Annotated in this window: 46 protein-coding genes, 1 tRNA gene, 1 pseudogene and 1 riboswitch (2 of these 49 cut by a window edge); of the genes and pseudogenes, 19 read left to right on the plus strand and 29 right to left on the minus strand. The window is 43.1% G+C overall.

Translation table 11 applies throughout. The features are described 5' to 3' along the window. A protein-coding gene (locus FFL34_RS05565; RefSeq protein WP_138602234.1) for a glucosyltransferase domain-containing protein crosses the window boundary here: on the plus strand, positions 1 to 584 show its end. It extends 952 nt beyond the left edge of the window; 584 of the gene's 1,536 nt are visible here — the last part of the coding sequence; its start codon lies beyond the left edge, outside the window; its stop codon occupies positions 582 to 584. A 155-nt stretch (positions 585 to 739) separates the two neighbouring features. Beyond that, on the plus strand, positions 740 to 2,005 hold the full coding sequence (locus FFL34_RS05570; protein WP_138602236.1) for a SulP family inorganic anion transporter: 1,266 nt from the start codon (positions 740 to 742) through the stop codon (positions 2,003 to 2,005). A 277-nt stretch (positions 2,006 to 2,282) separates the two neighbouring features. On the opposite strand, the gene cydC is transcribed toward FFL34_RS05570, so the two are convergent. Genes cydC through FFL34_RS05590 form a run of 4 tightly spaced genes read right to left on the minus strand, consistent with a single transcriptional unit; the run spans position 2,283 to position 8,122 of the window. Then, a complete protein-coding gene (gene cydC, locus FFL34_RS05575; RefSeq protein WP_138602238.1) occupies positions 2,283 to 3,995 on the minus strand; it encodes a thiol reductant ABC exporter subunit CydC in 1,713 nt (570 codons plus the stop codon). After that, the gene (gene cydD, locus FFL34_RS05580; protein WP_138602241.1) at positions 3,992 to 5,722 is read right to left on the minus strand and encodes a thiol reductant ABC exporter subunit CydD; all 1,731 of its coding nucleotides are present in this window, start codon (positions 5,720 to 5,722) and stop codon (positions 3,992 to 3,994) included. The genes cydC and cydD overlap by 4 nt, the downstream gene beginning before the upstream one ends. Next, on the minus strand, positions 5,722 to 6,729 hold the full coding sequence (gene cydB, locus FFL34_RS05585; RefSeq protein ID WP_138602243.1) for a cytochrome d ubiquinol oxidase subunit II: 1,008 nt from the start codon (positions 6,727 to 6,729) through the stop codon (positions 5,722 to 5,724). Before cydB ends, cydD begins: the two co-directional genes overlap by 1 nt. Beyond that, positions 6,716 to 8,122, minus strand: a complete 1,407-nt coding sequence (locus FFL34_RS05590) for a cytochrome ubiquinol oxidase subunit I (protein ID WP_138602245.1) — start codon at positions 8,120 to 8,122, stop codon at positions 6,716 to 6,718. The genes cydB and FFL34_RS05590 overlap by 14 nt, the downstream gene beginning before the upstream one ends. A 546-nt stretch (positions 8,123 to 8,668) precedes the next feature. On the opposite strand from FFL34_RS05590, the gene FFL34_RS05595 reads away from it, so the two are divergent. Both FFL34_RS05595 and FFL34_RS05600 read left to right on the plus strand, forming a co-directional pair. Then, a complete protein-coding gene (locus FFL34_RS05595; RefSeq protein WP_138602247.1) occupies positions 8,669 to 8,965 on the plus strand; it encodes a hypothetical protein in 297 nt (98 codons plus the stop codon). After that, complete coding sequence (locus FFL34_RS05600; RefSeq protein WP_171046284.1) at positions 8,962 to 9,834, plus strand: IS3 family transposase; 873 nt, start codon at positions 8,962 to 8,964, stop codon at positions 9,832 to 9,834. The genes FFL34_RS05595 and FFL34_RS05600 overlap by 4 nt, the downstream gene beginning before the upstream one ends. A gap of 212 nt (positions 9,835 to 10,046) precedes the next feature. Here the strand turns inward: FFL34_RS05600 and FFL34_RS05605 are convergent, their stop codons facing one another. Beyond that, a complete protein-coding gene (locus FFL34_RS05605) occupies positions 10,047 to 11,000 on the minus strand; it encodes an alpha/beta hydrolase (RefSeq protein ID WP_138602251.1) in 954 nt (317 codons plus the stop codon). A 660-nt stretch (positions 11,001 to 11,660) separates the two neighbouring features. Here FFL34_RS05605 and FFL34_RS05610 point away from each other — a divergent pair. The 3 genes from FFL34_RS05610 (at position 11,661) to nhaC (FFL34_RS05620) (ending at position 16,553) form a co-directional block, all read left to right on the plus strand. After that, entirely contained in the window at positions 11,661 to 13,697 is a 2,037-nt protein-coding gene (locus FFL34_RS05610) for a sigma-54 interaction domain-containing protein (RefSeq protein WP_138602253.1), read from the plus strand. Positions 13,698 to 13,914: 217 nt separating this feature from the next. Continuing rightward, the gene (gene iadA, locus FFL34_RS05615; RefSeq protein WP_138602255.1) at positions 13,915 to 15,066 is read left to right on the plus strand and encodes a beta-aspartyl-peptidase; all 1,152 of its coding nucleotides are present in this window, start codon (positions 13,915 to 13,917) and stop codon (positions 15,064 to 15,066) included. A 41-nt stretch (positions 15,067 to 15,107) separates the two neighbouring features. Beyond that, positions 15,108 to 16,553 (plus strand): Na+/H+ antiporter NhaC, encoded by a 1,446-nt coding sequence (gene nhaC, locus FFL34_RS05620; RefSeq protein ID WP_138602257.1) that lies wholly within the window; start codon positions 15,108 to 15,110, stop codon positions 16,551 to 16,553. Between the two features lie 179 nt (positions 16,554 to 16,732). Here the strand turns inward: nhaC (FFL34_RS05620) and solA (FFL34_RS05625) are convergent, their stop codons facing one another. From solA (FFL34_RS05625) to FFL34_RS05645, 5 genes are all read right to left on the minus strand, one after another. Then, on the minus strand, positions 16,733 to 17,893 hold the full coding sequence (gene solA / locus FFL34_RS05625) for an N-methyl-L-tryptophan oxidase (protein ID WP_138602259.1): 1,161 nt from the start codon (positions 17,891 to 17,893) through the stop codon (positions 16,733 to 16,735). A 102-nt stretch (positions 17,894 to 17,995) separates the two neighbouring features. Next, entirely contained in the window at positions 17,996 to 19,141 is a 1,146-nt protein-coding gene (gene solA / locus FFL34_RS05630; RefSeq protein ID WP_138602261.1) for an N-methyl-L-tryptophan oxidase, read from the minus strand. A 28-nt stretch (positions 19,142 to 19,169) separates the two neighbouring features. Continuing rightward, the gene (nhaC, locus tag FFL34_RS05635) at positions 19,170 to 20,630 is read right to left on the minus strand and encodes a Na+/H+ antiporter NhaC (protein WP_171046285.1); all 1,461 of its coding nucleotides are present in this window, start codon (positions 20,628 to 20,630) and stop codon (positions 19,170 to 19,172) included. A 316-nt stretch (positions 20,631 to 20,946) separates the two neighbouring features. Continuing rightward, positions 20,947 to 21,804 carry an alpha/beta fold hydrolase gene (locus tag FFL34_RS05640; RefSeq protein WP_138602265.1) on the minus strand — a complete coding sequence of 286 codons (858 nt, stop codon included), beginning with the start codon at positions 21,802 to 21,804 and terminating at the stop codon, positions 20,947 to 20,949. Positions 21,805 to 21,819: 15 nt separating this feature from the next. Then, the gene (locus FFL34_RS05645) at positions 21,820 to 23,451 is read right to left on the minus strand and encodes a sodium:solute symporter family protein (protein ID WP_138602267.1); all 1,632 of its coding nucleotides are present in this window, start codon (positions 23,449 to 23,451) and stop codon (positions 21,820 to 21,822) included. A gap of 358 nt (positions 23,452 to 23,809) precedes the next feature. Continuing rightward, a riboswitch (SAM riboswitch) is annotated at positions 23,810 to 23,912 on the plus strand. A gap of 94 nt (positions 23,913 to 24,006) precedes the next feature. Between FFL34_RS05645 and FFL34_RS05650 the strand changes: the two genes are divergently transcribed. Then, positions 24,007 to 24,222: a hypothetical protein gene (locus FFL34_RS05650; protein ID WP_138602269.1), complete on the plus strand. Its 216-nt coding sequence runs from the start codon at positions 24,007 to 24,009 to the stop codon at positions 24,220 to 24,222. A 146-nt stretch (positions 24,223 to 24,368) separates the two neighbouring features. Here FFL34_RS05650 and FFL34_RS05655 read toward each other — a convergent pair whose 3' ends face one another. Continuing rightward, complete coding sequence (locus tag FFL34_RS05655) at positions 24,369 to 24,566, minus strand: hypothetical protein (protein ID WP_138602271.1); 198 nt, start codon at positions 24,564 to 24,566, stop codon at positions 24,369 to 24,371. 337 nt (positions 24,567 to 24,903) lie between these two features. Continuing rightward, a complete protein-coding gene (locus tag FFL34_RS05660) occupies positions 24,904 to 25,551 on the minus strand; it encodes a DUF1989 domain-containing protein (RefSeq protein WP_138602273.1) in 648 nt (215 codons plus the stop codon). A gap of 558 nt (positions 25,552 to 26,109) precedes the next feature. On the opposite strand from FFL34_RS05660, the gene solA (FFL34_RS05665) reads away from it, so the two are divergent. Next, the gene (gene solA, locus FFL34_RS05665; RefSeq protein ID WP_138602275.1) at positions 26,110 to 27,276 is read left to right on the plus strand and encodes an N-methyl-L-tryptophan oxidase; all 1,167 of its coding nucleotides are present in this window, start codon (positions 26,110 to 26,112) and stop codon (positions 27,274 to 27,276) included. 91 nt (positions 27,277 to 27,367) lie between these two features. After that, positions 27,368 to 28,501: a M20 family metallopeptidase gene (locus FFL34_RS05670; protein ID WP_138602277.1), complete on the plus strand. Its 1,134-nt coding sequence runs from the start codon at positions 27,368 to 27,370 to the stop codon at positions 28,499 to 28,501. A 285-nt stretch (positions 28,502 to 28,786) separates the two neighbouring features. Here FFL34_RS05670 and FFL34_RS05675 read toward each other — a convergent pair whose 3' ends face one another. From FFL34_RS05675 to FFL34_RS05685, 3 genes are all read right to left on the minus strand, one after another. After that, positions 28,787 to 29,503: an isochorismatase family protein gene (locus FFL34_RS05675; RefSeq protein ID WP_138602279.1), complete on the minus strand. Its 717-nt coding sequence runs from the start codon at positions 29,501 to 29,503 to the stop codon at positions 28,787 to 28,789. 73 nt (positions 29,504 to 29,576) lie between these two features. After that, a complete protein-coding gene (locus FFL34_RS05680; RefSeq protein ID WP_138602281.1) occupies positions 29,577 to 31,346 on the minus strand; it encodes a hydantoinase B/oxoprolinase family protein in 1,770 nt (589 codons plus the stop codon). After that, positions 31,339 to 33,486, minus strand: a complete 2,148-nt coding sequence (locus FFL34_RS05685) for a hydantoinase/oxoprolinase family protein (RefSeq protein WP_234031436.1) — start codon at positions 33,484 to 33,486, stop codon at positions 31,339 to 31,341. The genes FFL34_RS05680 and FFL34_RS05685 overlap by 8 nt, the downstream gene beginning before the upstream one ends. Positions 33,487 to 33,967: 481 nt before the next feature. Between FFL34_RS05685 and FFL34_RS05690 the strand changes: the two genes are divergently transcribed. The 4 genes and pseudogenes from FFL34_RS05690 to FFL34_RS18570 all read left to right on the plus strand — a co-directional run. Next, complete coding sequence (locus FFL34_RS05690; protein ID WP_138602283.1) at positions 33,968 to 34,837, plus strand: LysR family transcriptional regulator; 870 nt, start codon at positions 33,968 to 33,970, stop codon at positions 34,835 to 34,837. A 239-nt stretch (positions 34,838 to 35,076) separates the two neighbouring features. Then, on the plus strand, positions 35,077 to 35,856 hold the full coding sequence (locus tag FFL34_RS05695; protein WP_138602285.1) for a hypothetical protein: 780 nt from the start codon (positions 35,077 to 35,079) through the stop codon (positions 35,854 to 35,856). A 396-nt stretch (positions 35,857 to 36,252) separates the two neighbouring features. Continuing rightward, positions 36,253 to 36,708, plus strand: coding sequence for an OsmC family protein (locus FFL34_RS05700; RefSeq protein WP_138602287.1), 456 nt, complete (start codon positions 36,253 to 36,255; stop codon positions 36,706 to 36,708). A 27-nt stretch (positions 36,709 to 36,735) separates the two neighbouring features. Then, positions 36,736 to 37,037 (plus strand): annotated as a pseudogene (locus FFL34_RS18570) (hypothetical protein); the annotation flags it as partial. A 517-nt stretch (positions 37,038 to 37,554) separates the two neighbouring features. On the opposite strand, the gene FFL34_RS05710 reads toward FFL34_RS18570, so the two are convergent. The 3 genes from FFL34_RS05710 to FFL34_RS05720 all read right to left on the minus strand — a co-directional run bounded on the left by FFL34_RS05710 (position 37,555) and on the right by FFL34_RS05720 (position 40,594). Further along, a complete protein-coding gene (locus FFL34_RS05710) occupies positions 37,555 to 39,042 on the minus strand; it encodes a sodium:solute symporter family protein (protein ID WP_199799047.1) in 1,488 nt (495 codons plus the stop codon). A gap of 1 nt (position 39,043) precedes the next feature. Next, positions 39,044 to 39,295 (minus strand): hypothetical protein, encoded by a 252-nt coding sequence (locus FFL34_RS05715; protein ID WP_138602289.1) that lies wholly within the window; start codon positions 39,293 to 39,295, stop codon positions 39,044 to 39,046. Positions 39,296 to 39,739: 444 nt separating this feature from the next. Beyond that, complete coding sequence (locus tag FFL34_RS05720) at positions 39,740 to 40,594, minus strand: MurR/RpiR family transcriptional regulator (RefSeq protein ID WP_138602291.1); 855 nt, start codon at positions 40,592 to 40,594, stop codon at positions 39,740 to 39,742. A 311-nt stretch (positions 40,595 to 40,905) separates the two neighbouring features. On the opposite strand from FFL34_RS05720, the gene FFL34_RS05725 reads away from it, so the two are divergent. Both FFL34_RS05725 and FFL34_RS05730 read left to right on the plus strand, forming a co-directional pair. Next, positions 40,906 to 42,288, plus strand: coding sequence for an aspartate aminotransferase family protein (locus FFL34_RS05725; protein ID WP_138602293.1), 1,383 nt, complete (start codon positions 40,906 to 40,908; stop codon positions 42,286 to 42,288). A 231-nt stretch (positions 42,289 to 42,519) separates the two neighbouring features. Then, positions 42,520 to 43,362 carry an HAD family hydrolase gene (locus FFL34_RS05730; RefSeq protein ID WP_138602295.1) on the plus strand — a complete coding sequence of 281 codons (843 nt, stop codon included), beginning with the start codon at positions 42,520 to 42,522 and terminating at the stop codon, positions 43,360 to 43,362. Positions 43,363 to 43,475: 113 nt separating this feature from the next. Here FFL34_RS05730 and FFL34_RS05735 read toward each other — a convergent pair whose 3' ends face one another. Together FFL34_RS05735 and FFL34_RS05740 are read right to left on the minus strand one after the other, a co-directional pair. Continuing rightward, complete coding sequence (locus FFL34_RS05735; protein ID WP_138602297.1) at positions 43,476 to 45,011, minus strand: BCCT family transporter; 1,536 nt, start codon at positions 45,009 to 45,011, stop codon at positions 43,476 to 43,478. 334 nt (positions 45,012 to 45,345) lie between these two features. After that, a complete protein-coding gene (locus FFL34_RS05740) occupies positions 45,346 to 45,561 on the minus strand; it encodes a hypothetical protein (protein WP_138602299.1) in 216 nt (71 codons plus the stop codon). 248 nt (positions 45,562 to 45,809) lie between these two features. Here FFL34_RS05740 and FFL34_RS05745 point away from each other — a divergent pair, with 248 nt between their 5' ends. Next, on the plus strand, positions 45,810 to 46,346 hold the full coding sequence (locus tag FFL34_RS05745) for a ribonuclease H-like YkuK family protein (RefSeq protein WP_138602301.1): 537 nt from the start codon (positions 45,810 to 45,812) through the stop codon (positions 46,344 to 46,346). Positions 46,347 to 46,407: 61 nt separating this feature from the next. Here the strand turns inward: FFL34_RS05745 and FFL34_RS05750 are convergent, their stop codons facing one another. Both FFL34_RS05750 and FFL34_RS05755 read right to left on the minus strand, forming a co-directional pair. Continuing rightward, a complete protein-coding gene (locus FFL34_RS05750; RefSeq protein WP_234031437.1) occupies positions 46,408 to 46,857 on the minus strand; it encodes a small multi-drug export protein in 450 nt (149 codons plus the stop codon). 67 nt (positions 46,858 to 46,924) lie between these two features. After that, a complete protein-coding gene (locus FFL34_RS05755) occupies positions 46,925 to 48,334 on the minus strand; it encodes an MDR family MFS transporter (protein WP_171046286.1) in 1,410 nt (469 codons plus the stop codon). A gap of 117 nt (positions 48,335 to 48,451) precedes the next feature. On the opposite strand from FFL34_RS05755, the gene FFL34_RS05760 reads away from it, so the two are divergent. Beyond that, positions 48,452 to 49,045, plus strand: coding sequence for a ribosomal eL19 family protein (locus tag FFL34_RS05760; protein WP_138602305.1), 594 nt, complete (start codon positions 48,452 to 48,454; stop codon positions 49,043 to 49,045). 210 nt (positions 49,046 to 49,255) lie between these two features. Here the strand turns inward: FFL34_RS05760 and FFL34_RS05765 are convergent. The 7 genes from FFL34_RS05765 to FFL34_RS05795 all read right to left on the minus strand — a co-directional run bounded on the left by FFL34_RS05765 (position 49,256) and on the right by FFL34_RS05795 (position 56,932). Next, a tRNA-Pro gene (locus FFL34_RS05765) sits at positions 49,256 to 49,329 on the minus strand. Positions 49,330 to 49,934: 605 nt separating this feature from the next. Beyond that, positions 49,935 to 50,864 carry an NADP-dependent oxidoreductase gene (locus FFL34_RS05770; protein WP_138602307.1) on the minus strand — a complete coding sequence of 310 codons (930 nt, stop codon included), beginning with the start codon at positions 50,862 to 50,864 and terminating at the stop codon, positions 49,935 to 49,937. A 225-nt stretch (positions 50,865 to 51,089) separates the two neighbouring features. Beyond that, the gene (locus FFL34_RS05775; RefSeq protein WP_138602309.1) at positions 51,090 to 51,695 is read right to left on the minus strand and encodes a phosphatase PAP2 family protein; all 606 of its coding nucleotides are present in this window, start codon (positions 51,693 to 51,695) and stop codon (positions 51,090 to 51,092) included. Positions 51,696 to 52,727: 1,032 nt separating this feature from the next. Further along, complete coding sequence (locus tag FFL34_RS05780) at positions 52,728 to 53,918, minus strand: FAD-dependent monooxygenase (protein WP_138602311.1); 1,191 nt, start codon at positions 53,916 to 53,918, stop codon at positions 52,728 to 52,730. 74 nt (positions 53,919 to 53,992) lie between these two features. After that, positions 53,993 to 55,108 (minus strand): FAD-dependent oxidoreductase, encoded by a 1,116-nt coding sequence (locus tag FFL34_RS05785; protein WP_138602313.1) that lies wholly within the window; start codon positions 55,106 to 55,108, stop codon positions 53,993 to 53,995. Between the two features lie 359 nt (positions 55,109 to 55,467). Further along, on the minus strand, positions 55,468 to 56,229 hold the full coding sequence (locus FFL34_RS05790) for an SDR family NAD(P)-dependent oxidoreductase (RefSeq protein ID WP_138602315.1): 762 nt from the start codon (positions 56,227 to 56,229) through the stop codon (positions 55,468 to 55,470). 250 nt (positions 56,230 to 56,479) lie between these two features. Further along, positions 56,480 to 56,932 carry a nucleoside deaminase gene (locus FFL34_RS05795; protein ID WP_138602317.1) on the minus strand — a complete coding sequence of 151 codons (453 nt, stop codon included), beginning with the start codon at positions 56,930 to 56,932 and terminating at the stop codon, positions 56,480 to 56,482. A 245-nt stretch (positions 56,933 to 57,177) separates the two neighbouring features. Here FFL34_RS05795 and FFL34_RS05800 point away from each other — a divergent pair, with 245 nt between their 5' ends. Further along, a protein-coding gene (locus FFL34_RS05800; protein ID WP_138602319.1) for a GbsR/MarR family transcriptional regulator crosses the window boundary here: on the plus strand, positions 57,178 to 57,671 show its 5' portion. Its footprint extends 97 nt past the window's final position; only the first 494 of its 591 coding nucleotides appear in the window; it begins with the start codon at positions 57,178 to 57,180; the stop codon falls past the right edge of the window.

Here is a 57,671-nt window from a genome sequence, read left to right on the forward strand (position 1 = left end):
CGTTTGTTCTCTATTTCGTATCTCCTGGCGTTGTTTATCATATGTTGATGGTAATGGCAGTAGTATTGATTTATATACTACCTATCGTTCTGTATAATCGTTTAGATGGACTATCACCTGTCGTGAATTGGTATTCTTGGGGAACAGTAGTAGTTTCATGTTTGATTATCTTTAATTTCTCCCTCATTAGTAACATATCGTATTTTAATATGTCACTAAAGTATGAAAAATCTTATGCTATGGTGAATCGAATGCTTGATCGAATGGAACAAACAGATGGGTATACGCATGCATCAAAACTAGCTGTAATTGGCAGAACCTCGGTAGATACGGAACTAGGATCCAAAACCATCCCTGAAAACATTCCGAAAATGACTGGTGCAATGAGGGAGGTCATTTTATTCCAACCATACCATTATACTTTTATGCTGGAGAATCAAATGGGTAAGGTGTTAGAGACTGTGGATGCACCAAAGTTGAAAAAACTCAAAGAAAGTAACCTGGTCAAACAGATGAACACTTGGCCATCAAAAGATTCTGTTAAGGTAAAAGAAGATATCATCATATTAAAATTGGACGAATAGTGAGGTGCGCGTCGCTCGAGGTCGGGGGCGTGTCGCTCGAGTTGGGGTGCGTGTTTCTATCAAGAATGGTGAATCAGCCATACCTACAACATAATTCCTCCAACCCTTGAATAAAAGTACAAGTATACTAGTATTCAAGGGTTGGAGGCTTAAAAATGCTTAAATTACTGCCCGGGTTGCGGCAGCTTGTCCATTATCCACTTTCCAATTTGCCAAATGATCTAGCTTCCGGGATGATTGTTGCTTTTTTATTAATCCCGCAAAGCATGGCATATGCTGTCATTGCTGGGGTGCCAGTGGTCTATGGCTTGGTCGCTGCAATCTTTCCCCTCGCGATTTATGCACTATTCGGCGGTTCGAGATATTTAAGTGTTGGTCCAGTCTCCATCGCCTCTTTATTAGCATTTTCCGGTGTCTCTACGGTAGCACAACATGGGTCCGAGCATTTTTTGACGGCTATTACACTATTAACGCTTATTGTCGGGGGGATGCAGATACTCCTTAGCATCATCAAGTTTGGTACTTTTTTTGAATCTATTTCTCCCGCCGTTATCAGCGGATTTACTTCGGCAGCTGCTATTATTATTGGGCTTACACAGATTAAATCACTGATGGGGATAACCATGGCCCCGTATCGTAATGTTTTCGATTATGTCTTGGAAGTCATACATCATTTGTCAGATAGCCATTCATGGACTGTTATTATTGGGGCTGGGAGTTTAGTCTTTTTGATGGTAGTGAAGAGAGTATTCCGGTCATCCCTTGGGCCCCTTATGGTGATTGTTGCGTCAAGCTTGATAGTTGGTTATTTTCATCTCGACCAGGGCGGTGTCGAAGTGATCGGGGACATTCCGCAAAAATTGCCCGCTTTGTCACTAGAGATTCCGACAATTTCCACACTGTTTTCGCTGTTACCGAGTGCGTTCATGATCGCTTTTATTTCATTCGCGGAATCCTATGCTATTGGCAAGACCTTGGCCGCAAACGACGGGGAACGGCTAAATCCGGAGCAGGAATTGTTTGGGTTGGGACTAGCCAATATAACCAGTTCCATTACCGGTGCGATTCCGGTAGCTGGGGCGATTTCACGAACAGCGGTTAATCATCAAGCGGGTGGCAAAAGTAACATTTCTTCCTTTACAACGGTGGTGTTTGTATTAATCACGCTGCTATATTTAACGCCATTTTTATACTTTTTACCCAAAACAGCACTCGCAGCTATCATCATATTTGCCGTCTCCAATCTGATTGATATAAACGGTTTACGTTATTATATACAAAATGACCCCGGCTCCGCGTTTCTGATGCTTGCCACCTTTTTCGCCACATTAATGGTGGACATATTCGCTGGGCTTATGGTCGGAATTTTCCTTTCGCTACTGGTCACGTTTATTAAAACAAAAGTATGGCACGCAACATGAAGCGGACCGGGTCGTTAAATGCTGATTTTCGGCCGCCGAAAATCGTCTATTGTGATGGTAGACTACCCGAGTTGAGGTGTACCTGTCGCTCGAGTTCGGGGGCGCGTCGCTCGAGTTAACCGCGCTGTCGCCCGAGTTGCGGTGCGCGTCGCTCGAGTGCGGGCCGCTGTCGCTCGAGTTGACTCCGCTCTCGCTTCAGTCGACCCCGCTCTCGCTCGAGTTGACTCCGCTCTCGCTCGAGTCGATCCCGCTGTCGCTCGAGTTGGGCCGCACGTTATTACATACCACGGTCCATTGCGTACAATGCTCGATAATAGTTGCTCGATTCAAGCAGTGCATCGTGGCTGCCTGACAATTTTATTTGGCCTTGTTCCAGGAAGAGGATGTTATCCATCATTTCCGCACCTGCCAAGTGGTGGGTGACGAGAACGACGGTTTTATCACTTGCGGCTTCCAGCATGGTGGAGAGCAGCTTGTGTTCGGTGAGCGGGTCAAGTCCGGTTGTTGGTTCATCCAGCAACATGATGGGCGCATCTTGCATTAAAATCCGTGCGAAGGCGATGCGGTGCTTTTCCCCGCCCGAAAAGCGTTCACCCATTTCTTCCATTTGGGTATGGATGCCATGTGGCAATGTTTCAATCATATCCATCAGCTGGGCCCGATGCAGGACGTCAATAATCTCCTCATCTGTCGCGTCGGGGCGGGCGATACGAATATTGCCGGCAATCGTCGTGTTGAATAAGTGCGGCTGTTGATTCAAAACGGAAACGGCTTTGGACAGGTAGCTGGATCGCATCTCCGCCTGGTCAAGCAGCACCCGACCGGAATCGGGTCGCATTACACCAGCTAACAATTTAAGTAACGTCGATTTGCCGGATCCGCTCTTACCAAGCAAGGCGATCTTTTGGCCGGGTTCAATCGTCGCGTTAACACCTTGAAGCACGTCCGTATCATCCGAATGATAACGATAACGCACCTGGTCCAAGTGAATGACCGGGTGATCGCTCATACGTTCCTCACCGCTTGCATCCTGCTCATTTAGCTCGACATCTTGCAGCTTACTCATCCGCCTGACAGAATCCATATACGCCGGAACCTCCTCTGCCGCATCACTCGCCGGGAGGAGCGCATCCGTCACGGAAAACATCATTAGAACAAAAGCGGCAATTACCGTGGCGGACATGGTTCCATCATTCACCTGGCTATCCACCCACACCATCGTTGCGATAATGATGATACCGGAGACGAAACGCAATACTACGTCACGCACATGATGCCAGCGGTGCACCCGGTCTTGCCGGTCGATTAAATCAACGTTATCCTTATGCATATGGCTGAACAACTGCTCTGTCCGTCCGCTTAGCAGCCAGTCAAGTTGCCCGAACAAGGCATCGGTCATGTGTTGATACAGCGTTTCCCGTTTCTGTTTAATCCGTACATGGTGGCGTTTTAAAATAAAATAGGAAAACAATGGAACAAGAAAGACAATAATCCCCAGTAACGCCAGGGCTAGCAGCATAAAGGCCAAGTCGAACACGCCAAAAACGACTACGATAATGGTGTAGACGATGATGCTTGTAATGGCCGGAAACACCGTGCGGATATACAAATCCTGCAGTTTTTCAATATCATCAGCAACCACTCCCAGTATGTCACCTGTCTGGTAGCGACTGGAAAGCGCGAGTGCTTGTGGCTCAATGATATCGTACAACTTATCCCGGTATTGCGAGAGTATCCGCAAGACGACATTGTGGCCGACAAGTTTTTCTAAATAAGGAAAAACCGCCTGGGAAATACTGAAGGCGCGAACAGCAACAATCGGTACATATACGAGCATGATATTTTCCGGTTGGAGAGACGTTTTGGAAATTAAATAGCCCGAGACGAACAGCAGCATGGCACCTGAGGCTATTCCCAATACGGCAAACAGCACATTTAAGCCAATTCGTCCTTTATAATGGATGATGTATGGTGTAATCCATTCCTTCATATCATCTCTCCTCTCCTCCCCTTTACAAATGTCGCATACGCGTTGTCACCGCGAACGAGCGCCTCATGCGTCCCGCTTGCTGCGATGCTGCCGTGATCAAGCATATAAATATGATCCATGACAGCCATCCAGTGCAGCCGGTGTGTTGCAAGAATGACCTGCTTATCCCGGAACAGCTCACGCATCACCTGCTTGATCTCATACTCGGTTTCAATATCAAGATGCGCGGTCGGTTCATCCAGCAGAATCACCGGTTTTTCCGATAGAAGCGCGCGTGCAATCGCCACACGCTGTGCCTGTCCTCCGCTAAGTGCGCGGCCACCTTCACCAATGCGCTCGTGTATTCCGTTCGGCAAGCTGTTGACCAAGTCATCGAGGCTGATTTGAGCAATTACTTTTTCCACTTGTTTATCGGTAGCATCGGGTGCATAAAACCGTATATTATCGGCAAGTGACAGCGGAAAAATGTACGGTTGCTGCGGAATATAGGCAATTCGGTCAAACCAGTCCCGGTGATCCAGCGAACGGACTTCTTCCTGACCAATGCGGATGGTCCCGGATGTCGGAGCAAGCCTGCCTGCCAGCACGTGAATCAGACTCGACTTACCTGCCCCGCTCGAACCAATGACGCCGACCCAGCCTTCAGGTATATCCAGCGATACTTGATCCAACAATGTTTTGCCGTCCAACGCCACCGTCACATCAGTAAACGACAGAGACCAAGCAGTGCTATCCGCCTTGGCCATCGCTCCCACATCAGAAGACGCAGCCGAATGCTCATCATCCCGGAGCAATTCGTTAATTTCTCCCATCGCTACCTGGCCGTCCAATGTGGCGTGGTAATCTTTTCCCACCTGTTTTATCGGGGAAAAGTATTCCGGAGCAAGGATTAAAATGGTCAGCGCCGGAAACAAAGCGACCGTTCCATCAATCAACCGCAGTCCAAGTCCGACAGCAACAAACGCAATCGAAATGCTTGTGAAAAAATCCAGCGCAAACGAGGACAGAAAAGCAACCTTCAGCGTACTCATGGTTGCTTTCCGGTAATCTGTGTTCACCTTGTTGATCCGCTGGGCATGTTTCTTGCTTTGCCCTAGAAATACAAGTGTCTCCAAACCTTTTAACGAATCAATAAAATGGTTGGAGAGCCGCTTATACGTATCATATTGTTTATCCGCCTTTGCTTGTGCCGTTTTGCCAAGCAGAATCATAAACATAATGACAACCGGCACCGTTGCAATTAGAATAAGTGCAGAAGTTACATCAAGCGTCCAGATAAATCCGGCAATCACCACCGGAATAACCATGGTTTTAATCATGCGAATACCGATAATTTCCGCGTAAGCTTTAACCTTGTCTACCCCGTCCATGGCAAGCGTCACGAGGTGGCCAGTCCCCTTTTTTCGGATTACAAAGCCGGAGCGAAAATAAGCTTGCATCAGCTTATTCCGGAGCATGCGCGCCGTTCGAGCAGCAAAACGCTCCGCCAGCATGCTTTGGAGATGGGTGACGGCATAACGAATCATAAACGCCGCAAAAAAGTAGCCTATAGAAGACAAGACTTCCCCTATAGGCGTCCCTTGAAAAAGACTGGTTACAGCCCGGGCTAGAAAGTAAGCCTGGGCTGTAATCGCAGCCACTTCAATAATAATTAATACGGTTAAGAACCCATATAGCGAACCGGACCCCGCATAACGGGGCAGTCCGCGATCACGAATTTGTGCCATTAATATTCCAACTCATCCTCTTTTTTTATCCGCTTTCTGAATATATAATAACTCCATGCTTGATACCCTAGCACGAACGGCAATAGGGCAAGCGAGAAATAACTCATTAGTTTAAGTGTATACGCACCAGAGGAGGCGTTGTCAACCGTTAGGCTATAAGCTTCCGAAATGGAACTAATCATAACTCGCGGGAAGATCCCGAGAAAAATGCTCCCGGTCAGCAAAATAATCGACAACGTTGTCAGCGCAAAACTCGCCCGCTCTCCTGTATCCCGCGACATGCCCCAATACAAAGCTACAACACCTAAGAGTGGCAGAATAATAAACGTTTGCCCGTGATACGTAAATACATCCGTTATAAAATATCCAGCAATCACAAACGAAAGAAGCAAAATAAGCGCAGCAGGACTCACCCTATCGTTAAGCCTTTTCGCCCGTTCATTCAGTTCTCCTGTCGTACGAATGGAAATAAACTGTAGCCCGTGCACAAGGAATAACGCTAGCATCATCACACCGCCAAGCAATGCAAATGGGTGTAGGAACTGCAGAAATCCGCCAACCATTTCCTTGTCTTCACCAATCGGCATACCGGTCATAAAGTTGGCAAGGACAACGCCCCATAAAATTGGCGGCAAAAAGCTTCCAATGGTCAATGTCCAGTCCCACGTATTGCGCCATTTCGGATCGTCTACTTTTCCGCGGAACTCAAATGACACCCCTCGTATAATCAACGCTAAAAGCATAAATACAAGCGGGATGTAAAAGCCGCTGAACATCGTCGCATACCAGTGTGGAAATGCTGCAAACATCGCACCACCCGCCGTAATCAACCAAACTTCATTCGCATCCCAGAACGGGCCAATCGTATTAATATACACCCGCTTCTCAGTATCATTCTTACCGAGAAAACGAGCCACCATACCGACCCCAAAGTCAAATCCTTCCAACACGAAGAAGCCGACAAATAATATAGCAATCAGCAAATACCAGAATTCAGCTAGTGACATGACCCGAACCCCCTTCACCTGTTTCTAATAGATCGCTGGTGGTTTCCTGTTCCTCTTCATGAAACTCTGGTTTTTTAATATGTCGTGCGAACAAATAAATCGTCACGATAGCCAATAAACTGTACAGAACCGTAAACATAATTAACGAGAATAACATCTCACCCGCTGAAACAGACGGCGAGACTGCATCCTCTGTTTTCATGATGCCAAAAACCACCCACGGTTGACGTCCGAGTTCCGTCAGTAGCCAACCAGCCGTATTGGCAATAAACGGCAGAGCCATAGCCCACGGTATGAATTTTAAAAATAGATTCCGCTTCGGCACCTGCTTTTTACGTGACACATACCCACCGTAAAGCCCGAGTAACAGCAGTAATCCACCAACACCTGTCATAATCCGGAACACCCAGAACAACGGTTTAACCGCTGGAATGTAATCACCCGGTCCATATTTATCTTCATATTCCGCCTGCAGCTGATTCAATCCGTCCAACGACCCACTGAATTTATTAAACGACAGAAAACTGAGCAAGTACGGAATTTGCAGCTCATAATCATTTTTCTTCTCTTCAGCATTAATCGAGGCATATACATTGAATGGCGCAGGATCGTCACTCGTTTCCCACAACGCTTCAGCAGCCGCCATTTTCATCGGCTGTGATTCTACCAGATATTGCGCCTGCCAGTGGCCAGTAAATAGCATGACAAAAGCAGCCGATGCTCCAATAATAATCGACACCCGAAACGAACGTTTGAACATCTCCACATCATGTTTACGCAATAGCTTCCACGCACTAATCCCCGCAACAAGAAACGCACCAGTCACAAGTGATGTTACCAAGACGTGCGGGAACTGAGCCCATAAATGTGGGTTCGACAAAATCGCCAGGAAGTTATCCATCTGCGCCCTGTCCCCAGCAAACTCAAAGCCAACCGGATTCTGCATAAACGAATTCGCCGATAAAATCCAAAACGCCGAAGCGACCGACCCAATCCATACAAGCCAGATTGACGCCAAGTGCACCTTTTTCGGCAAGCGATTCCATCCAAACACCCACACTGCAATAAACGTTGACTCCAAAAAGAACGCCAAGAGCCCCTCAATAGCAAGAGACGGACCAAACACATCCCCGACAAAGCGCGAATAGGTCGACCAGTTCATCCCAAACTGAAACTCCTGTAAAATTCCCGTCACCACGCCGACAGCAAAGTTAATCAGAAACAGCGCTGCCCAAAACTTGGTCATCTTCCGGTAGACGTCTTTTTTCTTAATAACATACAACGTCTGCATGATCGCAATCGTAAAAGCCAAGCCAATTGAAACAGGTACAAAAAAGTAATGAAAGATAGTCGTTGATGCAAATTGCAGCCTGGCAATCATCAATGCATCCATCCAGTTCCCTCCTCATTTAATTTATTAGTCATTATCCTACAACATCAGTAGTAAAGGTCTATTTCAACTTCAGTATACATTACAAATGCCATCATCTAGCCGTTGATTCGTTACAAAGTTAGGACAGTTTAGTGACGAAAGTATGTCGAAAAGCGGGATGCGGCGCGTGTCGCTCGAGTGGGACGGGCTGGCGCTCTTGCACCGCGGGGACAGGTACATTGGGCCAGGGTCTGCACCGCGGGGACAGGTTCATTGGGCCAGGGGGGTTCTGGCGGGGTGCGGTGGTTTTAGAATGGTTGATTTTCGGCTGAAGGGCGAAAATCTTCGGATTGGAAGAGGGCGTGTCGCTCGAGTTGGAGGGCGTGTCGCTCGAGTTGCGGGGCGTGTCGCTCGAGTTTGAGGGCATGTCGCTCGAGTTGGGGGCGTGTCGCTCGAGTTCGAGGGCGTGTCGCTCGAGTTGCGGGGCTGATATTGTACCCATAAAGTAGACAACGTTAAAATCGTGCAACCATATATGTTAATTTGATTATGGGGAGGCGATGATTTATGGGGAAGAAACTGAAAAAGTATTCATATGACGATAAGGTGGATGTTGTTAAGAAGTTTATGGAGGGGTACCCCTCCAGCCGATTGGTAAAGGAATATGACCTAACGCATCGTAACCGCATTTATGAATGGCGTGATCAAGTTCTGAAGGGAGGTTATGAAGCCTTAAAAGACCATCGTGGTGCCAAAACGAAAGATCATCATCGTGGCCGGGAGCGTTCTCTTGAAGAAGAGAATGAGTCTCTGAAATTAGAGGTGAAGTATTTAAAAAAGTTATTGGATCTCCAAAGGAGGTGAGGCGTAAACAGGCTGAATTTGAATTTATACGAGAATATGAGGGCGTGTATCCAATAGCGAAACTAGTTGGCGTTACTTCTGTTTCTCGTTCTGGCTATTACAGATGGAAATCCCGTAAGGAAAGCTATGAACAGGACAAGAAAGACGAGGAGCTTTACCAGAAGATCTTAGAGATTTATCGAAAACATGGTGGAACATTTGGACGTGAGCGTATCAAAAAGGAATTTAAACGTTCCTATCACATGATTGTTAATGAAAAGTGTATCTCACGCGTGATGAAAAAATATGGTTTACGTTGCCAAATCCGGAGAAAACGTAAAAAAGGCGGGCGTCAGCCTTATGGGAACATACCGAATGTTCTGGATCGTGATTTTAAAGCTTTAAGGCCCGGCATTAAAATGGGTGTGGATATCACATATGTTCCGGTTAAAGGAAGCCATCATCCCTGGCTTTATGTATGCGCCATAAAGGATTTATTTAATAGTGAAATCGTAGCGTATTCCATGGATACCAATCAATCAACTGAACTGGTCTATGAAGCCTTAAATAAATTACAAAAAAGGGGATTTGAGAAAGGTGCCATCCTGCATAGCGATCAGGGCATCCAGTTCACAAATCCCGGATATAAGCTGCGTCTGAAGGAAATGGGCATCACCCAATCCATGTCCCGTAGAGGTAATTGTTGGGACAATGCTTGCGTTGAAAATTTCTTCAGCCATTTCAAGACAGAAGCACCTTGTTTCTACAAGATGGAAACTTTGGTTGACATTAAAAACGCAATAGACGCCTATATGCACTATTTTAACAATAATCGACTACAAAACAAACTGGAAATGAGTCCAGTCGAATATCGGTTAAAAACAGCATAATTCTGCACGTTTTTTATGCTGTCTATTTGACAGGGTCATGTTCAGGCGTGTCGCTCGAGTTTGAGGGCGTGTCGCTCGAGTTCGAAGGGCGTGTCGCTCGAGTTGGGGTGTGCGTCGCTCGAGTTGGGGGGCGTGTCGCTCGAGTTGGGGTGTGCGTCGCTCGAGTTGGGGGGCGTGTCGCTCGAGTTGACGTTTCACAAAAAAACCAGGCACTACTGAATCAGTACCTGGTCCACAAACGCTCCTACACGTTTCTCATATGTTTTTGTCTTTATGTCAAATGCTTTCGTATGCCCAGCATCAGGCACAATCCATATCGATTTGTCTCCGCCGGCAGCATCATATATTTCCTCAGCCATATCGGTTGGAACCAATTCATCGCTTCCACCGTGAATGATCATTAACGGAAGCGTGTTTTGCTTCACTTGTTCCACTGCAGAGGCCTCACCTAGCATATAGCCAGCACGCACTTTCGTAATCATGCTGGTTACGTCCAATAACGGAAAAGACGGCAAATGGTACAAATATTTCAATTGGTGCGCCAGCTCAGCTTTCACAGTGCTGTAGCCACTGGCGGCAACGATGCCTTTCACCTCACGAGGCAGCTTCTCTCCGCTTGCCATCAAAACCGTCGTCGCTCCCATCGAACTACCGTGCAAAATAATTTCCTCCGCTCGGCATTCGTCAATCATTCGATCAACCCAATCGATATAGTCCAGCCGGTCATGCCAGCCATACCCGATATAGTCGCCTTCACTCGCACCGTGCCCGCGTGCATCCGGCAATAAAACGGAAAATCCCTTGTCATAATAGAATTTCGCCATTTTCCCCATGTCATCTCCCGTTTTTCGGAAACCATGTGCTAGAATAACAGTCTTTTGACTATCCGCTTCATTTTTTATGTACTTGGCTTGCAATGTCAAATCATCAAACGACGTTAGGGACAAGGTTTGTTTTTCTTGATTATCATACCACGCCTTATTCTCAGCCAAAGACTGCCGATCCGCTACACTTGCCGATGCATTGACCTCAGTCGACTCCCGGTGAAGCTCTATATCCGTGCCACGCTTAATTCCTTTGCCGTAAAAATAATTACCCACAAACAACAGGCCGACCAGCAACACGACGATGACACTCGAGGCTGCAATCAGTAACTTTTTCTTCATCCGATTTCCCCTCCTTTCGTCCGTCCTATGATCAATCCCCTGTTCCTGCACGCGCGGCTGACTGACTACGAAAAAAAGCTCCTATACAAACGGCCTACTCACCCTATGCTTCATTGTTTTGCTCAGATTTCCAGCACTACCTGTTTGATGCTCGGATCCTTCAGGGGGGACATCCATGGGTGCCATGGTATAAATCTTTATCCTTCATCTGCAAACGCAATATGCTTTTCCATCATTTTATTGGCCAACGTTTAACTGCCTGAAATTTTTAAAAATTTAACATCCCCTTTATTATAAACGATGATCAGCATACTGTTAAGCTATTTTTAAAGGATCGGCAGGGATGTCAATGATGTCCAACCCCTTCACAATCGTTGTTCCATTTGTACAGGCACCCCCCCACTTCCTTTCCCGGCTTCAGACGGTATGTCGTCGATCATGTATACCAGGACATTGTCCCCAGATACTTAGGTCAACCAATTCCTAGCGTGCCGACATACCCAAAAGAGGGTCATCTTTTACACCCCGTTTTCATGTGTGATAAATTTTCTATTAACATCCCAATTCTAGCATGTATAATAAGTATAGCTTTCATCGACCTTCCTTTTATTCTCCACCTAGTAAGGAAACATCTACCATACAGCGATTGGAGTGAGCAATATGAAACATCCTGTTATCCTCATTCTGACAAAAGAAGTTGGGCTTTATTACACATTTCGGGATAACATCAGGGAAACTTTTGGCAAAGACATTCAGCTGCGTAGCAATCACTTTCCACCAGTTGATCTAGAGGGTGTGGATTTGATTCTGTCATCGGGGACGGACAACCTCCATCAGGACATTGTCGAGACGTCGAAAGTAACAGCTCCCCTTTTCATTGCTAATCGATCCATTGATTTTAATAAACTAGAAATGCTATTTGAACTGCCTGAAGGTACCGAATGTTTGCTGGTCAGTAATGCCGAGGATGTTGCCTACGAATCCGTGGCAATGCTGGAGAGGTTAGGATTTAATTATTTACATTTTACCGCTTATTCACCAGATATGGCCGAACTGCCGGACCTTTCTGGTATCGATGTAGCAATTACACACGGCTTAGTCGATTTGGTTCCTGAGGGGATGGGTCGCGTGCTTGATTTAGGTAACCGGCGACTGGATCTGAGCACATTATTCGAAATCGCTAAAGCCCTTGGACAAACGCTCCACCAAGCCAACCGTATGACGATGGATTATGTGCGGAATTTTGTCCGGATTGGCCGTGAACTTGCAACCGCATCACAAAATGAACATGATATAAATTCTTATTTGGAAGCGGTGTTAGATGCGGCACAAGAAGGGATTATTTTTGTCAGTCCGGAAGGAAACATCAGCCTTTTCAACCAGGAAGCCAGCAAGATTTTAGGTATTGATGGTCAAGCGGCTTTAAATAAACGTTGGACCGAGGTACTACGTGGCTTTCCAATTGAACAGGTAATGAAAACAAAAGAACCCATGCCACGGCAAACGCTCCAGATACAAGGGTTGCATTTAGTTACTACGATGAATCCGCTAGAAATGAATGGAGTTTTTACCGGTATCATCGTGACTTTTCAAGATGTCACTCACGTACAGCGAATGGAACAGGAAATCCGTAAGAAAAAGACAGAATCCGGCTTGACGACAAAATATACCTTTGCCGATAACGCCGGTGACAGCCAACTGATGATGCAAACGAGGGATATTGCGAAAAAACTGGCTCGAAGCGAGTATACAGTACTAATTACAGGTGAAAGCGGAACGGGAAAAGAGATTTTTGCCCAAGCCATTCACGAGCATTCCTCAAGAAGTAATGGGCCTTTTGTAGCCGTGAACTTTGCCGGAATCACGGAATCCCTTGCTGAAAGCGAACTGTTCGGCTATGCGGAAGGAGCCTTTACGGGCGCCATGCGTGGCGGGAATCCGGGTTTATTTGAACTGGCACAAAGTGGAACCATCTTTTTGGATGAAATTGGTGATGCCCCTTTAAAAATTCAAGCGGCCATCCTAAGAGTGCTCCAAGAAAAACAGGTAATGCGTGTTGGCGGTAATAAAGTGGTGCCCACCAATGTACGTGTTATTGCTGCTACGAACAAACATCCGGAACATATGATCAAAGAAGGGACATTTCGCGAAGATTTGTTTTACCGCTTGAATCAATTACCACTAGAAATCCCACCGTTACGGGAGCGGACGGAGGATATTCCAGCGCTCATCGAATATTTCTTAGAGCAAAAAAACATACAGATGCACTTTTCCCCCGAGGTGATGGAAAAACTTTTTGCTTATCGCTGGCCCGGTAATGTCAGGGAGTTGGAAGCGCTCGTCACATATCTCTCTGTCATTGTCGATGGGACCGAACCAACACTGGACGACCTCCCCGGCCACATCAAGGAAGGAAACGTTGATGAGCCTAAAATAGATAGGATTGTAAACTTACTGAAAAACACTGGGGATGGACACGTGTTTAAAGAGATTCTACAATGCCTGTCGCTGAATCAAAACCAGCATGTTGGGATTGGGCGAAACACGCTCAAATCTATGATGACAATTCCTATTTCCGAAAGTCAGTTGCGTTCAAGACTTGACATGCTCAAACGCTACACCTGTGTACAGATTGGGTCAAAAAAGCAAGGTACAAAAATCACGCAACTAGGGATGCATGTCTTGGAGCGCCTTTAGTATATAGGGTGTTTTATAGGTTGCCACTCCACCCAAAAAAACACCTTAATCTCTTAACCCAGTCCCGTACGTACCTTTTTGACAGTTTTGGGATTTTGGCATGATTTTTGCTTAATATTTTCAGAGGAAACAATACGGAGGTGGTGCATGTATACACTTATCTTTTACATTGAATTTTCTAAATATAACTAATGTTCATTAATTGGAGGTCAACAGCATGATTACCATGATTAAAAACGGAGAAGTTTATGCACCAGAACCACTGGGCAAAACATCTATTCTACTCATCAATGAAAAAATAGCCAAGATAGGAGCAATCGACGAGCAAGCCGTTGCCAACATAGGCGTCAACTACGAAGTGATTGATGCAGCGGGTTCCGTCGTCACCCCGGGATTCATTGACCCACATGTTCACTTGACTGGCGGCGGTGGGGAAGGCGGATTCGCCACTCGCACACCAGAAATCCAACTCAGTGACATGATTCAATCAGGGATTACAACGGTTGTTGGTCTCTTAGGCACGGACGGCACGACAAGGCATATGACATCCCTTTTGGCCAAAGCACGGGGACTAGAGGAAGAAGGGATGACCACCTTTATTTACACTGGAAACTATGCCGTTCCAACGCCAACAATTACGGCAAATGTGAAAGATGACGTCATGCTAATTGATAAAGTTATCGGCGCTGGGGAAATAGCCATATCCGATTCCCGCTCCGGCCAGCCTTCACTGCACGAATTGGCAAAAATCGTCGCGGACGCTCGGGTCGGCGGAATGTTAAGCGGAAAAGCAGGGGTAACCCACTTTCACACTGGCCCCGGAAAGGAATATCTATCTCCTCTGCATCAACTGTTAGAGAATTACGAGATTCCTGCATCCCAGCTTTATGCAACTCACATCAGTCGTAGCCGGGAATTGTTCGATGATGCGATGGCACTTGCCAACAAAGGCGCGTACGTCGATATTACCGCAGCCCACGATACTGGCGAATGGATAACGTACTACAAAGAAAACGAAGGCGATATGCGACACCTGACTCTATCATCGGATGGAAATGGAAGCTTGCCTAAGTTTGATGAATCCGGAAATCTGGCAGGGTTTGGCGTCGCGAGCACACGGACGTTGTTCCAGCAAGTCACCACAGCCGTGAAGGAGCACGGAATGGCGTTAGAAGAAATTTTACCTCTCGTGACAACCAATACAGCAACAGCATTAAAGTTTTCGACTAAAGGAAGTATCCAGGAAACAAACGATGCCGATGTACTCATTTTGGACAAGGAATCCCTGTCCATCCAGCATGTGTTTGCCAAGGGGCGACACATGATGAAGGATAAAGAAATACTCGTTAAAGGGACATTTGAAAGTTAAACAACCACACTTTTCAAAAACGTGAAGTAGGAGGAAAAACGATGAAAAGACAGCCGAACTTATTTGAAGCTTTTTCACCGATAGTCGTCATGCTGCTTTTATTAGCCATTGGTTACGGCGTATACGGCTTCGATCCGGAACCCTTACTCATTTTAGCTTCTCTTTACGCCGGAATCATCGCCGTTCGCCTGGGGTTATCATGGGATGACATGATGGAAGGCATCCAAGAAAAAATTAAACAAGCCATGCCGGCCATCCTCATTCTGATCTCTATCGGGATTTTGATAGGAACCTGGATGATTTCCGGAACCATTCCTATGATGATTTACTACGGATTAAAAATGATCGACCCTTCCTTTATCGTGCTGATTGCCTTTGTCGTATCGGCAATTATCTCGATTGTGACGGGTACCTCGTGGGGATCTGCGGGTACGGTCGGGGTAGCGTTAATGGGTATCGCAACTGGACTTGGCGCCAATTTACCGGCAACTGCTGGGGCGATTGTGGCTGGTGCTTACTTCGGGGATAAACTATCACCGCTTTCCGACACAACCAACCTTGCCCCTGTTGCTGCTGGAAGCGAGTTATACGAGCATATCCGCCACATGCTTTGGACGACCGTCCCAGCAGCTATCGTGAGTATTCTCGTCTATTTATTTGTCGGCTTTAACTTGTCCGGAGATAACGTATCCACACCTGAAACAATGAATGGTATGCTCCAGACGCTCGCTGAAATGTTCCATTGGAATTTCTTGCTGTTACTACCGCCGGCAATTATTCTGTACGGATCCATTCGGAAAAAACCGACTCTGCCAACGATTATCCTGTCATCGATAGTGGCGGCAGTATTGGCCAAATTCATCCAAGGCTTTAAACCGGTCGATATTTTTGCTTCCACGGTTTCCGGATTTGATGTATCCATGGTAAACCGCGCCGGGTTTAACCCAGACAGTGTCATTTGGGAAGTAACCAGGCTTGTGAACCAGGGCGGCATGCAATCCATGACCGGCGTTGTTCTCATTGCTTTTAGTGCCTTTATTTTTGCAGGAATTATAACCAAATCTGGTTCCCTGGAAATCATCATCCGAACCCTTATGAAAGTCGTGAAACGAACAGGCGACTTCATTTTAACAACCGTACTCTCGTGTATCACCATGGCACTTGTCACCGGGAATTCCTATTTATCTATTATCGTACCCGGAGAAATTTATAAAGATTCGTATCGGAAAAATAAATTACATGCGAAAAACCTTTCCCGAACCCTGGAAGACTCCGGTACGGTTGTCGTGCCGCTCATCCCATGGTCTTCTGCAGGTGTATTCATGGCCGGAACGCTCGGAGTCCCTACCCTTAGCTATGCACCATGGGCGATATTGTGTTATGTCGGCTTCTTTTTTGCCATTATCCTTGGCTATACCGGACTAGGCATAACAAAGATTGCAAGTGCAGACAATACAGATGATTCGGAAGATGAAACGGTCGTTTAATGTGAAAGTTGGATAACAGTCGCGAACGTGTACCGGAAAAAGCCTTACCAGCATCTACGCTTTAGATGCTTGGTAAGGCTTTTTTATGGGCTAAGGTGTTTTCTTTCCCTGAAGAGATCGGTTCTTCTTGATGGGAACCTTTAACTTGTTCCCTATTGCCACCGATAGAGTACTTTAGCTTAGTATCTCACTATCTTCTCATTTCTTATATTTTCCCTGGTAATAGAAAATTTATCAGGTAATGGGTGTTTAGACTTCCCATCAATAATCATTTCACTAATTATTTCTCCGAGAATACTGGCATACTTAAATCCATGTCCGGAAAAACCGCCAGCAACTAAAACATGATTATTTTCCGGATGACGATCAATGATAAAATCTTTGTCTGGCGTTTTAGAGATCATACAAGTTCTTCCATAATTGAATTGGCCTGAAAGACCTGGCAGAAACCTTTTGATAAACTTATTTAAATCCCCTTGATCATTATCGTATTTACCAAAATCCTGTTCTAGTAAATCTGGCACAATATCCCTTTCTGAATCGTTCCGCCCTATTTTCACACCACTACCAGTGATATCCGGGAATCCATAATATTTGTGACCTTCGTAGCTAAAATAAAAACTTGGAAGGAAAGGATACTTATATAGGGTTCCCTCTGTACCAAACCATCCTAGTGTCTTTCGTACAGTTTGGATTGATAGTTTTAAGGATGATAATAGTTCTCCAATCCAGGCACCTACAGCAATAATCACTTGATCTCCATAAAACATTCCTTTAGTGGTGTTTACACCAACACCATTTTCATGGGATTCCAGTGTATTGACTTTCGTATTTTCTACTATTTCTGCGTTATATTTTAATAATTCTTGCCTATAAGCTCCAATGCACTGTTCATTTAAAAGGGCACCAGATGAACGCTCATAATAACCCGTGAAATGATCAGGTAAATCAAAACCAGGCCAACGTCTCATTACGTCTTTTGAACTAAATTCCTCCAATTCCAACCCGTGTTCTTCAGCACTTTTTATTGTTTGTTGTATAAATGGGGTATCATTTTCACCTACCATTAAAGTTCCGGTGGGAATAAACAATGTTTTTCCCGATTCTTTTTCTAATTCGTGCCAGTTGTCCTGTGCTTTTAATGCTAGATTTACATATTCGGCACCTTCCCCAGTGGCATGACGGATCAATCTTGTCTCCCCATGATGACTACCCTTGTCATGAGGGGGACTATTGGCGTCAATCAACAAAACATCCATACCGTTCTTTGCTAAGTAGTAACCAGCCGCCATTCCAACTGAACCAGCACCCACAATCACGACACTATACTTACCTTCCATTCTATTTACCACCTTTTTTATAAATAAACAATTGATTAGACTTGGTAAAGACTAAGACGTTGGTTTTGGATTATAACTACCATGCCTTTAACAAAACTACTTTCAACCCAACCTTCTATCCAATAAAGAAAAAGCAGAAATGTCATGGGTTGTACTTCCCTCAGTTATTAATTGACTTAGTATTTCTCCTAGAACACTACTAATCTGAAAACCTCTCCCGGAATAGCCACCTGAAATATAAACATGAGGATATTCAGGATGTTGATCAACAATAAATTGCTTATCAGGGGCATTGGTTGCCAAACAGGCTTTGCCCTTTTTTAACTTTCCTGACGCTTGTGGTAAAAATCTATCCAGAAAGTTTCTTAAATCTCCCTCATCACTAGCGTATTTTCCGAAATCTTGTCTCATAAAATCAGGTTCAATGCGCTTTTCCGAATCTGACCTTCCGAGCTTAACCCCACTCCCATTAATATTCGGAAAGCCGTAATAGATTTGGTTTTCGACATGAAAGTAAAAACTCGGCAGTTGTGGATATTGCAAAGAAAGATCGTCGGCTTCGAACCAAGCAAAAGTTTTTCGTACCGGGTTCAAAGGTAAATCTAAGGAAGATAGGATTTTTCCAGTCCAGGCGCCCGCACAAACAAGCACTTTATCAGCATGATACGAACCTTCTTCCGTATTTACAGTGACCCCCTGATTAAAAAAATCGATGGACTTAACATTCGTATTGGTTAGCAATGCAGCCTTATTTTTTATCCTGAGTTCCTTATAAGCATATACACATTTTTCATTAAGAAGCACACCAGATAAGGGTTCAAAACACCCCTTAAAATGCTCCGGAATGGTAAATCCCGGCCAATTTTTCTTGATTTCATCTGCATTTAATATCTCTAATGGAGAATACTTTTTCCCTTCTTCCACAATTCCTTTCATAAAGGAGGAATCAGCTTCACTTACTGTTAAATTTCCTGTTGGAATGAATAACCTGTCTTCCGACTCCTTTTCAAGTTGAAGCCACAGTTCTTGTGCCCTTTGAACAAGCGGAACAAAATGTTGGCCTCCTTTTGAAGAAATATGAGAGCCATGACGGATCATTCTTGTTTCTCCATGATGACTTCCTTTCCGGTGTGGTGGATCAAACGCATCAATCAGAAGGGTATCTACACCTTTCTTAGATAAATAATACCCTGCCGCCATTCCTACCGATCCAGCTCCAATGATGATGACACTGTAATTTTTGTTCATTTTCTTTACACCTTCTTCGTGGGATACGCTAAGACGTTTTATTCAATTCATATTGATTTAAAGCTTCTTCCTTCTCTTCTTTACTCATTTTATAGACACCAATTCCCGTATAAGCCAGAATTATGGCAATCACAGGTGTGACATAACATAGGACACTCCATATCGCATAACCGCTGCTTCCATAGATGGAAACACCTAATGTGCTCGAAAAAAATACACCTGCTGAACTCCAAGGCACTAGGGGACCAATCACCGTACCAGCATCCTCTAAACTTCTTGAAAGTGTTTTTGCGGCCATTCCAACTTTTAAAAAGGACTTTTTGAACATTTCCGGAACCATGAGAAATCCAATGTATGAAGTCCCCGAAAACATAAACAATAATGATTGTGACAACAGCGTCATTACCACTAAAGGACCGCGTTTCCGTACCCTATTGGTTAACGGGTGTAAAGCCCTTTTAAAGAAGCCAGCCTCACTTATAACAGATGTATACGCGTAACCACAATATATAATAATGATTACGCCTAACATCGATACAAATCCTCCACGATTGAGCAACGAAAGTGTGTCTGAAGATAATTGATCTGGATTTACACCAGAAATCATACTAACTTCAAAACCATCTGAGGCCGCACTTACTCCATCTTGTAATGAAAAACCTTGATAGGTTACACCAATGATCAACGCGACAAGGCAAGCCGTAAGCATAACGGGGACAGGGGGCTGTTTCAATATTGCTCCCAATAGAATAATGACAAATGGAACCAATAATAAAAGGTTCCAGGAATAAATACTCCCCAAGTCATTTACGAGACCTAAATCATTAGTAGCTACATTTTGAGTTGAAAAGTTCACGCTCTTTCCTGCAATAAAAAAAACGATAAAGGAAATAATTGTGGCAGGCAAAGTGGTCCACATCATGGATTTAATATGTTCATAAATATTTACGCCACTGGTTAATGAAGCTAAATTCGTTGTCTCCGATAAAGGGGACATTTTGTCACCGAAAATTGCCCCACAAATAATAGCTGCTGCCGTTATATCCAACGGTGCTCCTAGCCCAGCTGCTATACTTATTAATGCTACACCTGCTGTCCCGCCTGATCCCCAAGAACTTCCTATTAAAGTTGAAAAAATGATACAAATAACAAAGGATGTTACGAAAATGTATTCAGGCTGAATAATTTGCATTCCATAAAAAATCAACATAGGGATTGAGCCGCTAAAAATGAATGTGGCTATTACAATTCCAATTGTCCAGATAATTAAAATGGCAGGTGTTGCCCGCATAAGACGCTCACCTATAGCCTTTTCTAAATCATTCCATGTATATCCCAGTCTTTTAGCTAATAAGCCCGCACAGGCAGCAGATGCGACTAACATAAGAGCGACATCAAGGTTAAAAAGGAAAAACCCACCAAAAACAAAAATGACCATAAAAGAAAGCGCAAGTATCGATTCGATAAATGTTGGTTCTCTTTTTTCCATAAACATCCTCCTTGATTCAATCTAACCAGCATATAAATAACGTCTGGTCTAATAATTGGTAACGCTTACATTTGATTGTTATCCATGTTACCTCATTATTTTATATTTTTCAATAATTCTAATAATTAGGTCGCGATAGAAAACACAAATGTTAGTTATTTATTATTTTTATAAATAAAATGTGGGAAAACTATTCTGGTATCCACTTTCGGGACTTTAACCTTAAAGATTGGCTTATGCCTAGCGCACAAAAAAACCACTGATTACTTATGCGATCAGTGATTTTTGAGTCTTCTTAATCGTTTCCGAGTTCAATTCATTTGTGATCAGCCAGAAAATTTTCTATCAATGCCAGACATTCATCCCGTTCATCAACAAACACACTATGGCTACTGTTATCCAATACACAGAACGAGCTTCCCGGAATGTTTTCATGAATGATACGATTCTCACTGACCGGCGTGATCCAGTCATGCTTTCCTGCAATGATTAATACCGGAACCCAAATATCGCGCAAATTTTCCACAACATCAAATTGCCTAAGAAATTCTCCAAACCCTTTATTCAGTGCTTTATAGGAACGTTTTGCTTTCACTTTTGGCTTAGATTCCTTATTTTGGGAAGCAACAGAATATAGCGGGTCCATCACGTCATAATATGTCTGTAATTCTTCTTCTGACTGAAAGTTCCCTTCCCATAACTTATTTGCATAAAATTTCTGGTCGTCGTTTCCGTTTTCTTCAACATATTGCTTAGCTTTCTCCATAAAACGATAGGACGGTGAAGTAGCTATCAGCAATAGTCCTTGTAGATTCTCTTGATACTTGAGTGCATAACTCATTGCAACCATTCCACCATAAGAATGCCCCAAGATCCATATCTTCGCCAATCCTAAATATTTTCGTAAGGCTTCAATATCCTCCACATTGTTTTCCAAGGTATATGTTTCCGGGTCACCTTCCTCCGAATATCCGCATCCTCGCTGATCAACATACACCAGCTGTGCATGATTCGTTAAATGATCAAGATGAGGCTTAAAGCTAAAATGGGTGCCACCCGGCCCACCATGAATTACAAAGATAATCGGTTTATGTTGAATAGTACCGTTCTTCACTTCCGTTTCCACACCATTCACATCAAAATAGAGCTTTGTTCCATTTATAGTTGCGTACAAGATGTCTTCCTCCTTCTACGATTCTATTCTTCGTTTAGGTAGTATATAAATGACCAGTAATACGGCACCTAGGGTTAACCCTAGCAGCGTAACGATAATTAAAACAGGCCAAACATTAACGAAATTAGCGCCAATCAAGAAAGATACATAGCCTATAAGAATAATGCTTAAGAAAATGATATCCTTATTCGTGACTGTTTTGACCTGAAATAGCTCACCTTTTGCATTTTCTTCCCTTATTAATAGACTAGCACCAACTGTACCTGCTAAGGAGAAAATAATTCCGACAATAACCGGATCAACGGCAGTACCTATTATCTGGCATGTAACGGTAGCGCCACCCCCGAGCAGCATGCCGGAAATAGCACCATTCGTATTTGCTTTACGCCAGAGCAACCCAAGCATAATAGGAATGAAAGTCGCACCTGCAAATATTTTTTGGGTCATAAGCAATAGTTCCATTATAGATGGTGTTAAGACAGCCGCAACGGTTGATAAAACACCAATAATAACCAGGGTCCATCTCGTAATTAATAATGTATGCTTCTCATTGATCTCCTTACCCTTTCGAACGTTATTTTTTTCATAAATATCTCGTGTAACATGAATCCCAGCACCTAACAAATTCGAGTCCACTGTAGACATGCAAGCCCCCAATATACCTGTAACGATAATCATGCCAATCCAAGGGTTAATAACTTCCATTGCCAGCATTGGAAATACCGTTTCAGCATTGCCCATGTCCGGAATTAATGCTTTTCCAATTCCACCAACAAGCGCCAAACCAAACGCCATAAATAGTGCCACAAACCAAACCATCAATAAACTTATCCGCTGAATGGTTGATACACTCTTAGCTGAGTAAACGCGCTGGATTTGTGTTTGGCTTATTGTATTCAAAGGCAAAAATGTAATCGCCCAAGCAAGCACCATAAGAAACGTAGCACTTTCCGTCACACTTATAAAACCGTCACCAAGCACTCTATTTAACGATTCATGTCCATGCGTGGTTGCATATAACCAGGAACTATCCGGAGACAGAGCTTGTAATCCGAAAATAATGACAAGGACTAGCCCTAAAACCATAATAATCGACTGAATCCAGTCTGTAAGTGCCACACCCATCAATCCACCAAAGGTTGTATAAACAATCGTGACAACTGATGTGATGAGAATAGCGACAGTTGTGTCGATACCCAGTATTGAATTTAAAATGACACCAATGCCAAGGATACTTCCTCCAGCACCACCCACTAAAGCAACAAGTGAAAAAAGAGTGGTCAAATAGGCTACGAAATTAGAATAACGCAGTGCCATAATATCCGGTAAGGTAAAAACCTCAAATTCCTGTGCTATCCGTCTGATTTTACCGGAGATATAAAATAGAACGAAATAAGCAGAACCTGCAGCCACAAGCATCCACATCACGGAAAACCCGCTAGTGTAGACCATCCCGCTGAACCCCATATAGGTGTTAGCACCGACAACTGTAGAAAAAATAGTACTAAATAATAAACCAGAGTTCATTTTGTTCCCTGCTACATAAAAATCGGCGCGCGTATCCTGCTTTTTGGATACAACAACGCCAACAATAATCATTAAGATTAAATAAACAACAGGAATTATATAATAGCTATTCCATTCCATACTTCATGTCCCTCCCAATGATGAAATCTTTTCTTCGTTTCATTATCCAAATAAAGCGAATTGTTATACACGGAATTATATACATTCGAAATATTAGAGTCAATGGCATTATTATTAAAATTCTATTTAATTAAATATTATTAATTTGGTGATTTTTTATGATGGAAGATTATAAAAAAGCTGAAGAATAAGGTGTTCTACCTTATCCTTCAGCTTTTTATGACGCTTATGATTAGGTTCAGGTCATTACTCGTTGTCATCCTGCTCATGATCCGGCGACACAAAATCCGCGTTAGTAGCAGCGCCATTAAAAATCCATGTTACCATTGACAATCATCAAAATTATTTGTAAATTATTTTCTTATCCAGAGAGGTGGAGGGACTGGCCCTTTGATACCTCGGCAACAGGCTCCTATAGTACTGTGCCAATTCCAGTAAGCGTTATGCTTAGAAGATAAGAAGTGCATGGTACAGGTTTTTCTACCCTCTTCTTATCCAGAAGAGGGTTTTTTACTGTTTAACAAGCTTTTCATAATTATTTTAAGGGTGTTTTAAATGTCAGGTAAATCGCTAAATGTTGAAACCATTTTCCCTCAGATTGGTAATAAGAAAGACGAGGCATTACAAGCTTCTCTTGGCACCATCGTTAATATTTCTTATATCTATCCCTATTTGGACTTTACCGGGAATACTCGTCATGGCGTTTGGTTTAGCGTTCACTGTACTCACCGTAGCCACGAGATAAGGATCTTCCTGCCGATTTATTTTTAGGGTTGCTTCCTGTACATAGCTAATGAGCGGTGCTATTGCAACCAGTGCATCATTTCACTTATGCATCGGTGTTGTCCCTGTATGGTTCGATGTACCAAGGGTCGTCACAATCAGTCGTGTGGAACGGGCTATTCCTGTGACAACGCCTATTTGTGCATTACTTTCCTGCAATTTGTCCCCTTGCCGATATGAACCTCAAGAAATTGCTCCAATTCATCGGAAGACAAGGTTGCCTGCTCTAACGCTTCCCAATGAACACCCATGTCTTCTACTGCTTGTTTGACTGTTATTCCGTTTTTGTCGGTAATACCTATTAACTCCTTAAAATCCAATTCCCCTGACACTGCTTTACTGCCAATTGTGGAAACATGTGGCTGGTGTTTTGTGTGCCTTGACAACCATAAAATGTTAAAGGATAAGCGTTTCAAACCACAAAAAAATATTAACAGTCATAGGGAAAGGGTAATATCTTTCACAAATTGATACGCAATGTTAGGCCTTCCCTTTCCTTCCATAATGTAATAATACTATAAGTTTTCAGATACGTATAAAATATTCCTACTTTAGTATTAGAAATGGGTGCATCGTCACACCTTTTTAGGAGATACAAATTGCCGTTGAACCCTTAGAAAAGGTCAACGGCGATTTGTATGTCCATATTAATCAAACTCCCTGTTTTAGCTATTTTTGCTTTCGTCCAAAGCCGCTTTTGTCGTTCGACGCCATCTTCTGCATTTTTAGCGACGTCACTTTCCATCCATTAACAGGCTCCATATCTTGGGAACAGGTGGAGCATGCGACAACCACTTCCTCCAATGCTTTAAGCCGGACATAATCACCGGGTTTGGATAATGGTTCACTAAGCTGGTAATCTCCTGTTTGGTCCAGCACGTTATTCATAAATAAGTTGATCGGATCCGGAACTGGTTTCTCTCCCAGTCCGTACGCTGCCAGAGCCTTTTGTAAATTATCGTGGCAGTTCGGGTGATCCTCTAGGCCATAGTCTACTTTATAGCGATAATAGTCACATGCTGGAAAAAAGAAATCGTGCTTGCCAACCGTATCTTCTGCCAACGTCATCAGCGGCCGGCGTTTATTACTGTAGAGCGGATCACCAACCTTTAATCGAATACTGCTGAGTGACGCTCGCATATGGACAGGTGATACGAATTCATTGGAATCATTTTTATTAAAGCATACAAAATCACCGACCTGTTTCCCATCAACGTCCATAATAACCAGTTCCTCACCAGGTTGTAACAGTGTGCTTCTCCCCTCATATGGTGGTATTGTTATTTCCTCTTTTATTTTCTTCTGTGTATAAGCCACACCTTCCACTCCTCTCTAATAATTTAAGGTTCCTTTAGTAAGGAATTGACGTAATGATTATCCTCCATCTTTGATTTCCCGATATAACCTCCCTCTTCTTTTAAAAAATTAGTTCTAATATCTGACATTCTCTCATACCCTGCTTATATTTAGGATTTTCAAATCACAACTTCTACTTAGACTGATTATAAAACTCCTTCACCTTCATGTATAATGATTAAAAATGATGGTATGCATCACTGTTACTGAAATCTGCAGGGGGAAAGATTAGAATATAATAATTCCATATCAATCATATTTATCCGGGGAGCTAGTACGTATTGGTAACAATGATGGCAAACCTATGCAATATCATTTTCTGAGATAGCTTTTATCATTTTTAGGTATTTTACCTTCCGTTGAATGACCGCTATCATATGGGCTAAGCACATATTTTATCTAACACCACACGTAAGAATGACGGTATGGAAGAGGAGCTTCGTTTTACATGCGCACTGATGAAAACGCTTTATCAATTGAAAGATGATTTCTATCTAATTCGTAAAGGAGAGGTGTATCATGACGTCACACTATGATGTGATTGTTGTTGGAGCTGGTTCCATGGGGATGGCCGCCGGGTATTATTTAGCTAAGGAAGGAACAAAAACATTGCTCATCGATGCGTTTGATCCACCACATGAAAACGGAAGTCACAGCGGTGATACGCGGCTTATTCGCCATGCGTGCGGGGAAGGATTCGAGTATGTCCCACTTGCCATACGAGCACAGGAACTATGGGATGAACTACAAGAAAAAACATCGGAGTCTATATTCCGAAAGACAGGCGTGGTGACGTTTGGCCCTGAAGGTTCGGACTTTGTCAATCAAGCAATCGCGGGCGGACAAAAATATTCCTTGCCGATCGATACGTTTGATCATGGCGCAGATATCAATAGACGCTGGCCAGGAATCACTGCCCCTGATGGACATTTCGGATGCTATGAACCAGAAGCAGGTGTCCTGTTCAGCGGGAATTGTATCCGTGCTTTTCGTCGGCTGGCAACGCAATCTGGCGCTGATTTAATCACAAATACACCTGTTGAGGATCTGGAAGTCTTGGAAAACACCGTGACCGTCCAAACGAAAGAAGGATCCTATACCGCTGATAAACTAATTGTCAGCGCTGGTGCGTGGAACAGAAAGCTATTATCTAAACTAAACCTTGAGTTACCGCTTCAGCCAAGTCGCCAAACAATCGGCTGGTTTGATGCCGAAGCGTCTTTATATCAAGCTGATGGATTCCCGGGCTTTTTTGTTGACTTACCAACAGGTATCTATTACGGGTTCCCAAGCATTGATGGAACAGGATTAAAGATTGGACGTTATGATGCCGGTGAGGAGCTCGATCCCGAATATATGAATCGAGAATTTGGCATTTACCCGAAAGATGAGGGAGACATCCGTGAATTTTTGGAAACGTTTATGCCTCAGGCTGCAGGCAGACTAAATGTAGGAAAGACGTGTATGTTTACCAACACACCAGACGAAAATTTCATTATTGACTTGCATCCGGAACATGCTCATGTGGCCATTGCTGCCGGATTCTCCGGTCACGGGTACAAATTTTCAAGTGTAGTCGGGGAGATCTTAAGCCAATTAGCGACTACTGGTACAACGAATCATGATATCTCCCTCTTTTCAGCAACACGCCCAAGCTTACAAAATCAAGGAACAACAACACTTTAGTATAAATAACTTAGCGGCATGAGCAGACAGGGGGTGGGGTAACTTTCCCCTGTCTTAATCTATTATTCTGCCGTAATAGGAGGTAAGCTAAATGGAAAAGGAAGCCATTCCATTCCTGCAAGAATTGATTCAAATTGATAGTACTAACCCGCCAGGCAACGAAAACAAGGTAACGAAAAAATTTGCCGACAGATGTGAAGAAACGGGTTTAGCTTATAACATTACAGATATTGCATCGGGGAGGAGCAATTTTCATGTCTCCTTAAAAGGGGAAGGAAAAGGTAAAGTCATTTTCTGCGGTCATATGGATACGGTTTTGGTCGGTGAACAGCCATGGGAATATGCACCTTTTTCCGGTGAACTGGTTGGTGATAAGCTATACGGACGTGGTGCCTCTGATATGAAAAGCGGTCTTGCGGCTATGTTTCTTGCGGTGGAATCTATTTTCCAGGAAAAGCGAGCATTGTCAAAGGAGATTGTTTTTCTGGCAACGGCCGGTGAAGAGGTGGATAGCTGTGGTGCACGCCAGTACTTACAAGATGAAGACATGCGTGATGTCGAAGCCTTAGTGATTGGTGAGCCGACAAACGAAAAAGTCAGCGTAGGACATAAAGGTGCGTTATGGGTGGAAGTGGTCACTTTCGGAAAAACAGCTCACGGATCCATGCCGGATGAAGGAATTAATGCGGTTGAATGGATGGGCCGAGTAATCCAAATCGTTGAATCGTTAAAATTAGACTGGAAGATTTCCAAGTCTCCCCTTGGTGAAAGCAGCGTTTCAGCGAATAAAATGGAAGGAGGCGTGCAAACAAACGTCATCCCTGACCGTTGCACCCTGAATATAGATATCAGAACCGTGGCTCCACAGTCCCATGAAGCATTATTTGCGGAACTGAAGCAGCGTTTACAAGATTTATTTTCTGATGAAGATGCCCCAGCATTTGAGATGCATGAACGGCTGAATCGGCCATCGATCTTGACGAATGAATCAAGTCCCATTATTACAACGGCTTTGGAGCTGAAGGAAACGAATGCCGACGCAGTTTGCGGGGTTCCCTACTATACAGACGGAGCGGTTTTAAACCCCGAAAGCAGAATCCCCACACTGATTTATGGTCCCGGTAATGAAAAACTGGCCCACCAGCCAAATGAATATGTTGATGTGAACGCCTACTTAAGATCCATTGATTTTTATAAAAAGTTAATACTTGCTTATGCAACGTAATGATACAATATTTGTTCATGATGCAGGAATTCCCCACTTCAAGCGTCAGCTAAGTGGGGGGTAGTCATGTCTGCGTGTATTTCGTGATACAGGTTCGGTTCACTTCCTATGCAACAGCATGTAACATCACGCTATTCCGTTGACGCTGTAAGTATACTACTTCCTAGTTTTATAGATTAAACGCCTTATGAATGCTTTTTAAAGATCGTTGTTGCTAAGGTAAAAGGCAAACACCTTTTGTTTAGGTACAGGTGCTTGCCTTTCAATTTTCTTACTTATTTTTTCTTATCGCACGGACTCTTCTCTCGTATCCCCCTTCTCTAGTTGAAACGGTTCGATATCATTCAGATAATCAATTACTTTTTCCAACGGATCCACGTCCCCGAATTTTGCATCAATATCAAACAGATTCCATTCGACTGCGCCAGGGACACGGTCAGCGATAGTGCCCTCGGGGACAATGGTTCGGAACCCAAGCTCAGTTGAATCCATACAAGTGTGACGTACGCAAGCACATGCGGTGGCGCCGACCACAATAAGTGTATCTACACCATGGGTCGTTAGCCAATACTGTAATGGTGTCCCATTAAAACAACTGGCTGTCTTTTTGACAAATACTACTTCTTCTTTCTGCGGATTTAGCCTTTCATCAATGTTAATCCAGTCTTCCCCAAGCTTTAATTCGTCCAATGGGATTTTGTCTGCCCATCTACCGATATCCTGATAGCCATTCGGATTATAAGCAGTCGTACTGTGGAAAATTGGCACATTTTTCTTCCGTGCTGCATCTAACACACGACGCACATTCGGGATGACCTCTTCCATGTTTTCACAGGAGAAAGCATGCCCTGGTCTAGTCCACGCATTTGCAAGGTCGACCGTTATAATGCCTGGTTTTTTCCCATAACCGACTCGCTTCTGAAATCCACGGTCCGTATGAATTTCTCTTGCTCTTTTAAACATCTTTTTTAATAAATCCAGATCAAACATTTCCTCTGACATTTCCGTCATCCTTTCAAAATTTAATTTATTTTGTGTTACACTTACACATATGCTTAAAATTCTTCTTCATTCCTTATTGGGTAAATAACGGCATTTCACCCCTTTGCTGCCGCATTTCATTCCGCTTCTTTTCTGTTAATTCCATATTTAACTGTCCTTTTTCAATAACAACCCCATAGTCATTTAACGCCGTTTCCACGGAAATGATTTCATCTAATACATCTTCATAAACCTTACTTGCTTGTTGTTCCAATGGATCACCGTAGCCACCGGATGATGGAACCATAATTTTCACCGATTCCCCTGCATTAAAACGTTCGCCATTTAATTTGGAAGGGAGCTCCTCTGGCTTTGTATCCGGATTTTTAATTAATGATGCTTCTGTCCCCGGCAAACCACCGTTATACCCCCATGGTTTCACGGTGTGTTTATCTCCCTCCATGGACATTAGTCCATCTGTCAGGAAACGGTTCCGACGGATAATCCCAAGGCCGCCTCGCGTTTTACCCGCACCACCGGTATCTTCTCTCAGTTCATACTGCTCGCATATCATGGGGGTGTGCATATCAAGGTCTTCAATCGGATTATTTCGTGTGTTCCATGAACTAAAGTCCATTGCATCCATTCCATCCTTCTCCGGGCGGCCTCTGTAAGAACCTTCATTGACTTCAATATATACCCAATAATTATGCTCCTCATCTAAACCAGAATACGATGCAAACTGGATGTTGGCTGCGCTCCCTGCACAGGTCCTTTCGGGTATGACTGGTGTCAATGCCTTAATAATTAAATCTGCAGCAGTGTTTACTTGATTAGCCCGACTAAAAGTAGCTGCAGGGCGGATTGGATTAAAGATACTTCCCTTCCTTGCTGTTACTTTAATTGGGCGAAACACGCCATGATTGGCCGGAACAAATTCCTCGTGTGTATAGGTATCCAGAAATATAGAACGCACCACACTGTATACCCCCACACATAAAGCACCGGAATAGGCAGCATTGAAAGCTGAGGCTACCTGATCTGCAGATTTGGATACATCTATTTCCAGTTCACTCCCCTGTTTAATGACATTTACGTGTACCTTTAACTTTTCATTCAGATTGATCCCATCGTCATCAAGCCAGGACTCTGCCTCGTATTCACCATCAGGAATGTTGGAAATTTCCTTGCGCATCATTCGTTCAGAGTAATTCATTAATTCTTCCCCAGCCGCAAGAACCGTATCTTTTCCATACTTTTCGATAAGCTCAATGAACCTTTTTGTTCCCAATCTGCAGGCAGCCACCTGTGCTTCCAGATCACCAATTACCTGGGAGGAAGTGCGTACTTTCTGTCGAATGATCTCATACAGTGTTTCATTCGGCTGTCCTTTGTCATATAACTTAACACCATTTAATACCAGACCCTCTGCATACACATCGGGAGCGTCCACGATTAAACCTGGCTGCGCACCACCTATGTCTAGATGGTGGGCCGTTGTTCCGGCATAACCAACTAACTCCCCTTTGTAAAAAATAGGTTGACTAAGGGATACATCGGGCGAATGTGACGCACCGGCATACGGATCATTGTTCCAAATGATGTCTTCTGGATGCTGATTGTCCCCTAGCACCTCCTGAAATCCTTCAATATATCCGGGAAGACATCCAAGCTGCATTGGCGTGGAATCTGATTCGGCAAGCGTTTCTCCAAATTTGGTGAACACCCCAGCACCAAGATCCTCAGATTCTCGAATTAAAGAAGAGTAGGCCATCCGTTGCATCACATGCGACATCTCTTTTGCAATCGTATCCAGCGCTCCTCCAATAACTTGCATGGTTACTGGATCAATTTTTTTATTCATCACTCGTCACCACCTCTGTAAAATTCGAAGTTTGAGATGTCCTTGTCTTTTCTTCATTCTGTGTTGCAAGCAACGTACCATGCGGTGAAACGACCACCTGCCAGTTCGGTGGAACAATTGATGTTGAATCACGTTGAATGATGGAAGCGGGTCCTGTAATACGATCACTTGCCAATAATTTTTCTCGCTGGTAACGTGGTGTTGGCATACTTTTAATTTCTCCATTAACCTCAAAATAGGTTTGACGCTCATACATAAATGCTGTCTTAGGATTTGTTCTCCCCATTTCTTCTAACTGCGGCAGTTTAAAAGATGGTGTTTTTCCGATTGCAACAATATCCAGAGAAATGAGCTCCACCGTATTTTCGGGAAAATGATGACCATATTCCTGTTTGTGCATCGAATGGAAACCTGAAACAATCTCTTCTATGCTTTGTTTCGTTAACTTCCCCTCCGGTATGGGCACTCTCAACTCAAAACCTTGCCCTATATAGCGACATTCGGCAATCCGTTCATACGTTATATCACCTTGACTGATTCCATCCCGAATTAGCTGATTTGCAGCTTGATCCTCCAAATCCTGCAACTGTTTACCAAGTTTAGAGACAAGGTCTTTCGAAATCGTTTCTAAACTCTCAATACAAGAAGCATTAAAATGATATTTTAAGTCACTGATTAATAAACCAGCTGAAGCCGTAATTCCAGGATAGTTCGGAACCATTACAGTCTTTGAACCAATGGTCTCCGCCAAATCTATGGAGTGAAGTGGCCCCGCCCCACCTGCTGCTAGTAATGCAAAATCTCTCGGGTCAATTCCTTTACGGACGGAGTTTTCTCGGATAGAAAGTGCCATATTGTTATTAATTATTTTTAGAATGCCAAATGCTGCTTCTTCCACGGACATATTTAATTTATCTGCTACCTTGCTCTTTATAGCTTCAGTACTTTTTTCTGGTTGAAGAGGAATTTCTCCACCAAGAAATTGCTCCGGATCCAACCTTCCCAAGACAACATTAGCATCCGTTACGCAAGGGTCCTCACCGCCCTGGCCGTAACAAGCAGGTCCTGGTGTCGATCCTGCACTTTTGGGTCCAACCCGAAATGCCCCACCAGCATCAACATAGGCAATCGAACCGCCACCGGCACCAATCGTATCAACCTCTAGCATTGGGGTAACCACTGGATAACTATTAACCTCTGCATCCCTCGGATTTACCACCCTAGGCGTTTTATCAGGGATAATGGAAATATCTGCGGAAGTGCCTCCGATATCGACACTAATTACATTTTCAATCCCGTCCAATTGTCCCCACCATGAAGCCGCAAGCACGCCTCCCGCTGGCCCTGACTTCAATAGATTCATCGGTGTCATCGTAGCTTTTTGGGAAGATGCCATCCCGCCGGAAGACTGCATGATCTGTAGTTTCCCCTTTACGTTTGCTTCTTCAAGGGATGAAACCAGATTATCAATATACTGATTCACTTTAGGGGCAACAAAAGCGTTCATTGCTGTCGTACTGAAACGTTCATACTCACGTATCCTGGGGGCAACTTCACTGGATGTAAAGCATTTTATTTCCGGCCAAATCTCGTGAACGATTTCTTTTGCTCGTTTTTCATGGACATCATTAAGGAAGGAAAAAAGAAAGCCTACAATAATGACATCTACATCCTCCGCTTTCAATTTTTTCACTGCATCCCGTACTTCCTGCTCTTCTAACGGAAAACGAATACGCCCATCTGGTGCTTGAAGTTTTTCCGTAATCGGAAGGCGGTGTCGTCGCTTCACCAAGGGGCTATCCTGCCATGGAAGACTTTGCTGAATAGAGAAGTTTTCTATCTTTTTATGACGGGCAATATGAAGAATATCACGGTAATTTCTCGTTGTGAGCATACCTACCTTCGCACCATTCCCCTCAATGGTAATATTGGTTGCAACTGTTGTTCCATGCAAAATGTACTCAACATCCTCAACGTCCACATCACTTATTTTGCAGAGTTCTTTAATTCCTTTAATAACACCAACGGATTGATCGTGCGTTGTACTTGGGACCTTGTGCACATTAATTTTGTTTGCTAATTCATCTACTAATATCAGATCAGTAAACGTACCACCAACATCCACTCCAACTCGAACCATTCTTAATCTCCTCTCATTTTTAGGGATAAGGCTAATACATAAGACAAAGTTTACTTTTGTCATTTAACATAGGATTTGAGCGAAATCATCATTTGCGAATTTTAAGTTAATTAATCCCCTTGCTGAATCGTATGGCGAAAGCGGTTTCATAAATAATAATTTGAAATGATGATTTTTATCATCGGGACTGATATCCGGCAATATTCCTAGCCAGATCACTTGATTGAATAAGCTAGCCTACATCCACCACCCCCGTTGTAAATAGTGGTGCCAAAACTTTTTCCCTCTCTTGAAGAATGTCTTTTTGGTTTTTGGAATAGATTGTTGTAATTATTAGTTTTCACTATTTCAATAGTTGCAACTTGTTAAATGTTTTTAATTATTATAAAATTAAATCACCTTTTTGTATAATGATTGAAAAAGATGGTTTTTATCACTATAAATGATGATTGAAGGCGAATTGCTTATCGGAGGGGTGCAAATGGAAATAAAAGATTTGCTTATTTTTCAAAGTGTTGCTCACCATGGAAGCATTAGTAAGGCTGCTGACGAACTGTGTTATGTGCAATCACACGTGACTGCCAGAATAAAATCCCTGGAGTCCAATCTAAAAACAGAATTATTTCACCGACATAGCCGAGGGACAACGCTCAATTCTGAAGGAAAGAAGCTCTTGCACTACTCAGAGAAAATTCTTCTCATGCTGGATGAAATGGAAAAGGCATTTCAAGATTCCGACAATCCCTCAGGAACAGTGGAAATTGGCACAGTGGAAACGGTTATCAATCTGCCAGTCATTTTATCCGCCTATTGTAGAAACTACCCCAATGTTGATTTATCACTTATAACCGATGTTACGAAAGAACTGATCCATCAAGTTTTGAACCGAAAACTGGATGGCGCATTTGTAGCGGGTTTTGATCATCACCCAGAAATTGAACAAGTGGAAGTTTTCCAGGAAAAGCTGGTTTTAATATCAAATAATGAACATATTTCCTTCGAGGATTTAAAAAGAAAACCACTGCTTGTTTTTAGTGAAGGATGCAGTTACCGTGCAAAGTTAGAAAACTGGCTTTATGATGAGGGCGTTATTAATGCGAGCGTGCTGGAATTCGGCACGTTAGAAACGATTTTAGGTAGTGTTAAATCAGGGCTTGGAATTAGTCTTGTTCCACAATCCACGGTTCGTCAACTAGAACAAGATGGCGCTATCCATTGTCACAAGATTCCCGATAAATACAGCAACATATCTACTTTTTTCATTTGGCACGCAGAATCATATGTTACCTCTACGATGGAAAAGTTCATTGATACCGTCCAGGAATTTGCGGCTGTGGACTGTTCATTGTGAGAGAAAGAAACTAGCTAAGAACTAGGTGTTAATGCTAATAGCAATATAGCTTCAATTGCACATGCTTACTGGTGAAAAGCACCTGTAACAGCTGGATCCGGACGTCTATCTGATTCAAGATTCCGTGAGTCTTTTTTTGTAAACGGATTTATCCTCTATATTTATTTCCTTCAAAATGTATAACCGGAATAGGACAATCGTCACAGAACATAGGTTGTTGGTGAAAGGAATGACAGCCTATGAATGACAACCCAATTACCCGACCGAATGAGCTTGTATACATCAATCTGCAATGTATCGAACCTTTTATTGACGATTTGGAAATTCCCAATAGACAGTTCAACCTTGAACAAAGGAAAATTTCCAATGAACGTGTCTCATCCATTTTACCGGAAGTGACGTTTGATCCAACAAGTGGGCATTACCTTTTATTAGGAGGATATACAACACTTCTCGCATACCGTAGCGTACATAGCTCAAATACACTCGTACCTTGTAAAGCCTATTATCATTTAGCAGAAGATGAGTGCTATTTGCTCACACTGGACTGGGTGTTTAAGAACAATATAACAAACTGGTACAATCGACATGACATCATAACAAAATTAACTACTGACTTTCTATATACTGAAAATGACTTGGCTGCTTTTCTAAGCAAACAAAAAAAAGATATACAACTTTACTTAGCCCCGCCATCCCACATAGAGACAGAAACCGTACACCAGCAAAAAGAAAACATCATAAATAAAATTTACCTACAACGTTTTGTTCATAACTATAATCAAGATTACCTTGCCATTCGCATTCTTTATTTGAATCAAAATGTTACAACAGAACAGCTGACATTTATTGGTTGGTTAAGAGGAAATGGAATCAAATTTGAAGAATGTCATTTAACCTTGGAACAAGAACACCGATTGATCGACAGCGCACTAAATTTAAAACGGAATTTTTTAGACCAAATCCGGAGAACGATTAATGAAATGCGGATTCAGAATGGGGTCGAACCGATTTTTTAGTAGTTACGAACTTTGCAAAATCCAAATAATTACAACCATGGATGCGCTCTCGCTCGAATTGGGCATGTTCTCACCCAGGTTCGAGCGTTTATCGCAAGAGTAGTTTCAAAAAGATACAGCACGCTTACCTACTTCTCCTTCACTCAGACGGTTATACACAGTCAAATCACTATCCCATGTAACTTCGAAAGATCATACGCAAATTGAACGTTGGGTCGCTTGGTTCCAATCATAACCCCTGCGCCAACAAAATGACGGAAAAAAACTTCCTACCTTAAGGTCCAGGTAACTTGTTCAACATTTCACAATTTATTCATGTTAATTTGATATCCTTAATGTTATGTTAAATATGTAAGGATGTTAACATCAATATTGGAGAAGGAGATGTTATGTGTCATGGCAAAGACTTCATTTAATGTGACGGCTAATTTACATGATGGTATGCAGGTTAAAGCAAAGAGTAGAGGATTCGAGGTAGCAATTGATGAACCTAAGCAGCTTGGCGGCACCGATACCGGTATGAATCCGGTCGAATTGATTTTAGCTGGCTTAGGTGCTTGTCAGGCTATTACCGCACGAACTTACGCAAATCAATTTAATATTAAGCTTGATGATTTCTGGGTAGAGTTGGAAGGTATCCTTGACATCGATGGCATGATGCACAAAGCGGATGTTCGTCCAGGATATAGCGATATTTCATACAATATTCATATTCAAACGGATGCTCCCAAAGACAAAGTAGAAGAATTTATTGCCTTCATTGAAAAAACCTGTCCGGTCGGCGACACATTAGCAAATCCAGTTAATGTTAAATTAAACGATATCGTTATTGAAACACCGATAAAAAGCTGATATAAGTACTGCTTTTTAATACAGGGAACAGCTTCAAAAGGCGATATTCACCACATGACACATGGGGAAAAAGACGCATTTGGTACACATATCCAGCTAGCTCAGGAAAAACACAATGTTGACGAAATAGAACGTTATATCGAACTATACACCAGTCTTGGTCTGCCTGTATGCCTCTAGGGAGGACCTAATAAAAGTGGCTGAGCTAGCAACAGCTGAAGGCGAAACCATCCACCCAGGCCTTCAACGTCACCGCAGACAATATAATTGATGCCATTTACATGATGCAAATCAATATGTTGCGAAAAAAGCTTACGGATGCTATTTAGATTCACGTAAGCTTTTTTGTTGAGTGTTAATTCGCTTATCAACACTATCAAGAAGCAACCATACGACGCAAACATTTTCAACATTTATTAAGCAAAAAGCAGGGATTACCCTTTTGCTTCGACACCATTTCACATTTTTATTTCCCAGGAAATACTTTGGGGAAATATGTCATTTTATTACACAAATATTTTTCGGTTCCAGTCCCCCCTCCTCTAGAATCCAAATCACTGAGACAATGCTTCACGAGATCACCCTCAACTTAACGCGTTTCTTGTCATCTAGTCTTATTTCCCTGTCTATTTCTCTGTTCGTCACACGAAAAGTGTCATGCTACATATCACATGACACTTTTACCGATTTAGATCCATTTCTTTTTTTAATCTGCATGCCAAAAGTCTACCTTGCTCCCACAGCGGAAACTGTATGGCGAAATGCTCCTCACTGTCTTCTTGAAAGTAAAAGGTTATTATTTTTTCCATAAAATGGTGGACCGAGGAACCTGTCCCCGCGGTTCACTTACATGCCTATAACTTGCTTTGCTTCGTCTTCCTCTACTGCGGAGGCGTTCATAACCATACTTCCGACGATGCAAATCATTGTGTTCAGGAGTAGTCCCCATAAACCGCTAGGAATGCCGAGTAAGCTGGCACCGAAGAGGGTCATAAACGAGGCTACTAATGTTCCGGCCAGCATTCCTGCAAAAACTGCTGTACGACGCAGCCAATTCCAGTACAAGCCAAGAATGAGGCCTGGAGAGATCTGAATCAGCAATTCAAATTTCAGGACAAAGATCTCGTACAACGTCCCCGGCGGAAACCAAGCGACCAAAATGAGGATGCCAACTACCACAACACCTACCAGTTTGCCGACAAGTAATTTTTTATGCTGGGAGGCGTTCGGATTAATATACCCCCCGTACAAATCGTTCGAAATGATCGATGAGAATGTCAGTAATATGGAATCAGCTGTTGAAACGATCGCAGCAATAACACCACCAAACAACAAAATCATAGACCAATAGAAAATGATATGCTGGCTAGCGATTGCGCTTGCCATCTTTCCGACAAGCTGCTCGGATTCACCTGTCGAAAGTCCTGGAAACGCACTTATTCCGATAATCCCGATAACGAACACGACACCAGCTGTCAAAAACGGCATCCATGCCATACGACTGAACGAACGCTTTAATGTTTTTTCACTCTTAGCCGAGAAGATACGCTGAATCGCATGCGGATAAACAGCAGCGCCAATCCCTATCATCACAAGAAGGCTGAGCCAATTCCGCACCCCCGGGCCATCTGGAATTCCCAATTTTTCGGGGGAATAAGCCTGCATATAGTCCGCTGATGTCGGCAAACCGCCAAAATAAATAATAGATCCGATTAACAGCATGAAGACACCGACCAGTAAAGCTATTCCCTGAATCGTATCAGTATAGGCCACTGACCGCATCCCACCTAGCCAACCATAAATAATCATAATGGCGACGAAGAAAATAACACCAATTTGATACGGAATGGTTCCGCCGGTCAATCCGGATACACCTTGGCCAATCGCTACCAGCTGTTCAAGTAAATAATTACCTAACCCATAAAGCATAAGCAATGAAGCTAAAATAGTAATCGCTTTTGATTTATACCGCTTTTCAAACCATTGAGCAGGTGTCACCAATTTATACTTCTTACCCATTTTATAAAGCCGTGGCGCAAACAATAGATAACCCATAATAATCATAATGAAAAATGGCACAGAAACTAAATATTCAAAACCTTGCCGGTATGCAGACGGCGGATAGCCGACAACCGTATTTCCACTGTACTGTGTCGCAAAAAACGTAAAAAATAAGACCATGACGCCGAGTCCCCGACCGCCTAGGTAATATTCATCAAGACTGTTATGAATATTTTTGTTCCGCAAGTATGTAAAAATGCCGACGCCAAGCATGATTAATCCATATACAACAAGAATTAAAATCCCAGACCATCCTGAAAAGGCTAAATCCACACTAATTCACTCCTTCCTGTTCATGTTCTTCTTCTTCCTCTTCCAACATCCAATGATACTTGATGACATAGGATAAAAACGCAGATAACAGCAATGAAGCTGCTATAATAAAAATCGCCCAGAGTGGCACACCATAAACAAGCATTTCTCCAAAGCTTTCTGGAAAATACCACGGTGTTATTAATGCAATCAAGACTCCAAACACTACCCAAATTTTGCCGTTTTTGATTGGCTCTTTCTTTGGTTGACTCATATTTCTTCCTCCCTTGTTTCCAACATTCTAATAATTTAATACATAGGGGTATAGGTGACTGTTTATTATTATCACACCTGCCTTTTCTACAATATATAATTTTCTGTCATTTCATAGCATTTTAACAGATTGTACACATTCATACAATAAAAATTTGAAAAATGGAAAGGTTTGAATATATATGTATGGAAGGATTGTACAAAAGAATGTAGCGGTGATCGAGTCCTTTTTGTTCGTTAGTAGACATAGCCATGTTATAACAAGGGGAAGCGATGACACTTGAACTATCTATCAAAGTTGTTTGTAAATACGTAACCCCCAGCTTGTTAATGGATACCAAACTGGGGAAATGTAAATTTTCATTGATTATTCCTAGCGTTACTGCGGCACCAGCATTTCTACGTTTTTCCGTGTGAGGTGGACCATGGAACCTGTCCCCTCGGGTCAATCACGAAAGATGTCAAGCTGTTCCCATATGTTTTCCATTTTTTCAAGCCGTGCTTCTACCTCATGCATCCGTTCTTTACCGACGTGAACGATTAATGCATTAATAAGGCTGAGTGGGGCTGTGAACGAGTCGATAAATGTCGGCATTTGACTTGATGCTGTTAAAGTAATATCGGCATATTGGATGAGTGGGGACAATAAATTATCCGTTATAACAACGGTTGTAGCCCCTTGTTCCTTTGCAAATGAAATCGTATTAATGGTACTTACCGAATAACGGGAAAAGCTGATCCCAATGACGACATCTTTATCGTTTAATTCATATAATTGCTCAGAAATATTGTCCAGTGATTCAACAAGCTCAGTATTCCCTTGAATAATTCGCAAATAATAATGAAGAAAGACGCCCAATGAAGTCGCGCTTCGATTGGCGGAAATATATATGTTTGCCGCTTTTTTTATACGATTAACAGCGCTGTAAAAAGCGTCAACATCCAGCTTTTCCATGGTAGATTGAAGGTTTTCCATATCATCCTTAAAAATTTCATAAATGCCTTGTTCTCTTCCTTCATAGACTTGGGACGACATTTTCAGCCTCTCTGTAGTTGTTAACTGCTGCTTTACAGCGTTTTGCATATACTGTTGCAGCTCCGGATAACCGGCGTACCCCAGAAATGATGCGAAACGCACAACCGTTGCCTCGCTTACTCCGACCTTTTTTGCCAGTTTGGCTACTGTAAAAAATGGTACGGTATTCATGTTTTCTAAGATATAAGTCGCTATTCTTTTATGTGATTTACTCATCGAGGTCATTTTTTCAGAAATATGTTGGTATACATCATGAGAATTCATCGTATCATAGTTCCTTTGCTTTGGATAAATGGGCCCTGTTTGCACCTTTCTGATCATTTCAAGGCGAATTGAAATATTTGTTTCAACTTATTCGGGGAAATAATACATTTATATAATAGCAGCTTTAATCCCGGTCATACAACCTTTATTAATTTTCCCGTTTGCTTTTCATGCTAGTTTGGCTTTTACTTTTTGCAATAAAAATTTCACGTTGGCAGATAAAACATTTACAAAATAGCTACTGTCGTTTATTATGTAATAAATATTTCATTTATGATTTAATGAGAAATAATTATTACGAGGTGATTGCAATGACTACGCGAACGTCAAGCAATATGAAAAAACAATACATCGCAAAAACCCAAGGGTCGAAAAACTTTGCTGAAAGTGCGAAACAAATGATGCCTGGAGGGGTTACAGCTAATATTAAATCATTCGATCCATATCCGGTTATCATGCAAAAGGGAGAAGGCGCCTACCTTTATGATGTAGACGGAAATGCGTATGTTGATTACCTTCTTTCCTATGGGGCTTTAATGCTTGGTCATGGGCACCCAGAAGTTATTACGGCTGTACAAAACCAAATCAAAGAAGACGGCACCTTTCTTTTTGGAACACCCCATCAACTTGAGTTGGAAATGGGAAAGAAAATTCAACAGCTATACCCAAGCATGGAGTTAGTACGGTATACAAACTCCGGAACTGAAGCAACGCTTTTAGCACTCCGCATGGCGTATGCTTTTACTGGAAAACATAAGATTGCTAAATTCGAAGGGCACTACCATGGTGGCTATGACCAAGTGTTGCTTAGTGTCAATCCACCAATAAAAAATGCCGGTCCAGCTAACCAGCCAACAGCTGTAAGTGAATCGAAAGGAATAGATCCTTATCATGAGGAAAATACCATTGTCCTACCATTTAATGACCTTGAGGCTACGGAAGAAATACTAAAAAAGAACAAAGATGAAATTGCTACTGTCATCACGGAGCCAATACAAGGTGGATTTATCCCTGCTACACAGTCCTTTATGGATGGATTGAGAAGAATAACGGAAGAACTGGGAATTCTACTTATTTTTGATGAAGTAAAAACAGGTTTTCGTATAGGACTTGGTGGGGCTCAATCCTTTTATAACATAAAGCCAGATCTTACAACCTTAGGAAAAGTAGTTGGAGGGGGGTTCCCTGTAGGAATCATTGGTGGCAAAAAGGAAATTCTAGAACTCAGTGCACCATCCGCCTCCTCAGATGTGTTCGATTCCAGTCAAAGTCATCAGTCAAAGGCAAAAGATACACTTTTCCATAGCGGAACATATAATGGACATCCGACTATACTTGCTGCCGGTCTTGCAACGATTAACGTGCTGGAACAAGAGATAGAACACGTATTTAGCATTACTAATCAATTAAAACAAGGGATTTGTGAATTATTTGGTAAATATGGCATTAGTATGCAAACAGTCGGCGTAGGATCTATTTTTAATGTTGTGATCACCGAAAAGGAAACGATCAATCATTATCGTGATCTCCAACAATCTGATTTTGCTTTAAGAAGAGAATTAGATTTAGGCTTACTTACACAAGGCATCTACACAAAGCCATTAAATCGCTATAGCATCGCAACCGTTCATGGACAGAGAGAAGTAAATCAGACACTCGAAGCCTATGAAAAAGTCTTGTCTGAATTGATTTAAAGTTATTAGCACCTCCAAGGCCGTAAAAATAAGTGCGCCTCCGAACCATCTCCTTCGACAGGGATCGCTCAGAGGCGCATTTTATTTTTGATGCAGATTTCCAGCCAGGATTTGAGAAATTCAAGAATGCCGGATTTGCAACTTCTTGTAAAATTGCCTTCCACTCATTATACTCTAGTTATTGCCTATATCATTTATTTAAATAAGAAAAAGGATGGTTGAACTTAACTTATGCATACAAAAGCAATCGCACTGGATATGGATGGTACGTTTCTTGATGCGTATAATACAGTTGATTCGAAACTAATTCAACTTATTGGTGACTTGCGTGCCAAAGATTATCACATTTTTTTAGCAACGGGGCGAACCATAACAGAGATATACGATGTAGTGCCTAACGATTTTAAAGTAGATGGAATTGTAACAGCTAATGGCATGATCAGCTATAAAGGAAACACAAAAATTGCGCAACATACACTGGACTCAGCATTAATTAATAAAGCAGTAGCACACGCTAGAGCAAATAATATATACTATGAAATCCACCCAGCGGAAGGGAAGCGTTTCGCAGTTAAAAAGGATTTTCCAACCTTCACTGCAGAATTGAACAAAGAAAAAGCCGAGACACTTTCCGCTAATGAATATCACTCACGTATAAATGCACTTGAAAAAGAAATAACGTGGGTGGAAGAGATTACGTATGAGGATATCATAAAGGTTTACTTTTTTAGCATGGACGCCGGGATAATAAATGAGTGGAAAAACTATTTGAATCAGTTAAAGCAGGAAAAACCGTTCACAACTTCTTCCTCTTCCCTGCACAACGTTGAAATCATGGTTGATAATGTATCGAAAGCAACCGGGATTCAACTATTACTTGATGAATATAATATTTCCCCAAACGAACTAATGGCTGTAGGGGATGCAGAAAATGATCTGCCAATGTTTGATCTCGCGGCACATGCTGTCGCCATGAAAAATGCGCATGAAAACATCAAAGCAGTGGCTGATGAGGTCACCGAATACACCCATAATGAGAATGGTCTATATCATTATTTGAATGAAGAATTGTAGAGGTGCCAACGTATACAATTAAAAAACTTGGCATTCACAACGTCTTATTGTGAATGCCAAGTTAATCTTATTTTTTCCATAAAATGGTGGACCAGTGAACCTGTCCCCGCGGTTCACAAGTTCTGTTCTTTGAAAAGCGTCCGGCAGACACGCGGTGCGCCCCAGAATGTAGTCAGCATTAGTAAGGATACGGGAACGGCCGTCACTACAATAAAGGATTGCAGCGCATTGATACTGGATTCACCAATGGATATCAGGACAGTCGCTACAAGTCCCATGAGGAATGCCCAGAAAACGCGCAACCATTTAGACGGGTCGCCATGTCCGGTAATGGCCATTGAAATCGTAAGCGCCATCGAATCGGTCGTTGTCAGAACGAAGATAATGGTTGTCACCAGCAAAAGAAAACCGATAATCGTGCCAAGTGGCAATTGTTGCGCAATAGCAATCATCGCTGCTGGCTGACCGCCCTCGTTAAAGGGTCCCGATACAGCGCCCGGATTCTTCATCTCCTCAGAAATCCCTGTTCCACCGACGATGGTAAACCAGAATGTCGTGACAACAGGAGCAATAACCGCAACGGCAGTCACAATCTCCCGGATGGTGCGTCCACGGGAAATACGGCTAACAAACATTGCCATCATCGGTCCATAACCCAGGAACCAGGCAAAGAAAAAGACCGTCCATCCGCCGAGCCAGCTGAGATCACTGCGGTAGGTGTTCATCGTGATGAAGTTTTCAACATAAAGACCAAATGATTCCAAATACGAGTTAAATATAAACATCGCCGGGCCAAGTACAAGAATAACAATAACTAGAATAATAGATAAAATCACATTATAACTGCTCATAAGCTGAATCCCTCTGTGAATACCGGTGGCTGCAGAAATCCCAGCTGCAATGACAAGGACAGCAATAATGATGATTTGGACCGTTAAATTATTCGGTGCGCCGAACAAACTGCTCAGTCCATAACCTGCCTGCAAACCAAGAAAACCGATCGGCCCAATCGTACCAGCCGCTACAGAGAGAACTGAAAATACGTCGACTATGGCGCCAAACACACTTTTTTTCTGCATTATTTTATCACCGAAAATCGGATACAACAACGCTCTTGGTTTTAGCGGTGCACCACGATGATAATGGGCATACATCAGAACAAACGTCCCAAGTGTACCTAGTATTGCCCAGGCAAGAAAGCCCCAATCAATGAAACTGGTAGCAAGCGCGGGTGCCACTGCCTCAGACGTACCAGCCTCTATACCAGGAAAATGCGGCGGTACCGTTAAAAAGTGACTTAATGGTTCTGCAGCGGCCCAAAATACCCCACCTGCTGCCAGCAATGTACACATAATAATTGAAATCCACTTAAAATTGCTCATTTCGGGTTTATCCAGCTTCCCTAAGCGGATGTTCCCAAATTTCGAATACCCTAGATATAAAGCAATAAAAAATGTTCCTAACATAAGAAATTGATAAATAGGTCCAAAATAAGTCGCGGACAGATTAAATAAATAATTCACACTGTCTGTAACCATACCCTTACTAATCAAAGCGAGGATCACAAACACTAGCAATGCTCCACCACTTAGAATAAGTACAGTCTTGTCAATAGTTTGACCATTCTTACGCTTACTTGAATTCGCCAAAAATAAATTCCTCCTAAAGTTTGAACACTCACATCATTTACGTTTGTGAGTGCTCATTAATAAATAATACGAATCACATATTTTGTTACGATACATGGTTTACGGAAGCTTGTCAAGTTTAATTTCGAATTATTTGATTGTTTTGTTTTACTTGAGAGACTGACGTGTGTACAATTCAACAATGAGTGGAAAAACTTTTGTTATCGGTTAAAAAGGGAGAATGGTAAGCATCATTGGTGTTAGCGTTCCTCCGTCCTTTTGGTGAAGTTTAGCTCATTTACTTCCCACCGTAATTCTTGTTAAACGATGGACCAAGGAACCTGTCCCTGTGGTTCTATTCGCTGTCGAGCACCTTGCCGAACTTGTCTTCATATAATTCGCGAATCCATACTTTGACAGGTGCTTTCCATGACTGCTGTGGTGATGGAATGTTTTTTATCAAACTTTTCGGCTTCAAACCGAGATCCTTCGCCATTCGTACATCGGCTTGATTGAGTCGGCATCGTTTCTTAGCCTCTGCCCAACCTGTGTTTTTCTTACTTTTCCCCATTGAATGTACCTCCATATATTTTAGGATGTGTATTGTTTACTACTGATTTTGCTAACTGTTATATCACTTATTGGCCGATTAAAAATGACAAGACCTTTTTATAAAATGGTAGCCCAAAGAGCCTGTCCCCGCGGTTCTTGAAATAGTGGCCCAAGGAGCTTGTCCCCTCATATTCACAACCCTTTCCCGCATACCATAAAATAAAGGTAGAAGCAGATTTCTTTATTAAGAAAGTGGGATGAACACACATGGGAAATGATTCAGATAACCACTATCATTTTCAAAATCTGCAGGAGAGTTACATGACATTTAATCAGGTTTTTGAACATATTGCAACATTCATGCGTTCACAACCTACAGGAAATCATCGTCTCATCGTAGGGACTGATTCACAAGTTCACCCTAAAAAAACCATTTTCATCACTGGAATTGTCATCCGTAATAAAGGAAAAGGTGTATGGGCATGTATACGAAAAGTGATTATCCCAAGAAAAATGACGCATTTGCACGAGCGAATGTCTTATGAAATGTCCCTATCAGAAGAGATTGTTTCCTTATTTACAGAGGAAAAGAAAAAACAACTAATCAATATCGTCCTCCCTCATATTTATCAAGGAGCCTCATTCAAGATGGAAGGGCATATTGATATTGGAGCTGGAACAAAGAATAAAACACGTAAATTCGTTAATGAAATGGTTAATCGTATGGAGGCAATTGGAGTCGAACCAAAAATCAAACCGGATGCTTTCGTAGCATCAAGTTATGCTAATCGTTATACTAAATAATTGATGGCATGCCTGACCCCTATACCATTCAGAAACCTTTCGAACACGGCAGTCCCAAGCGCTATATACTTTGTGTGAAAAAGTCAAAGCCGAGTGCGGTTGTGATTCCGAAAATAGCAACCCATACAGCAATGCCTACTCCTATCCAAATGCTCATTGCCCGCTTGGATGCGCCTAGTGCCATACCAATAAAGGCGGCAATATGGGTCCCGATTAACAATGGTCCAAGCAACCCGAGACCAGCCAAACCATACTTATGGAAAAACGCAACTGCTCGGCGGCTGCCTTTGGAGGATTCTTTCCCTTTTGCTTCCCGCCTCCTGACATACCAGCGTTTTAATTGATCGAACCCGAAGATCACCACCAGCACCGAGAGCATATTGCCCATAAACGCTACAACCATGACCAAAAACGGCGCCAACCCCCACACAATCCCTGCCGGCACCACCGCAATCACTTCCAGCCAGGGCACCGCTGCACCCAAAAATATAAGCATATACTTATAAACCACCCAGCATCCCTCCTCATTATCAACGTGCAAGGCACCCAAACACCTAAACAATGCTAATTACATTTGATTATTTTCTGCCTCTAGCAGGCTGTTTGTCTTTTTTTAGAAAAAGGGAGAAAAGCAATCCTGTCACCGCAAACACAAAAGCAACGAAAAAGGCGGTTTTCACACCAAGCAAGTAAGCAGCGGGATTTATAGCTTCAGATCCGGATTCAACATTGCTGATAAACGAAATAATAAACGTTAAGCCGAGCGATCCTCCAAACTGTCGGGCTGTATTAACAACCGCCGTCCCGTGTGGAATCAAATCATCAGGCAACGCATTGATACCCGCAGTCATGATAGGCATATTAATTAATCCAACACCGGCCATGGCAAGCATGAATAAAACCATCGTGATAGCGAAAGGCGTATCGAGACCAAGGATAAAATGAAATCCGAGCGTACTTAAGCAAAGCAACATAAAACCGATAATCGCAATGATTTTACCGCCATATTTATCAAACAAATTTCCGGCAAACAACGACATGGCAGCAAGTGTCAACGCCCCGGGCATCACAATCAGGCCACCGAAAAAGGCTGATAATTGCTGGGCGTTCTGCACATACATCGGCAGCATCGTTTCAGTCGATATAAGTAAACTGAAAGCCAGGATTGAAATGAACGCAACCAGGGCGAAAACAGGTACTTTAAGCACACGGAGTTCCAGAATAGGTGTCGGAAGCCGCAGCTGTCGAATCGCAAATAAAGCCAGTGCCACCCCGCCTGCAATTAAGCTGGCTAGCGTTGCCGGGTCAGTTATTCCGCCCTCCTCTACTTGGTTGAAAGCATAAAGCAAGCCGCCGAAACCAATCGTCGACAATAAAATGGATAAGAAATCGATTTCTGTTTTTCGCTGTTCCGTAATATTGCGCATAAATAAGAAAACCAATAACAGAATACAGGCTGCAATCGGAAGGGTTACCAGGAACAAAGCACGCCAGTTAAAATAGTTAACCAACACACCGGATATAGGCGGACCAATTGCCGGCGCAACGTTAATCACAAGCCCTGCCAGCCCCATCGCAAACCCTCTTTTTTCCCTAGGATACATCAGAAACAAAATCGTCTGCATGAGTGGGATCATAATGCCGGAGCCCATTCCCTGGAAAACGCGCCCCACCAGCAAAATAGGAAAAGAAGGTGCCACCAGCCCGATTAAAGTACCCACCGCAAACAGGGACATGGCACCCATCATTAAATGTCGTGTTTTAAATGTATCAATAAAATAAGCCGTGATCGGGATGAGAACGGCAATCGTCAACATATAGACAGTTGTCAGCCACTGCACATCCGTTGAGTCAATGGCAAACTCCTCCATGATTTTTGGAAACGCCGTAATAAGCAGAAACTGCGTCAGAACAGATAAAAAAGATGCCGATAATGTAATCGCCACAATTAAACGTCTATGAAAACGTGATAGATTCATTGAATTCATCCACCTGCCCCCCTCTGCATAAAAAACTCTTATCATACCATACTACACGCCAAATGATGTAACTTCAATCAACTGCCTTTTCCATTCTTAGTCACTCTCCCTTACGTCACAGGGTCGATGTTTGCCCGTGAACCGTTGATATTCCTTGCTGATGTGTTGATGCTTGCCGCTAATCCGTCGATGTTGACTGCTAATCCGTTGATGGTTGCCGCTCTTCCGTCGATGTTGACTGCTAATCCGTCGATGGTTGCCGCTCATCCGTCGATGTTGACTGCTAATCCGTTGATGGTTGCCGTTAATCCGTCGATGTTGACTGCTAATCCGTTGATGGTTGCCGTTAATCCGTCGATGTTGACTGCTAATCCGTCGATGTTGACTGCTAATCCGTTGATGTTGACTGCTAATCCGTCGATGTTGACTGCTAATCCGTCGATGTTGACTGCTAATCCGTTGATGGTTGCCGTTAATCCGTCGATGTTGACTGCTCATCCGTTGATGTTGATTGCTAATCCGTTGATGGTTGCCGTTAATCCGTCGATGTTGACTGCTCATCCGTCGATGTTGACTGCTAATCCGTTGATGTTGACTGCTAATCCGTTGATGTTGACTGCTAATCCGTCGATGTTGACTGCTAATCCGTTGATGGTTGCCGTTAATCCGTCGATGTTCCTTGCTGATGTGTCGCTACAACCCTTAGCGCTGTCCGACTAAATACGGAACGTCTTGTGACGACGCCGGCGTTAGTAAGTCATGTGCGTCGCAAATTTATTTCGCGACGTCCTGTCGTAACACCTGTACTAGTACGCCGGAGCCGGATGTAGCTGAATTGGTACTTCAGTTGGCCTCAGTAACCAGAATCTATAAATTTCTACATAAAAAACTAAAAAACTTGAACCACAGTGGATTCAAGTTTTTTTCCTATCGGGATGACAGGAATTGAACCTGCGACCCCTAGCACCCCATGCTAGTGCTCTACCAAGCTGAGCTACATCCCGTCCAATCGACTATAAACATTATAGGAAAAATTAGATATGAAAACAATAGAGACGTTTTGAGATAAAAGTTTCATAGAAATGAGGTATGCGGTCGAAAGCGTTGGGCGGATCTCGTTTGAGTTCGGGCGAGCATCACTCGAGTTGGCGTGCGCGTCGCTCGAGTTCGGGTGCCTGTCTCTCAAGTGGGGCGGGCTGTCGCTCGAGTTGGCGTGCCTGTCGCTCGAGTTCGGGTGCGCGTCGCTCGAGTTCGGGTGCCTGTCGCTCGAGTTCGGGTGCGCGTCGCTCGAGTTGGCGTGTTTGTCGCTCGGGTTGGGGCGTGCGTCACTCAAATGGGGCGGGCTCTCACTCAAGTGCGACACACTGTCCTGTTCGGCTAGACGTACATCCCTGTTGAAATATCCTCAACCTATTACCTTGCCCATAATGGACGATTTTCGGCGGCGGCCGAAAATCATCTTTTGGATAGGTCAAACCCATCTCAGCTGTAAGAAAATTCACCCAATTCCGCCCTCCCATTTCCAAATGGACTTTGGGCGGATTTTAGGATGAGATTTAATTTTGGCGATTTATTTGGTATACACCATGTTTACTAAGACACAATCACCCTAGTGAACTTTCAGCACAATCTTTCCGCGCGCGTGACCGGTGGCACTCATGCGGTGACCTTCCTTCACATCTGACAAGTTCATTACGTGCTCGACAACCGGTTTGATTTTTTCCGATTCGAGTAGTTCGGCGATTTTCGCAAGCGTTTTTCCGTCTCTTCCCATCGATACTTGATAGGCGTTCACCTCATAGTCATTCGCCAATTGTTCATCCGGGGCCGTTGTTGTGGATGTGAGGCGTCCGCCTTTTTTCAGCACTTTGAAACTGCGGTTTTGAACGTCGCCTCCTAATGTATCCAGAACGATATCCACTGGGGAAAGCACATCTTCAAAATTCTCTTCTTCATAATTAATGACTTGATCGGCGCCAAGCTGCTTGAGGAAATCAACGTTTTTGCCGCTTCCGGTTGTCGCGACCCAGCAGCCATAAGCTTTGGCCAATTGGATAGCGAAACTGCCAACACCACCGGGTCCCCCTTGAATGAAGACGCGTTCACCTGCAGTCATTTTGGCCACATCCACAAGACACGTCCACGCCGTCAGCCCAACTAGTGGAATGGAAGCAGCCTCTTCAAATGTCAGATTGCGCGGCTTTTTCGCCACCATATTTTCATCAACCGCCACATATTCCGCATAGGTGCCGTTTCGCATCATATCCGGACTTGAATAGACTTCATCTCCAACCGAGAATTTGCTGACATCCGACCCAATCTTTTTTACGACACCTGCTGCATCCCAGCCAATAATCAGCGGAAATTCATAGGGAATCGCTTGCTGTAGATAGCCTTCACGTATTTGCCAATCAACCGGGTTGACCGAAGTTGCCTTAATTTCTATCAATATATCGTTCGGTTTCAGCTCAGGCTCATCAATTTCCGTATAGTTCAAGACATCCGCATGCCCATATTGTTCCATAACAATTGCTTTCATTTTATTCCATCCTTTCTTCAAGCTAATTGAAAAACAATTCCAAAAACTCCTAACTCCCAGTATAGCTATTTCCTATGAAGCATTCAAGTTTTTGAACTCGAGAAGGGATGGTTATCGAGTGGCGGTGCGTGTCGCTCGAATTCGAGTGCCTGTCGCTCGGGCCGCGCGACTTTTCCCATTTTCGCGCGAGTTCGCACGTCGCTCGAGTTGGGCTGCTTGTCACATCTAACCATTTGCCGCATCACGACTGCGGCTTTTTCTAGGTTGCAAACGAAAGATTTTTATACCGTAACGGGTTAGCGGATACAAAAATCTTGAACATCTTTTCATCAAAAGGCCTGACGCTACTCCAATAACAAGGCTTCCTAAAATATCTGTCGGCCAGTGAACACCGGTATAAACCCTTGAAAACATTACAAGAATAGCAAAGATCGTAAATGTTCGGCTGATCCATTTATTCTGTCCCCAGGCTGCTGACGCAAAGCCAACACTTCCCGATGCATGGTTACTAGGAAAAGATGCATCTCCTTGATGTGGTATCAATTGATTAAAACTATCCGGCGGTAACGTTACAAACGGGCGCTGACGAAACCAAATATGGATAATAATAAAATTAATTACAATAGCAAGGACACCGGAAAAAAAGGCGACAACCAGCGTGTGTCTGGATTGCGGCTTCGATCTTGGCAGCACAAACCAAAATAGTATAAAAAGGAGCCCATACACTTCAATAGCATGCTGGGAAATGAGCATCATTACATGGTCGATCCATGCTACATGTCCTGATAAGCTATTGATTGCATGATAGATTATTTTATCAAAAGCATTCACGTTTTGCTTCACCAGCTTTCTTATCTTAATTTTAAGACTTAATAAGTACCCTCTTATCTTGTAATTCGCTAGTCCATCTATTAAATTGACACGCTTTGACATTTTTATTGCCCAGGAAATATTTCAGCACACTATGTCACTTTATTGTTCAAAAATCCTCCCTTACACGACACTACATGACACTTTACCACAATAAGATTTTTCGTGCCTGCGGATGGGGGAGGGAAAAATAACAAGCATTCTATCTACCCGAATGAAGCTGGGGAGCCTGAGTCAGGATTAGTAACATGTTAAATGACCGTAAACAGCCACGACAAGAAACAAAATCATGCCCAAGCCCCATGATGAAATAAGTGGCCAATCATACGCCAAACCAATTGCCACCACGAAACAACTCAAACCATCCAAATCTTTCACCAATCACGTCGAGCATATCCACTAAACGATTCGAAACATAGGCAACACCTACAATACAAGATGCAGCAGTCCATCAGTGTTGTTTTCTCCCCCTACTAATTGTTAGTTGAACAAATTAGGAATAAGACGACCTCGTTAAGATGTGCTTAAACCCATTAATGACACTGTAATAGCCTCCCAAGCAAACACCCGGGAGCAATGGCAATCCATTTGAAATAGAACCACCTGTTAGATGAAAGTGATTGTTTCTTACCACAGAAATAATTCACTTACACTAACATTTTTGCATAAGGTGAATATATATCACCAAAGAAAAAGTGTCAAATGATTATGAAATGAACTCAATATTACAGATGTTTACGGTTGGAACGTTATTTTGCTTGCGGTATGGTTCTTTTTCATTTTTCGTGGGTTTTATTAATAGAGAAATGATCTTACTGGTGGGTCTTCAGGTTTGGCGGAACTACTTATGAGGTTATTGTTGTAAATAATTGCGCACACCAGTTCGCTTAATGTGGTAATAGGAACATCGGGGATTTTCACTCGAGCTGAGGGCGCGCCCCACCCGAGTTCCGCACCTTCATCCTGGGTGCATCACCTGCCATTTGCATTCACTTAAACAAAAACGTCAGCCTGCGAAAAAGCCACGATTTTGGAATAAATGGGAACACGGTATTTCGAAATACGAATCGGGATGCAAGCAAAATGGATGCAATATTCAATAAATGGGAACACGGTATTTCGAAATCCAATCAATAATGGATGCTGCCATTGCGCGGCTCGTCCGATTTGTCGCGAAAGCTTGATGACTTTTTTTGCTTTTTTTACACGTTTCGCATCATAACGTGACAAAGCCCTCGATATGGAGGTTTCCTCATTGATTGCGCGCATGAGTTCATAAGCATCTTCAATCGCTTGTCCAGCACCTTGGCCCATATTCGGTGTCGTCGCATGAGCCGCATCGCCCAATAAACATACACGTCCGTATACAAAGGAATCGAGCGGTTGCATATCATATATATCATGATGTAAAAAGAAAGCATCCTCGGTTTCACGGATCAACCGCTCTACCGTAGAAGAAAAATGCGCAAACAACCGCGCTGTCTTGCCTTTATCCAAACGCGCATAGTAGTGATCTCCCTCATCCGCATTGACACACGCAAACCAGTACACATTCCCGTCATGAAGCGGTGCCCACCCGAATCGACCATGTGCAGACCAAGCTTCCGACGATATGTGCGGCATAACATCACCCTTATTTTTCGTAATCCCACGCCAACACGTATAACCTGCGTAACGTGGCCGGCTGTCTGGTAATAACGTTTGGCGAAAAATCGAATGAATGCCATCCGCAGCAATAACGTAATCAACTTCATAAGTGGTGTTATCCTGGAAAGTAAGGGTGACATGATCGTCGTGTTGCACAAAGTCCGTTACCTGTTTATCAAAATGAAAATAATCCGGTTCGACCGCACGAAATAACGCTTCATGCAAATCCGCCCGATGAATCGTCACCGTCTCCTCACCAAAGCGCTTCTTTAATAGAGAAAAGTCAATCCGATTCATCACGTCTAGCTTGTCATTTAAAAACCGCTGTTCCTGAAGCGGCATTCCGACCTTTGCCACATCTTCCTTTACCCCCATTCGATCTAAGGCAAGCATCGCGTTACTGCCTAGTCCAAGGCCGGCACCGAGGGGCTTAAACGAACGGGCCCGCTCGAATACATGCACCTTTATCCCCAAGTTATGCAGACCTGCCGCTAATGCAAGTCCACCAATACCGCCGCCAATAATCGCTAGCGTCATCTAATCAACCTCCAGCGCGTTCGTTTCTATCACATAATGGATGAAGAAAATCGTGACGTAGCCATAACATCCCTTCATGAACGACCATAAGACATACCAAAGAATTGACCGGATTGAACCATTTGCCGGACTTTTTCTAAACGAGCCGACTCATACTTTTCCAACCCCTTCAACGCCGCATGTCCCTGTACACCTTTGGCAACACATTTGCCTAACTCGGCCGCATCATTTAACGATTCATTAAACCCACTGGCTGTGATGGGTGCAGGTACATGTCCGGCATCGCCAACCAAAGCAATGCGTCCTTTCACAAGTTGGTCGGGCACGTATTCTTTGATAGGAATTCCAGTAAGATCGCGTGTTTCAATCGCATGAAGTGTTGTGGATAGCCATGGCTCGGGCCATCTGACAGAAGCTTGTTCGGCCAGTTCATTCAGTGTCTGTTCCGGAATATCCGCTCCCTTAAGCGAATGCTTGACAACTGTTCCTTCTACACATCCGAGCTGACGTAACAAATCCGTTCGTGTGTTATCGTAAAACGTGCATCCAACTCGCCGATCCCCAGAACCTGAAGTACCATCCTTCTCGCGCATGACAGACCCGAAGAAAAAGCCACCATTAATGCCTTGGAGCATTGTAACCCCTGAATCATGATCATCAGGTCGAATATGTTCGGGTAAATCATTCTCATTTATAGCAGCAAACCACACCATGTACCCCGCAAACGTTGCATCCGGTTTGTGAGGTGCCACATGACGCCGAACCAGACTGCGGTGACCGTCCGCACCAACGACCATATCACCGCGAACCGTCTCTCCTGTATCCGTCACCACCCAGGCGGCGTCATCGTCCTGATCCACCATTTCAACACGCGTGTTAAAATGTATATCAATACTGGAGTAGGATTGGGCTTCTGTACGCAAACTAGACTCAATCGATGACCAAAGCTGTATCGACTTTTTCCCACCCGAAGCCAGCTTCCGTAATAATGTTGCCGTTTTTGTACGGTCAAATAGGCCGCCGTCCACTTGCAAACCAGCTCCAGTGGGTCGTTGTTCTCCGGCTTTTTCTAAAATCGTCACCTGCAGCCCAACGCGTGCAAGCGCAATGCCTGTCATCAATCCGGAAAGCGATGCACCGACAATAACAGCAGACCCGCCCGTACTAGGCTCCTCAGTTGGTCTTTTCACAAAATATCCCCCCAGTTTTTTAATAATGGCGTAACGTGTGCCAGATCCTTCATAACCCCTCTAATAATTGGCATGTCGAAAATGAGGGATGAAAGGATGCCCGTCATTCAATTATAGCAAATACGTAAGGGAACGGAAGAATGAAAGGTGCCTGTTGTCACTTCCCGAAATATGGGGTGGTATGATATACGAGGAATAGATGGTTAAATCGTGCCATTTGGCTGAGGTACACTTTTCTTTTACAATAAAAACACCACCTTGTTGCAGTGGTGTTTTTACAGAAAGTGACTGGCACCTAAGCCTTGCTTAAATTAAGGAATTATTTCTCCTTGTATAACTTTTCCCGTATCACGTATGCATTAAATAGCTGTCCAGCCGCCATCTACTTTTAATGTATCTCCAGTAATAAATCTACTGATATCTGAGGAAAGATATAACACTGCTCCGGCTACATCATCAGCATCAGCTAGTTTACCTAATGGAATTCTTTCATATACATCACGTTCAAAGGCTTTATCTTCAAACATGTTTTCTGTTAGCTCTGTCTTAATGAACGTTGGAGCGACAGCATTTACATTTAAATGATGTTCTGCCCATTCTACCGCAAGTGCTTTTGTTAATTGGACCATTCCCCCTTTACTAGAGCAATAAGATGCACGATTCCAATAACCGACAAATGCCATCTGTGAAGCAATGTTAACGATCTTACCACTTTCCTTGGGTATCATATATTCTGCAGCTTTTTGGCTACAAAAAAACGTCGCTTTTAAATTAGTATCGAGCACTTGGTCCCAATCTTGTTCGGTTATTTCAAGTGCGGGTTTTGTAATATTAATCCCAGCATTATTTACTAACACGTCCAACGCACCCATTCGATTGACAGCTTCATCAACCATTGCACTTACTTCATTCATATTTTTTAAGTCTGCTGAGATGTAAGAACACGCTGCATGATAATTCTTAAGTTCATTTGTAGCTTGAATTAGTGCCGATTCATTTCTCCCGACAATCACTACTTTGGAACCATGCTCTGCAAAAGCCAGGGCGATGCTTTTTCCTATCCCCTTACTTCCTCCTGTAACAATAACTGATTTATTTTTAAGGTCCGAAAAATATTTCATTACTTGAGATGGCTCCTTTCTGAATTCAGTCTTTACTCAAACTGGATTTTCGTAAAATCATAAACAAGATGGTAAATTCTCTCTTCACCATTCTACTAAAATAGTAAAAATATTGCTAAGAAACCGCTAAGGGGAGGTGGCTCTCGCTCGAGTTGGGGGGCACGTCGCTCGAGTGGCGGGGGCTTTCGCTCGAGTGCGGGGCGGGTCGCCTGACCGCAGCACTCTCACAAAGCCCCAAACCTTCCAAAAATTATTGCCGCTCATACCAAAGCTGCATTGGATTTTTCCGATCAGTTTGTAATGACACTTGCTCCATCAAAATGGATCGGTCAGCGTCGGATTTATTCATTTCTTTATAGATTTTTTCCCATTCATCCATTCCTACGCTGGTCATTTCTTCAATGGAGTTATAATAATAAACATTATCAATCCCCGCTGCATATATGGCTGTCAGACACATGGAACAAGGTTCGCCGCTTGTATACATAATGTACCCGGAAAAATCATTCGTCTGCAATTGGTCCTGTGCCTTCCGAATCGCCAAAATCTCCGCATGACCCGTTACATCATATGTTTTTTGTTCTCCCGCTGCTGCTTCTGAGACAGCTTTCCCGTCTTTAACAAGCACTGCGCCAAACGGGATGCGACCTTCGCGAACATTTTCCTCCGCCAGTTCGACTGCTCTATCCATGAATTGATCCATATTCATCCTTCCTTTCATTATTCTATTTTTACTTTATCCCATTTTATACAAATATTCCATTTATCATTCCCCCGCTAGTAAATGCGTGTCGCTCGAGTTGAGCCGCCTGTCGATCGAGTTAATACAATATATTTGAAATACAAATTTGACAGATTACCCTTTACTCTATATAATACAAACTATATTGTTCAATACATTCTATACATATTGAACAAATTGACTTTTGCTGAAGGGAGGCATGGTCGATGGACGAGAAAAATGATGACCTCCAGCGAATTGAAGCATCGCGGGACATTTTAAGTAGTGCTATTGCTCAAACCATGGTCATCTATGGTGTGACACCATCTGTCGGAAGAATTTACAGTACGCTCTATTTCGCGGATAGGCCTCTTAATCTTGATGAAATCAAAGACGAGGTGGCGATGAGCAAAGGAAGCGTAAGCACGGGGCTGCGCGAGTTGCTTGATACGGAAATGGTCATTAAGGTTTGGAAAAAAGGGGATCGAAAGGATCATTTTATTGCAGAAAAGGACTTTTTCCGAAATTTCTTCGCCTTTTTTGTAAAAATGTTGCGGCAAGAGCGGAATATTATCTCGCGGGCGAATGAACAAGTAGAAGACACACTACAGGAAATAGCAGCCAATGGGGAGTCAGAAGAAGCAAGAGAAATGGCTCAAAAAGATCTGGCCGATATACAGCAGACCAATATTTATTTTGATTGGACGCTAAGACTGGCTAA

The organism is Lentibacillus cibarius (assembly GCF_005887555.1).
GTDB classification, from domain to species: Bacteria; Bacillota; Bacilli; order Bacillales; family Amphibacillaceae; genus Lentibacillus; species Lentibacillus cibarius.

What these genes read in the sequence shown, in the direction of transcription:
- FFL34_RS05760 (WP_138602305.1), top strand. Translation starts at nt 48,452, where the DNA reads ATGTTTGCCCGTGAACCGTTGATATTCCTTGCTGATGTGTTGATGCTT.
- FFL34_RS05715 (WP_138602289.1), bottom strand. Translation starts at nt 39,295, where the DNA reads ATGAGTCAACCAAAGAAAGAGCCAATCAAAAACGGCAAAATTTGGGTA.
- FFL34_RS05605 (WP_138602251.1), bottom strand. Translation starts at nt 11,000, where the DNA reads ATGAAGAAAAAGTTACTGATTGCAGCCTCGAGTGTCATCGTCGTGTTG.
- FFL34_RS05590 (WP_138602245.1), bottom strand. Translation starts at nt 8,122, where the DNA reads ATGGATGCATTGATGATTGCCAGGCTGCAATTTGCATCAACGACTATC.
- solA (WP_138602275.1), top strand. Translation starts at nt 26,110, where the DNA reads ATGACGTCACACTATGATGTGATTGTTGTTGGAGCTGGTTCCATGGGG.
- FFL34_RS05690 (WP_138602283.1), top strand. Translation starts at nt 33,968, where the DNA reads ATGGAAATAAAAGATTTGCTTATTTTTCAAAGTGTTGCTCACCATGGA.
- iadA (WP_138602255.1), top strand. Translation starts at nt 13,915, where the DNA reads ATGATTACCATGATTAAAAACGGAGAAGTTTATGCACCAGAACCACTG.
- FFL34_RS05680 (WP_138602281.1), bottom strand. Translation starts at nt 31,346, where the DNA reads ATGAATAAAAAAATTGATCCAGTAACCATGCAAGTTATTGGAGGAGCG.
- FFL34_RS05610 (WP_138602253.1), top strand. Translation starts at nt 11,661, where the DNA reads ATGAAACATCCTGTTATCCTCATTCTGACAAAAGAAGTTGGGCTTTAT.
- FFL34_RS05740 (WP_138602299.1), bottom strand. Translation starts at nt 45,561, where the DNA reads ATGGGGAAAAGTAAGAAAAACACAGGTTGGGCAGAGGCTAAGAAACGA.
- FFL34_RS05645 (WP_138602267.1), bottom strand. Translation starts at nt 23,451, where the DNA reads ATGGAATGGAATAGCTATTATATAATTCCTGTTGTTTATTTAATCTTA.
- FFL34_RS05745 (WP_138602301.1), top strand. Translation starts at nt 45,810, where the DNA reads ATGGGAAATGATTCAGATAACCACTATCATTTTCAAAATCTGCAGGAG.
- FFL34_RS05650 (WP_138602269.1), top strand. Translation starts at nt 24,007, where the DNA reads ATGTCAGGTAAATCGCTAAATGTTGAAACCATTTTCCCTCAGATTGGT.
- FFL34_RS05695 (WP_138602285.1), top strand. Translation starts at nt 35,077, where the DNA reads ATGAATGACAACCCAATTACCCGACCGAATGAGCTTGTATACATCAAT.
- nhaC (WP_171046285.1), bottom strand. Translation starts at nt 20,630, where the DNA reads ATGGAAAAAAGAGAACCAACATTTATCGAATCGATACTTGCGCTTTCT.
- FFL34_RS05685 (WP_234031436.1), bottom strand. Translation starts at nt 33,486, where the DNA reads ATGGTTCGAGTTGGAGTGGATGTTGGTGGTACGTTTACTGATCTGATA.
- FFL34_RS05675 (WP_138602279.1), bottom strand. Translation starts at nt 29,503, where the DNA reads ATGTCAGAGGAAATGTTTGATCTGGATTTATTAAAAAAGATGTTTAAA.
- FFL34_RS05720 (WP_138602291.1), bottom strand. Translation starts at nt 40,594, where the DNA reads ATGAATTCTCATGATGTATACCAACATATTTCTGAAAAAATGACCTCG.
- FFL34_RS05780 (WP_138602311.1), bottom strand. Translation starts at nt 53,918, where the DNA reads ATGACGCTAGCGATTATTGGCGGCGGTATTGGTGGACTTGCATTAGCG.
- FFL34_RS05770 (WP_138602307.1), bottom strand. Translation starts at nt 50,864, where the DNA reads ATGAAAGCAATTGTTATGGAACAATATGGGCATGCGGATGTCTTGAAC.
- FFL34_RS05595 (WP_138602247.1), top strand. Translation starts at nt 8,669, where the DNA reads ATGGGGAAGAAACTGAAAAAGTATTCATATGACGATAAGGTGGATGTT.
- nhaC (WP_138602257.1), top strand. Translation starts at nt 15,108, where the DNA reads ATGAAAAGACAGCCGAACTTATTTGAAGCTTTTTCACCGATAGTCGTC.
- FFL34_RS05725 (WP_138602293.1), top strand. Translation starts at nt 40,906, where the DNA reads ATGACTACGCGAACGTCAAGCAATATGAAAAAACAATACATCGCAAAA.
- FFL34_RS05670 (WP_138602277.1), top strand. Translation starts at nt 27,368, where the DNA reads ATGGAAAAGGAAGCCATTCCATTCCTGCAAGAATTGATTCAAATTGAT.
- cydD (WP_138602241.1), bottom strand. Translation starts at nt 5,722, where the DNA reads ATGGCACAAATTCGTGATCGCGGACTGCCCCGTTATGCGGGGTCCGGT.
- FFL34_RS05730 (WP_138602295.1), top strand. Translation starts at nt 42,520, where the DNA reads ATGCATACAAAAGCAATCGCACTGGATATGGATGGTACGTTTCTTGAT.
- solA (WP_138602259.1), bottom strand. Translation starts at nt 17,893, where the DNA reads ATGGAAGGTAAGTATAGTGTCGTGATTGTGGGTGCTGGTTCAGTTGGA.
- FFL34_RS05700 (WP_138602287.1), top strand. Translation starts at nt 36,253, where the DNA reads ATGGCAAAGACTTCATTTAATGTGACGGCTAATTTACATGATGGTATG.
- FFL34_RS05790 (WP_138602315.1), bottom strand. Translation starts at nt 56,229, where the DNA reads ATGAAATATTTTTCGGACCTTAAAAATAAATCAGTTATTGTTACAGGA.
- cydB (WP_138602243.1), bottom strand. Translation starts at nt 6,729, where the DNA reads ATGTCACTAGCTGAATTCTGGTATTTGCTGATTGCTATATTATTTGTC.
- solA (WP_138602261.1), bottom strand. Translation starts at nt 19,141, where the DNA reads ATGAACAAAAATTACAGTGTCATCATCATTGGAGCTGGATCGGTAGGA.
- FFL34_RS05570 (WP_138602236.1), top strand. Translation starts at nt 740, where the DNA reads ATGCTTAAATTACTGCCCGGGTTGCGGCAGCTTGTCCATTATCCACTT.
- cydC (WP_138602238.1), bottom strand. Translation starts at nt 3,995, where the DNA reads ATGAAGGAATGGATTACACCATACATCATCCATTATAAAGGACGAATT.
- FFL34_RS05755 (WP_171046286.1), bottom strand. Translation starts at nt 48,334, where the DNA reads ATGAATTCAATGAATCTATCACGTTTTCATAGACGTTTAATTGTGGCG.
- FFL34_RS05795 (WP_138602317.1), bottom strand. Translation starts at nt 56,932, where the DNA reads ATGGATCAATTCATGGATAGAGCAGTCGAACTGGCGGAGGAAAATGTT.